Source organism: Serratia sp. TSO36 (genome assembly GCF_057808395.1).
In genome coordinates this window covers 1-54,334 of sequence record NZ_JBJZOU010000008.1, presented here as the reverse complement: position 1 = coordinate 54,334, position 54,334 = coordinate 1, and the positions used below count along the sequence as shown (strand labels likewise).

59 protein-coding genes (1 of these 59 cut by a window edge) are annotated in these 54,334 nt (G+C 60.7%); 24 read left to right on the top strand and 35 right to left on the bottom strand.

The genetic code is table 11. The annotated features are described in order from the left end of the window. From ACK3CV_RS05275 to ACK3CV_RS05245, 7 genes are all read right to left on the bottom strand, one after another. Positions 1–1,702 carry the 5' portion of a type I secretion system permease/ATPase gene (locus ACK3CV_RS05275; RefSeq protein WP_164141891.1) on the bottom strand. Its footprint begins 80 nt before the window's first position, so 1,702 of the gene's 1,782 nt are visible here — the first part of the coding sequence; the start codon lies at positions 1,700–1,702; the stop codon falls past the left edge of the window. Between the two features lie 72 nt (positions 1,703–1,774). Further along, positions 1,775–2,341: a heme acquisition protein HasA gene (locus ACK3CV_RS05270; protein WP_004940479.1), complete on the bottom strand. Its 567-nt coding sequence runs from the start codon at positions 2,339–2,341 to the stop codon at positions 1,775–1,777. Positions 2,342–2,419: 78 nt separating this feature from the next. Beyond that, positions 2,420–5,107, bottom strand: a complete 2,688-nt coding sequence (locus ACK3CV_RS05265; RefSeq protein WP_164141893.1) for a TonB-dependent receptor — start codon at positions 5,105–5,107, stop codon at positions 2,420–2,422. A 156-nt stretch (positions 5,108–5,263) separates the two neighbouring features. Beyond that, positions 5,264–6,217 (bottom strand): FecR family protein, encoded by a 954-nt coding sequence (locus tag ACK3CV_RS05260; protein WP_049196414.1) that lies wholly within the window; start codon positions 6,215–6,217, stop codon positions 5,264–5,266. Between the two features lie 76 nt (positions 6,218–6,293). Next, a complete protein-coding gene (locus ACK3CV_RS05255) occupies positions 6,294–6,794 on the bottom strand; it encodes an RNA polymerase sigma factor (protein WP_033653296.1) in 501 nt (166 codons plus the stop codon). A 144-nt stretch (positions 6,795–6,938) separates the two neighbouring features. Then, positions 6,939–7,139, bottom strand: coding sequence for a YaiA family protein (locus ACK3CV_RS05250; RefSeq protein ID WP_004940491.1), 201 nt, complete (start codon positions 7,137–7,139; stop codon positions 6,939–6,941). A gap of 47 nt (positions 7,140–7,186) precedes the next feature. Then, on the bottom strand, positions 7,187–7,591 hold the full coding sequence (locus ACK3CV_RS05245) for a nuclear transport factor 2 family protein (RefSeq protein WP_033637262.1): 405 nt from the start codon (positions 7,589–7,591) through the stop codon (positions 7,187–7,189). Between the two features lie 96 nt (positions 7,592–7,687). On the opposite strand from ACK3CV_RS05245, the gene ACK3CV_RS05240 reads away from it, so the two are divergent. Next, positions 7,688–8,431 carry a helix-turn-helix domain-containing protein gene (locus tag ACK3CV_RS05240; protein ID WP_033637261.1) on the top strand — a complete coding sequence of 248 codons (744 nt, stop codon included), beginning with the start codon at positions 7,688–7,690 and terminating at the stop codon, positions 8,429–8,431. Positions 8,432–8,467: 36 nt separating this feature from the next. Here the strand turns inward: ACK3CV_RS05240 and aroL are convergent, their stop codons facing one another. The 4 genes from aroL to ACK3CV_RS05220 all read right to left on the bottom strand — a co-directional run bounded on the left by aroL (position 8,468) and on the right by ACK3CV_RS05220 (position 12,905). Next, a complete protein-coding gene (aroL, locus tag ACK3CV_RS05235) occupies positions 8,468–8,992 on the bottom strand; it encodes a shikimate kinase AroL (RefSeq protein WP_033637260.1) in 525 nt (174 codons plus the stop codon). Between the two features lie 109 nt (positions 8,993–9,101). Then, positions 9,102–9,620, bottom strand: coding sequence for a GNAT family N-acetyltransferase (locus tag ACK3CV_RS05230; protein ID WP_164141895.1), 519 nt, complete (start codon positions 9,618–9,620; stop codon positions 9,102–9,104). 53 nt (positions 9,621–9,673) lie between these two features. Further along, on the bottom strand, positions 9,674–11,797 hold the full coding sequence (locus tag ACK3CV_RS05225) for a TonB-dependent siderophore receptor (protein WP_033637258.1): 2,124 nt from the start codon (positions 11,795–11,797) through the stop codon (positions 9,674–9,676). Further along, positions 11,790–12,905 (bottom strand): ABC transporter substrate-binding protein, encoded by a 1,116-nt coding sequence (locus tag ACK3CV_RS05220; RefSeq protein ID WP_164141897.1) that lies wholly within the window; start codon positions 12,903–12,905, stop codon positions 11,790–11,792. Before ACK3CV_RS05220 ends, ACK3CV_RS05225 begins: the two co-directional genes overlap by 8 nt. Positions 12,906–13,121: 216 nt before the next feature. Between ACK3CV_RS05220 and ACK3CV_RS05215 the strand changes: the two genes are divergently transcribed. Continuing rightward, a complete protein-coding gene (locus ACK3CV_RS05215) occupies positions 13,122–13,583 on the top strand; it encodes a GNAT family N-acetyltransferase (RefSeq protein WP_033637256.1) in 462 nt (153 codons plus the stop codon). On the opposite strand, the gene ACK3CV_RS05210 is transcribed toward ACK3CV_RS05215, so the two are convergent. The 3 genes from ACK3CV_RS05210 to ACK3CV_RS05200 form a co-directional block, all read right to left on the bottom strand. Further along, on the bottom strand, positions 13,584–14,141 hold the full coding sequence (locus tag ACK3CV_RS05210) for a class I SAM-dependent methyltransferase (RefSeq protein ID WP_033637255.1): 558 nt from the start codon (positions 14,139–14,141) through the stop codon (positions 13,584–13,586). A gap of 243 nt (positions 14,142–14,384) precedes the next feature. Continuing rightward, a complete protein-coding gene (locus ACK3CV_RS05205) occupies positions 14,385–14,669 on the bottom strand; it encodes a YdgH/BhsA/McbA-like domain containing protein (RefSeq protein WP_033647361.1) in 285 nt (94 codons plus the stop codon). Positions 14,670–15,039: 370 nt separating this feature from the next. Next, positions 15,040–16,401, bottom strand: coding sequence for an esterase-like activity of phytase family protein (locus ACK3CV_RS05200; protein WP_164141899.1), 1,362 nt, complete (start codon positions 16,399–16,401; stop codon positions 15,040–15,042). 425 nt (positions 16,402–16,826) lie between these two features. Here ACK3CV_RS05200 and aqpZ point away from each other — a divergent pair, with 425 nt between their 5' ends. After that, positions 16,827–17,522 (top strand): aquaporin Z, encoded by a 696-nt coding sequence (gene aqpZ / locus ACK3CV_RS05195; RefSeq protein ID WP_025301712.1) that lies wholly within the window; start codon positions 16,827–16,829, stop codon positions 17,520–17,522. Positions 17,523–17,579: 57 nt separating this feature from the next. On the opposite strand, the gene ACK3CV_RS05190 is transcribed toward aqpZ, so the two are convergent. Next, positions 17,580–18,350 (bottom strand): class I SAM-dependent methyltransferase, encoded by a 771-nt coding sequence (locus tag ACK3CV_RS05190; RefSeq protein ID WP_164141901.1) that lies wholly within the window; start codon positions 18,348–18,350, stop codon positions 17,580–17,582. Between the two features lie 117 nt (positions 18,351–18,467). On the opposite strand from ACK3CV_RS05190, the gene ACK3CV_RS05185 reads away from it, so the two are divergent. From ACK3CV_RS05185 to ACK3CV_RS05175, 3 genes are all read left to right on the top strand, one after another. Next, on the top strand, positions 18,468–19,253 hold the full coding sequence (locus tag ACK3CV_RS05185) for a helix-turn-helix transcriptional regulator (protein ID WP_164040322.1): 786 nt from the start codon (positions 18,468–18,470) through the stop codon (positions 19,251–19,253). Between the two features lie 125 nt (positions 19,254–19,378). Then, entirely contained in the window at positions 19,379–20,125 is a 747-nt protein-coding gene (locus ACK3CV_RS05180) for a DUF2076 domain-containing protein (protein WP_164141902.1), read from the top strand. A 95-nt stretch (positions 20,126–20,220) separates the two neighbouring features. Next, positions 20,221–20,769, top strand: a complete 549-nt coding sequence (locus tag ACK3CV_RS05175; RefSeq protein WP_164141904.1) for a GNAT family N-acetyltransferase — start codon at positions 20,221–20,223, stop codon at positions 20,767–20,769. On the opposite strand, the gene ACK3CV_RS05170 is transcribed toward ACK3CV_RS05175, so the two are convergent. The 5 genes from ACK3CV_RS05170 to ACK3CV_RS05150 form a co-directional block, all read right to left on the bottom strand. Beyond that, positions 20,760–21,011, bottom strand: coding sequence for a hypothetical protein (locus ACK3CV_RS05170; protein WP_033637247.1), 252 nt, complete (start codon positions 21,009–21,011; stop codon positions 20,760–20,762). The genes ACK3CV_RS05175 and ACK3CV_RS05170 overlap by 10 nt on opposite strands. A gap of 86 nt (positions 21,012–21,097) precedes the next feature. Beyond that, positions 21,098–21,550: a thiol-disulfide oxidoreductase DCC family protein gene (locus ACK3CV_RS05165; protein WP_164141906.1), complete on the bottom strand. Its 453-nt coding sequence runs from the start codon at positions 21,548–21,550 to the stop codon at positions 21,098–21,100. A gap of 73 nt (positions 21,551–21,623) precedes the next feature. Then, positions 21,624–21,953: a hypothetical protein gene (locus tag ACK3CV_RS05160; RefSeq protein WP_049196435.1), complete on the bottom strand. Its 330-nt coding sequence runs from the start codon at positions 21,951–21,953 to the stop codon at positions 21,624–21,626. 154 nt (positions 21,954–22,107) lie between these two features. Continuing rightward, positions 22,108–22,734 carry an isochorismate family cysteine hydrolase YcaC gene (gene ycaC, locus ACK3CV_RS05155; RefSeq protein ID WP_004928476.1) on the bottom strand — a complete coding sequence of 209 codons (627 nt, stop codon included), beginning with the start codon at positions 22,732–22,734 and terminating at the stop codon, positions 22,108–22,110. A 118-nt stretch (positions 22,735–22,852) separates the two neighbouring features. Continuing rightward, on the bottom strand, positions 22,853–23,734 hold the full coding sequence (locus ACK3CV_RS05150) for a pirin family protein (RefSeq protein WP_033637244.1): 882 nt from the start codon (positions 23,732–23,734) through the stop codon (positions 22,853–22,855). A gap of 125 nt (positions 23,735–23,859) precedes the next feature. Between ACK3CV_RS05150 and ACK3CV_RS05145 the strand changes: the two genes are divergently transcribed. After that, entirely contained in the window at positions 23,860–24,768 is a 909-nt protein-coding gene (locus tag ACK3CV_RS05145) for a LysR family transcriptional regulator (RefSeq protein WP_033637243.1), read from the top strand. Here the strand turns inward: ACK3CV_RS05145 and ACK3CV_RS05140 are convergent, their stop codons facing one another. Together ACK3CV_RS05140 and ACK3CV_RS05135 are read right to left on the bottom strand one after the other, a co-directional pair. Further along, the gene (locus tag ACK3CV_RS05140; RefSeq protein WP_041033561.1) at positions 24,769–25,152 is read right to left on the bottom strand and encodes a VOC family protein; all 384 of its coding nucleotides are present in this window, start codon (positions 25,150–25,152) and stop codon (positions 24,769–24,771) included. Positions 25,153–25,154: 2 nt separating this feature from the next. Beyond that, positions 25,155–25,937, bottom strand: a complete 783-nt coding sequence (locus tag ACK3CV_RS05135; protein WP_033637241.1) for a DeoR/GlpR family DNA-binding transcription regulator — start codon at positions 25,935–25,937, stop codon at positions 25,155–25,157. Positions 25,938–25,970: 33 nt separating this feature from the next. Here ACK3CV_RS05135 and ACK3CV_RS05130 point away from each other — a divergent pair, with 33 nt between their 5' ends. Both ACK3CV_RS05130 and ACK3CV_RS05125 read left to right on the top strand, forming a co-directional pair. Beyond that, positions 25,971–26,261, top strand: a complete 291-nt coding sequence (locus tag ACK3CV_RS05130) for a hypothetical protein (RefSeq protein ID WP_228657570.1) — start codon at positions 25,971–25,973, stop codon at positions 26,259–26,261. Next, on the top strand, positions 26,203–26,727 hold the full coding sequence (locus ACK3CV_RS05125; protein WP_230201083.1) for a hypothetical protein: 525 nt from the start codon (positions 26,203–26,205) through the stop codon (positions 26,725–26,727). The genes ACK3CV_RS05130 and ACK3CV_RS05125 overlap by 59 nt, the downstream gene beginning before the upstream one ends. Before the next feature lie 35 nt (positions 26,728–26,762). Here ACK3CV_RS05125 and ACK3CV_RS05120 read toward each other — a convergent pair whose 3' ends face one another. The 4 genes from ACK3CV_RS05120 to ACK3CV_RS05105 form a co-directional block, all read right to left on the bottom strand. Next, complete coding sequence (locus tag ACK3CV_RS05120) at positions 26,763–27,026, bottom strand: putative hemolysin (protein WP_004940597.1); 264 nt, start codon at positions 27,024–27,026, stop codon at positions 26,763–26,765. Between the two features lie 50 nt (positions 27,027–27,076). After that, positions 27,077–27,565 (bottom strand): YjjA family protein, encoded by a 489-nt coding sequence (locus ACK3CV_RS05115; protein ID WP_015376789.1) that lies wholly within the window; start codon positions 27,563–27,565, stop codon positions 27,077–27,079. Positions 27,566–27,692: 127 nt separating this feature from the next. Then, positions 27,693–28,283, bottom strand: a complete 591-nt coding sequence (gene pagP, locus ACK3CV_RS05110) for a lipid IV(A) palmitoyltransferase PagP (RefSeq protein WP_025301698.1) — start codon at positions 28,281–28,283, stop codon at positions 27,693–27,695. A 211-nt stretch (positions 28,284–28,494) separates the two neighbouring features. Beyond that, positions 28,495–28,923 (bottom strand): adenine nucleotide alpha hydrolase family protein, encoded by a 429-nt coding sequence (locus ACK3CV_RS05105; RefSeq protein ID WP_164141908.1) that lies wholly within the window; start codon positions 28,921–28,923, stop codon positions 28,495–28,497. Between the two features lie 675 nt (positions 28,924–29,598). Here ACK3CV_RS05105 and ACK3CV_RS05100 point away from each other — a divergent pair. Continuing rightward, complete coding sequence (locus ACK3CV_RS05100; RefSeq protein ID WP_060426658.1) at positions 29,599–31,278, top strand: alpha-keto acid decarboxylase family protein; 1,680 nt, start codon at positions 29,599–29,601, stop codon at positions 31,276–31,278. A gap of 53 nt (positions 31,279–31,331) precedes the next feature. Here the strand turns inward: ACK3CV_RS05100 and ACK3CV_RS05095 are convergent, their stop codons facing one another. Beyond that, the gene (locus ACK3CV_RS05095; protein WP_164141910.1) at positions 31,332–32,435 is read right to left on the bottom strand and encodes a DUF1615 domain-containing protein; all 1,104 of its coding nucleotides are present in this window, start codon (positions 32,433–32,435) and stop codon (positions 31,332–31,334) included. Between the two features lie 177 nt (positions 32,436–32,612). On the opposite strand from ACK3CV_RS05095, the gene tehB reads away from it, so the two are divergent. Beyond that, positions 32,613–33,476 carry an SAM-dependent methyltransferase TehB gene (gene tehB, locus ACK3CV_RS05090; protein ID WP_164141912.1) on the top strand — a complete coding sequence of 288 codons (864 nt, stop codon included), beginning with the start codon at positions 32,613–32,615 and terminating at the stop codon, positions 33,474–33,476. Here tehB and ACK3CV_RS05085 read toward each other — a convergent pair. Continuing rightward, positions 33,471–34,184, bottom strand: coding sequence for a 2OG-Fe(II) oxygenase (locus ACK3CV_RS05085; protein ID WP_164040332.1), 714 nt, complete (start codon positions 34,182–34,184; stop codon positions 33,471–33,473). The genes tehB and ACK3CV_RS05085 overlap by 6 nt on opposite strands. Further along, positions 34,181–35,236 carry a bifunctional DNA-binding transcriptional regulator/O6-methylguanine-DNA methyltransferase Ada gene (ada, locus tag ACK3CV_RS05080; RefSeq protein ID WP_164040334.1) on the bottom strand — a complete coding sequence of 352 codons (1,056 nt, stop codon included), beginning with the start codon at positions 35,234–35,236 and terminating at the stop codon, positions 34,181–34,183. The genes ACK3CV_RS05085 and ada overlap by 4 nt, the downstream gene beginning before the upstream one ends. 237 nt (positions 35,237–35,473) lie before the next feature. Between ada and leuE the strand changes: the two genes are divergently transcribed. Both leuE and ACK3CV_RS05070 read left to right on the top strand, forming a co-directional pair. After that, positions 35,474–36,112, top strand: a complete 639-nt coding sequence (gene leuE, locus ACK3CV_RS05075) for a leucine efflux protein LeuE (protein WP_016928933.1) — start codon at positions 35,474–35,476, stop codon at positions 36,110–36,112. Between the two features lie 159 nt (positions 36,113–36,271). Continuing rightward, the gene (locus ACK3CV_RS05070) at positions 36,272–37,771 is read left to right on the top strand and encodes an aldehyde dehydrogenase family protein (protein ID WP_164040336.1); all 1,500 of its coding nucleotides are present in this window, start codon (positions 36,272–36,274) and stop codon (positions 37,769–37,771) included. A gap of 33 nt (positions 37,772–37,804) precedes the next feature. Here the strand turns inward: ACK3CV_RS05070 and feaR are convergent, their stop codons facing one another. From feaR to ACK3CV_RS05055, 3 genes are all read right to left on the bottom strand, one after another. Beyond that, positions 37,805–38,704, bottom strand: coding sequence for a transcriptional regulator FeaR (gene feaR, locus ACK3CV_RS05065; protein ID WP_033637230.1), 900 nt, complete (start codon positions 38,702–38,704; stop codon positions 37,805–37,807). A 139-nt stretch (positions 38,705–38,843) separates the two neighbouring features. After that, complete coding sequence (locus ACK3CV_RS05060; RefSeq protein ID WP_041033539.1) at positions 38,844–39,485, bottom strand: DsbA family protein; 642 nt, start codon at positions 39,483–39,485, stop codon at positions 38,844–38,846. A 107-nt stretch (positions 39,486–39,592) separates the two neighbouring features. After that, positions 39,593–39,997: an Exc2 family lipoprotein gene (locus ACK3CV_RS05055; protein ID WP_041033536.1), complete on the bottom strand. Its 405-nt coding sequence runs from the start codon at positions 39,995–39,997 to the stop codon at positions 39,593–39,595. A 193-nt stretch (positions 39,998–40,190) separates the two neighbouring features. Between ACK3CV_RS05055 and ACK3CV_RS05050 the strand changes: the two genes are divergently transcribed. After that, complete coding sequence (locus tag ACK3CV_RS05050) at positions 40,191–40,439, top strand: hypothetical protein (protein WP_019454278.1); 249 nt, start codon at positions 40,191–40,193, stop codon at positions 40,437–40,439. Here ACK3CV_RS05050 and ACK3CV_RS05045 read toward each other — a convergent pair. Continuing rightward, complete coding sequence (locus ACK3CV_RS05045) at positions 40,436–41,203, bottom strand: NAD(P)H-dependent oxidoreductase (protein WP_049213762.1); 768 nt, start codon at positions 41,201–41,203, stop codon at positions 40,436–40,438. The genes ACK3CV_RS05050 and ACK3CV_RS05045 overlap by 4 nt on opposite strands. An 84-nt stretch (positions 41,204–41,287) precedes the next feature. Here ACK3CV_RS05045 and ACK3CV_RS05040 point away from each other — a divergent pair, with 84 nt between their 5' ends. The 6 genes from ACK3CV_RS05040 (at position 41,288) to ACK3CV_RS05015 (ending at position 47,434) form a co-directional block, all read left to right on the top strand. After that, positions 41,288–41,668 carry a winged helix-turn-helix transcriptional regulator gene (locus tag ACK3CV_RS05040; RefSeq protein WP_060426660.1) on the top strand — a complete coding sequence of 127 codons (381 nt, stop codon included), beginning with the start codon at positions 41,288–41,290 and terminating at the stop codon, positions 41,666–41,668. A 127-nt stretch (positions 41,669–41,795) separates the two neighbouring features. After that, positions 41,796–43,397 carry an ABC transporter substrate-binding protein gene (locus ACK3CV_RS05035; protein WP_164040337.1) on the top strand — a complete coding sequence of 534 codons (1,602 nt, stop codon included), beginning with the start codon at positions 41,796–41,798 and terminating at the stop codon, positions 43,395–43,397. Positions 43,398–43,675: 278 nt separating this feature from the next. Further along, positions 43,676–44,200 carry a cytochrome b561 gene (gene cybB, locus ACK3CV_RS05030; protein WP_164141915.1) on the top strand — a complete coding sequence of 175 codons (525 nt, stop codon included), beginning with the start codon at positions 43,676–43,678 and terminating at the stop codon, positions 44,198–44,200. Positions 44,201–44,254: 54 nt separating this feature from the next. Further along, a complete protein-coding gene (locus ACK3CV_RS05025; protein ID WP_164040339.1) occupies positions 44,255–45,541 on the top strand; it encodes a hypothetical protein in 1,287 nt (428 codons plus the stop codon). Beyond that, positions 45,538–46,713 (top strand): hypothetical protein, encoded by a 1,176-nt coding sequence (locus ACK3CV_RS05020; protein ID WP_164040340.1) that lies wholly within the window; start codon positions 45,538–45,540, stop codon positions 46,711–46,713. The genes ACK3CV_RS05025 and ACK3CV_RS05020 overlap by 4 nt, the downstream gene beginning before the upstream one ends. 16 nt (positions 46,714–46,729) lie before the next feature. After that, on the top strand, positions 46,730–47,434 hold the full coding sequence (locus tag ACK3CV_RS05015; protein WP_164040342.1) for a hypothetical protein: 705 nt from the start codon (positions 46,730–46,732) through the stop codon (positions 47,432–47,434). A 3-nt stretch (positions 47,435–47,437) separates the two neighbouring features. Here the strand turns inward: ACK3CV_RS05015 and ACK3CV_RS05010 are convergent, their stop codons facing one another. Further along, the gene (locus ACK3CV_RS05010; protein WP_239504670.1) at positions 47,438–48,553 is read right to left on the bottom strand and encodes a hypothetical protein; all 1,116 of its coding nucleotides are present in this window, start codon (positions 48,551–48,553) and stop codon (positions 47,438–47,440) included. A 486-nt stretch (positions 48,554–49,039) separates the two neighbouring features. Here ACK3CV_RS05010 and ACK3CV_RS05005 point away from each other — a divergent pair, with 486 nt between their 5' ends. Beyond that, on the top strand, positions 49,040–49,570 hold the full coding sequence (locus tag ACK3CV_RS05005) for a hypothetical protein (RefSeq protein ID WP_039567038.1): 531 nt from the start codon (positions 49,040–49,042) through the stop codon (positions 49,568–49,570). A gap of 50 nt (positions 49,571–49,620) precedes the next feature. Here ACK3CV_RS05005 and ACK3CV_RS05000 read toward each other — a convergent pair whose 3' ends face one another. Next, on the bottom strand, positions 49,621–49,839 hold the full coding sequence (locus ACK3CV_RS05000; protein WP_015376761.1) for a TM2 domain-containing protein: 219 nt from the start codon (positions 49,837–49,839) through the stop codon (positions 49,621–49,623). A 673-nt stretch (positions 49,840–50,512) separates the two neighbouring features. On the opposite strand from ACK3CV_RS05000, the gene ACK3CV_RS04995 reads away from it, so the two are divergent. The 3 genes from ACK3CV_RS04995 to pqiB all read left to right on the top strand — a co-directional run. After that, positions 50,513–51,442, top strand: a complete 930-nt coding sequence (locus ACK3CV_RS04995; protein WP_086579573.1) for a VirK/YbjX family protein — start codon at positions 50,513–50,515, stop codon at positions 51,440–51,442. Positions 51,443–51,522: 80 nt separating this feature from the next. Beyond that, positions 51,523–52,827 carry a membrane integrity-associated transporter subunit PqiA gene (pqiA, locus tag ACK3CV_RS04990; protein ID WP_489009809.1) on the top strand — a complete coding sequence of 435 codons (1,305 nt, stop codon included), beginning with the start codon at positions 51,523–51,525 and terminating at the stop codon, positions 52,825–52,827. Then, positions 52,814–54,334 (top strand): intermembrane transport protein PqiB (gene pqiB / locus ACK3CV_RS04985; protein ID WP_489009808.1); only part of this gene is annotated, 1,521 nt, incomplete at its 3' end. The genes pqiA and pqiB, both read left to right, overlap by 14 nt.

The window sequence follows — 54,334 nt, the reverse complement described above, 5'->3', positions numbered from 1 at the left end:
CGTTGGCCGGTACGGCCGCGGGCGTAAAACCAGGCAGTTTTTTCAGGATGGCGTCGCTGGGGCCGAAGTGCTGCACCTGGCCGGCGGCCAGCACCAGCAATCTGTCGGTCGTCGCCAGGATCGCCGGTTTGTGGGTCACCAACACGATGGTGGTGCCGCGCTTTTTCAGCGCTTCGATCGCCCGCTGCAGCGCCTCTTCCCCTTCGCGATCGAGGTTGGCGTTCGGCTCGTCCAATACCACCAACGCCGGAGAGCCATACAGCGCGCGCGCCAGCGCCACCCGCTGACGCTGGCCGCCGGACAGGCCGCTGCCGCCCTCGCCCAGCTCGGTTTCATACCCTTTGGGCAAATGCAGGATCAGTTGGTGCACGCCGGCCAGCGCGGCGGCGGCCACCACCTTCTCGGCGTCAACCTGGCCAAAGCGGGCGATATTTTCCGTCAGGGTGCCGGCGAACAGCTGGATATCCTGCGGCAAGTAGCCGATATGCGGCCCCAGTTGCTGTTTGTCCCACTGCCGAAGATCCGCACCGTCCAGCCGCACGTCGCCGCTGAGCGGCGTCAGCGCGCCGACCAGTTGGCGCATCAGCAGCGTTTTGCCGGAGCCGGACGCGCCAATGACGCCCAACACCTCCCCGGCCTCCAGACGAAAACTGACGCCGTGCAACACCGGCGCGCTCCCGCCCGGCGCGCTGGCGGTCAACTGATTCACGGCCAATGTGCCGCTGGGCGCCGGCAGCGGCAGGCTCGCCGCCTGCGGCGGGTTGGCGGCCAGCATCACCTCCAGCCGCTGCAGGGACTGGCGCGCCGACGACCACTGCTTCCAGGCGCCGATCAGCTGATCGATCGGCCCCAGCACCCTGCCGATCAGGATCGATCCGGCGATCATCATGCCCGGCGTAATGTCGCCGTTGACCGCCAGCAGCGCGCCGCAGCCCAACATCAGCGACTGCAGCGCCAGCCGCACGGTTTTCGACCAGGCGGTGACGGCGGCGATTTTCTCGCTGGCGCGGTTCTGCAACAGCAGGAACTGCTGATGCTGCCGCAGCCAGCGCAGGCGCAAGTCGGTCAGCATCCCCATGGCGGCGATGGTCTCCGCATTGCGCAGGTTGCCGTTGGCCTGCTGCGTGGCGCTCAGCGCGACCCGGCCGGCCTCCGCGAGCGGCGCCTGCGACACCCGTTGGTTGAGCCAGGCCAGCAGCACCAGCACGATCACCCCGGCGCTGGCCAACGCGCCAAGCCAGGGATGAAGCAGAAAAACCACCAGCAGATAAACCGGGAACCAGGGGGCATCGAAAAAGGCGAACAGCGCATTGCCGGTGGCGAACTGGCGCAGGTTGGTCAGATCGTTCAGCGCCTGCCCCGCCAGCGGGTTGCCGGTTTTCAGGTTGGTTTCGAAGGCGGCGTCGTAGACTCGCTGATTCAGGCGCATATCCATCTGGGCGCCGAGGCGGATCACCACCTGGCTGCGCACCCACTCCAGCAGCCCCATAAACAGGTAAAGGCCGACCACCATCAGGGTCAGCATCGCCAGCGTCATGCGGTTGCCCGACGGCAACACGCGATCGTAGACCTGCAGCATGTACAGCGCGGGTGCCAGCATCAGCAGGTTGATCACCGCGGTAAACAGCGCGATGCCCCAAAATCCGCGCCGGTATGCGGCCAGCACGCTCATCACTTCTCCGCGCCTGACGGCGTTTTTCATGGCGTTTTCCATCGGCTAAAAACGAGAAAATGCCCGCCGGGGCGCGCGGCGCCGGCGGGCAAACGGCCGCGATCAGGCCGCCAGCAGTTCCGGGCTGTCGGCGTGCTGCACGCCCACCGCCGTCGCCGCCGCCACCTGATCGAAGGTGGAATTGACGCTCAGGCCGTAGTCGTCGAGGATGCCGTTCAGCGCGGTTTCCAGCGCGCCGGTATCGCCGGACATCAGGCCGTACACCACCTGGTGCACCACGCCATCGTGGCCCTGCGCCTGCAGGCTGCTGAGGTTCAGGCCGCCGAAGCTGACGTCAGGCACCTGGATGTTGTACGGCGTGGAGCCGCCGCCGTTCAGGCCATCGCCGAACGACAGCGAATCCAGTTGGCCGTACAGGGTGTGCGCCGGGGCATTGAATAAGGTGTAGGTCAGATTCCCGCCCGCCACGAACGAGGTGATGTTGTTGGCGGTGCTGGTCACGGCATATTGGCTGCCGGACAGGCTGCCGCCATAGAAGCCACCGCTGTTGGAGTCGGTGACGTTACCGTTGGTGTGGTTGATATCGCCAAATGACGACGCCCACTCGTTCAGATAGTTATGGATGCTGTAGCTGCCGAAACTGCTGTCATAGTTGACTGAAAATGCCATTTCTCTATCTCCATTGATGAACGGCGCCCCTTGCGAGGCAGCCCTTGTGCTCAAGGATGAGCAACGCCCTTTTACTGCTTAAAAACGGTATTCCACCCCGCCCTGCACGGTGCGGCCGCGCCTCAGGGTATTGGCCAGCGTCTCCCCATAGCTGACGACGTAGGCGCGGTTGGTCAGGTTCTCCACCGAGCCGCGCAGCGTCAGGTTGTCGGTCAGCTTGTAGCTGGCGTACAGATCGAACAGGGTGTACTTCGGCCAGTCGGCCAGGTACGGATAATTGGATGGCACCGAGCTGTCCTGATAGCCCGGCGCAAAGCGCACGGTCACCCCGGCGTCCAGCTTGCGATCGAAGGCGCGGCCACCCAGCGTCACCGAGCCGCGATCGCCCGGCAGGTAGGCGGCGGTGCCGAACTGTGAGCCGCCATCGCAGGACACGGCATCATTTGCCGTCGGATCCTGCTCCACGTAGAAATTGCCCGGCCGAGAATTGGCGCCGTAGCGCAGGCGATTGCCCAACCAGGCGTTCTTTGAGCAGAACTCGTTTTTACCGATCATGTGGGTGTAGGTCAGGTCGGCGTAGAACACTCCGGCGTCATAGTTGAGCTGGTACTCCAGCCCGCGAAAGCGGGTTTTCGACAGGTTGTTGACGTAGGCGGCATTGCCGATGCTCGGCTGCACCAGCCCCGGCTTGTCGCGATTAATCGCCAGGTTGATGTAGTTATCCACTTTGGTGTCGAAGTAGGCCACCTTGGCCACCAACCGATCGCCCTCAAACCACAGATCCGGCTGCTGCACGTTGAACCCGACTTCCCAGGCGCGCGAGCGCTCGGCCTGCAGGAACGGGTTAGGGTATTGCGTCGAGGTGCTGTGCGCGCTGCCGTTGGTCAGCGTTTCGGTGATCGCCGGCGGCCGCCAGGATTTGCCGTAGGTGGTATACAGCTCCAGCCATTCCACACCGGGACGCACCGCCACCGCCAGCGTCGGCGACAGCTTGCCCTGATCGCGATCGACGCTCCACTCCTGCTGCGTAGTCGTTGCCTGGCAATTGCGCAGCCGAAGCTGTTTGCACGGGTTGTCCACCGTGTACGGGAAATCGGCGTAGCTCAGGCCGGTCTGGCCGCGCAGGCGATAGCGGTCGTAACGCAGCCCGCCCTCCAGCGTCAGCCAGCCGTCGTAGTCGTAGGTCAGGTTGGCGAACAGGCTGCCGACCGAACGGTTGCCGGCCGGCGTCACTCCTTCCATACCCTCACGGGAAGAGTCGCTGGTCGCTTTGTCGTAATAGAACTCCAGCCCGTAGTTGGCGCGGAAGTCATGCCCCGGCGCCAGGCTGAAACGCGAGGTGTTTTGCGCCTGCGCGCCATAGGTGCGCAGGCGGGTGCGCGTCGCGTAGCCGTTGTCCAGCAGCGAGCTGGTGCTGTAGGTGTCGCTGTCGTCCTGAGTATCGACGTAATACAGCTTGGCCTGAAAATCGAGCCAGTCGACGCCTTCCGGTGCCAGGCTGTAGTCGAATGCCGCGTTGCGCGCCATCACGTCGCTGTAACCGGTGCGCTTCCAGCCCAGTTCATAAGGCGGTCGGGTGCCCAGGTTGGTCAAGGTGCCGGCGATCGGCGACGCGGTCTGGGTCTGCAGATAGCTCAGCTGCAGGCGCTGGTTGGCGGGCAGGTTCCAGCCCACCTTGGCCAGCCGCGAGTGCATGCGGTAATTAGTGTCGGGGATTTTGTTGTTCTTGATGCTCTCGGCGTAGCGATCGTAATTGCCGGTGTCGTTATTGATGCGAATGTTGCCGATGTCGCCCTTGTTGCCGGGCCAATAGTCGCCGAGGTGGCGTTCGCTGGCGGCCAGCAGGATATCGCCGGTTTCGTTGCCCAATGCCAGTATGCCGCTGCCGATGAAGTGGGTGCCGTTATCGCCGGTGCTGGCGTGCAGCTTGCCGCCCAGCTCTTTGCCCGGCGCCAGGAAATCGCTCGCGCTGACGGTATTGAAGGTGGCGATGCCGCCGAGCGTGCCGGCGCTGCCCATACCGCCGGTGGTGCCCTTGTCGATGGTTACGCCGGACAGCAGTTCGGAATCGATGTACATGGTGCCGTTACGCTGGCCATGGCCGCTCTTTTGAAAATTCTGCCGCATGCCGTCGATGTTCATGTTCACCCGGCCGTAGTCTTGTATGCCGCGGATGTTGACCGACAGCGCCGGATCTTGCTGGCTGACGCTGGAATAGGCCCCCGTCGTCTGCTCCAGAATATCGGCCGCATGTCGCGCCGGGCGGTTGTCCATCTGTTCGCGGCTGATGACGCTGACCGAGCGCGGTTCGTCGTAAACCCAATCGTTGGCGTTGATGCCGCCGGCGCCCAGCACCGTCAGGCTGTCCAGCGCCAGCGCGCCGCCGTCGCCGTTCGCCGTCGGCAGCCGGCTCAATACGATCTGCCCCTGCGGCTGCAGGCGGAAAGCCACCGGATTGCCGCCGATCAAGCGCCGCAGGCCCTGTTCAACGCTCATGCTGCCGTTCAGCGCCGCCGCCTGCATGCCGTCGAGCTTCACCTCGTCGAAAAATACCTGCATGCCGGCCTGCTCGGCGAAGCGCAACATGGCGCTCTGCAGCGGCTGCGCCGCAACGTTGAAATGCTTTTGCTGTGCAGCCTGCGCGCCGTTCGCCTCAGCCTGGGCAGCGAGCGCCACAGCCGGCTGAGTCAACATCATCGCCGCCAGCGCGGCGCGTACCGCCGTGGCCAATCGGCCGGCCGGCGTGGTTCCCTTGTGAATAAACATGCGTGTGTGTTCCACCCGAAAGAATGCCAAACCAAGTGATAATAGAAATCAATCTCGTTTAAACATAAGGACGTTCCGGGAGGCAAAAACCCGTAAAGATTTTTTACAGAAAGTGAAAATAGCGGCGAAACGGGCATCCCGGCCCGCCTGCGCCGCTCAGTAAAGCAGCGTGATACCGGGGAGATTCAGCTGGCGGGCGGAGAGTTCCTGACGAATGGCGCCGACGCCGTCGTCGAGTTTATTGAGCGCAAACACGCCGCTCACCGTGCGCGCTCTTAGCGCGGGATTGACCGCCACGATGCGGGTCGCGCGATAGCGGTTGAGCTGCGCGAGCGCCTGCGGCAGCGGTTGGCGGTCGATCACCAGCCAGCCGCGCCGCCAGGCGTCATCGCCGGCCGTTTGCCGCGTCAGCTGCAGCTGCCCGTTGCGGTAATGCGCCGCCTGGCGTTGCGCGACCACCAGCGAGCGCTCGCCGCGCTCAAGCGTCACCCGCACGCTGTGCTGATGCACGCTGATGTCCACGCCCCGTTCGGTGCGCGCCACGCTGAACTCGGTGCCCAGCGCCTGAGTGACGCCGTTTTCCGCCTCCACCCTGAATGGGCGGCTTTCCGCCCCACCTAACGGCGCGACGATAAAATAGGCGGCGCCGCTCAGCAGCCGCACCTTGCGTTCGCCTGCGGAATACGCCAGTGCGATCGCGCTGCCGCTGTCCAGCGCCACCCGGCTGCCGTCCGGCAATGCCACTTCGCGCACCTCGCCGCGAACGGTTTGATAATCCGCCTGCATGCCGATCCACAGATCCGGCCCGCGATAAACGCCGAAGGAAACGGCGATCGCCACCGCCGCCGCCACCGCCCAGCGGGGCCATCGATGGTGAGATGGCGTTTTCAGCGCCGCCACCTGCGGTTGTAACGCCTGCCGCTGCTCTGGCGGCAGTTGCCCCAGCGTCGTCCACAGCAGCCGTGCCTGACGCAGCGCCGCCGGATGCTGCGGATCGGCGGCCAGCCAGGCGTCCAACGCTCGCCGCCGATCGGCCGGCAGCGCCCCTTCGGCCAGGCTCACGGCCCAGGCGGCCGCCTGCTGTCGCGCCTGTGCGGTTAGCGGTTTCATAATGGCATAGACCTCTGTTTTTTCTGGTTATAGGTTAAGACGTCTGAGCGCGGATAAACCCGTAAAAAAATTGCCATTATTGTTCTTCCATCCGCGCCATCAGCCGCTCGAGCGCGCTAGCCAGGTGTTTTTCCACCGTGCTGAGCGACACGCCCAGCTGCGCCGCCACCTGCGCCTGGGTCAGGCCATCGAGCCGGTTAAGGCGGAAAATCTGCTGCGTGCGCGGCGGCATGTCCGCCAGCGCCTGCTGCAACAGCTGCAGCAATTGGCTATCGATCGCCAGTTGTTCAAGCGCCGGTTCACCGGAGGGATACTGCGCCAGAACGTCGTCTTCGACCGCTTCGGTCTGCCGCCGCTGCTGCTGACGCAGATGGTCGAGCATCAGGTTTTTGGCGGTTTTGTACAGGTAGGCCTCGATATCGAGAATATTACCCTGCGGATACTGCTCGGTAAGGCGGGTAAAACTTTCCTGCGCCAAGTCCGCAGCCAGCTGAGGGTCGCGCAGTTTGGCGTTCAAATAGGCTTGCAGCGGCCGCATATGGCGCAGAAACAGCGCCTGCAACTCGGAATTGGACATCTCTTTTCCCAGAAGTGAAACACCCAATAGGGGCGATAAAAATCACACAAATGATTATCATTATCAATATTGTTCTGGGAAATATGTGCTAAGGCGGGGATAAACGGGAAACCGGCCTGGCGCCGGTTTCCGCTGGGCTGCAGGTCAGAGCTCTAACGCCTCGTCCTCATAGCGATGCTTGGCGTCAAGCGCTTCCTGCTCGGTTTCATGTTCACTGAGCAGCGTATTCGGCTCAATGTCGTCGGTGCGCACTTCAAAACGGCGCAGATGCAGGTTCGGGTCGCCCCGAAACACCTCTACGACGCGGGCGCTCCGTGGATAAGCAGGTTGATCATTTTCGCGCATGCCGTTCTCCCGTGTGTTTCACACAGTAGCAAGTATAGCAGTCGCCCTCATTCCGACACGCGCGAGCCAAGATCGCGATCGCCGGGCACGCCCGCCAGCAGCTCGGTCAGTTCGTCGCAGGCGCAAATGCGGCCCTCACGCACGGTGAAGTGCGCCAGCACCCGCACGCGGCTGCAGGAGCCGTCGCGCTTTTCCACCTCGACCAGATGATGGGTCAGCACCGCCTCGCCCCGCTCCGCCGCCGCGATCACGCTCAGCGTCATGCGCCGGGTTTGCCGCTTCAGCAGCGCCATGTGTTGCTCAAACTGCTCGAAGTTCAGCACCTTGCCATCCACCTGCTGGCGGTAGTCTGCGCTGAAACGGGCGGCGAGCTGCGTTGGCCGGTGCTCCGGGCTGGCGACGACCTGCTGCAGCGTATCGAGCACCAGGTTCAGTGGGGTAAGTTGAGTCATCAGGTTTCTCCGAAATAGGGTGAACGGCGATCCTATCCCGGCCAGGCGATGGCATAATAACCACATCAAGACTTTAAATAACGTTAAACGGCCAATATGACGCAGATCCGCAGCCAACGCCTTCAGCATGAAAAAAAGCACCTGACGCCCTGGCACCGGCACGAAGGCGGCCAGATCTATCTCTTGACGCGCGGCATGCTGGCAATGGAGCTCCCGGGCCGGCAATGGGCGATCACCGGCGGTACGCTGGGCTGGCTGCCGCCGGGATGCGCCCATCAGGCGCTGGCCTGCGGCGACGTGGCGGGCTGGAGTCTGTATCTGCCGGTGGAAAGCGTGCCGGAGATGCCGCCGCTGCCGCAGCTGTTCACGGCCTCTGCGCTGTTGCAGGCCTTGGTGGAGCGCATCGCGCAGTTCCCCGCCGGCCCGCTGAGCGCGCCGCAACGGCGGCTGCTGCAGGTGCTGCTGGACGAAATGCACGCGGCAAGCCGCGCGCCGTTACAATTGCCGCTGCCGCAGGACGCCCGGTTGCTGAACATCGCCCGGGCGCTGCTGAACGATCCCGCCAGCCCGCGCAGCCAGCGAGACTGGGCTATTTGGGCCGGGCTCAGCCCGCGCACCCTGAGCCGCCGCTTTCTGCAGGAAACCGGCATCAGCTTCGCGCTGTGGCGCCAGCAGGCGCGGGTATTGCGTTCACTGGAGGGATTATCACGCGGCAAAGCGGTCGGCGAGGTGGCCGACGCCTGTGGCTATGACAACGTCAGCGCCTATATCGCCGCCTTTCGTCGCCGCTTCGGCGTCACGCCCGGGGCGTACTTTGCGCCGGCTCGGCAAACGGAATAGGAAAACGGGCGCACGGCGCCCGAAGAGAAGAAAGGGTTACTTCACCGTCTCACGCGGCAACACCGCGAGGATTTGTTCCACCACCCGCTGCGGATCGGCGGCGCCGTCTATCACGTAATGCGCGGCGTCCTGATACAGCGCTTCGCGCGCCGCCAGCACCTCGAGCATCTCCTCGGCGATCGGTCTGCCGGTGAGCGTCGGGCGCTGCGCATCTTCCGGGTACTCTTCCAACCGCTGCGCCAACACGCTGGCCGGCGCGCGCAGGTAGATAACGGTGCCATGCTGGCGCATAAACTGACGGTTCTCCTCCGCCAGGATCGCCCCGCCGCCGGTGGCAACTATAGTTGACGGCTTGGTCACGGTTTGCAACGCGATGGTCTCGCGGCGGCGGAACCCCAGCCAGCCCTCGCGCTCGACCATTTCCGCCACGCTCATCTGCGCCGCCTGCTGCATAAACAGATCGGTATCGACGAACTGATAGCCCAACGCCAACGCCAATGCGCTGCCTACCGTGGTCTTGCCGGCTCCGCGAGCGCCTATCATGAACAGGGTTTGTGTCATTACGGGTTGTCCCTTATGCGGTGACTTGAGTGCATTGCATACCAAAATACCGAGCGGGTGCGATGGCGTGGTGGCAGCATCATACCCTGCCCGCTCTGTATTTCAATATTTACGATAGTGTAAATTCCATGGCACAGCGACTGCCTGCGGCAAAGCCGTGCGCCAGATCCTCATCCAGGTGCCGCCGCAGAGCGGCCGTGAGCCGCGCGTCGTCAAGCGGCCGGAATCCCAGCCGCCGGTAGTAAGGCGCATTCCACGGCACCTCAATGAAGGTGGTGAGCGTCAGGCGACCCGCGCCCTGCCGTTTGGCCTCTTGCGCCACCGCGCCGATCAGGCGACGGCCGATGCCCTGCCGCTGCCAGGCGCCGGCGACCGACAATTCGGCGATGTGCCAATCTTCCCCCTGAGCCTGCACAGCGATAAAACCGGCGCACTCGCCGTTGTCGCTTTCCGCCAGCCATTCACGGCGCTCGGCGATAAATGCGGCATGCTGCTGCGGGGCCATCACCTCGCCTTCGGCGATAAAGCGCCATTCCGGCTGCTGGTGAAACAGCTGCGCCGCCGAACGTTCAACCGCCATCAAGTGCACGATATCCCGCTGCTGTGCCAAACGAATCTGCAGGCTCATGGGCTCTCCTTAACGTTGGGGCGGTTATTTAAGCAAATTTCACCGCCCGTGGCTTAGAAATCGATACTGCCGCGCAGCACCACCTCACGCGGTTCCCCCACCGCCACGCGCAGGTTGCCGCCGCTGGACGGGTAGTAGGTTTTATCGAACAGGTTCTTCACGTTCAGCTGCCATTTCACCCGATAGCCGTTGATCGGCATGGTATAAGCGGCGAACGCATCGGCAACGGTGTAATTATCCAGGTAGAAACTGTTGGCGGCGTCACCCGGACGGCGGCCCACGTAACGCGCGCCGGCGCCGATGCGCACCTCATCACCGCTGTACAGCCCCAGGCTGCCCAGATTCTGGGTCAGGAACAGCGAGGCGGTGTGGCGCGCCACGTTGGTCATCTCTTTACCCTTATTGTCCGGATCGTCCACCACCCGCGCGTCGGTATACGCATAGGAACCGATCAGGCTCAGCGAGTCGGTGAGATTGCCGGCCACGTCCAGCTCCACGCCCTGCGAACGCACGCGCCCGGCGGTGCGCGTCACGGTTTCGCCCTCCACCAGCTCACTGACCATCACGTTGCGCTTGGTGATGTCGAACAGCGCCAGCGTGCCGGTAACGCCGTTCGGCAGCGCCAGCTTGCCGCCGACCTCCCACGACTTGCCCTGCTCCGGCGGCAGCGAACCAATTTGGGTGGCGATGGAAGAGTTCGGCTTGAACGACTCGGTATAGCTGCTGTACAGCGATACGTAAGGCGTCAGCTTGTAGACCACCCCGGCGCGCGGCACCAGCTTGCTGTCCGAGCTGTCGGTATTGGTCTGGAACGGCCGCCCCTTGCCGGCATAGACGTCGAAAGCGTCGTAACGCAGCCCGCCCATCACCAGCCATTTATCGGTCAGCTGGATGGAATCCTGCATAAACCAGCCGTAGCTGGTGAGGTTTTCCCGCTGGTCGCTGTCTTTGGCGCTGACCGCGGTCGACGGCGGCATCAGGCCGTATACCGGATGATAGATATTGAAATCGCTGTTCTTTTTACCGCGGATCATGTCGCCGCGGTAGGTGCGGTTATCTTCAAAATCGAAGCCGAACAGCATCTGGTGGTTGATGCTGCCCCAGTCCACGTCGCCATTGAGCGTCAGCTGCACCGCGTTGGCGTGGCTGACGGCGTTGGCGGTCGAGTCGGCCTGGCGGCTCAACACGCCGCTCTCCGGGTTCAGCGCCGTGGCGCGCGCCTGGTTGTCGCTGTAGCTGTTGCGGCTGTAGGCGTAGGTCAGTGAGCTTTTCCAACGCTCGTTGAGCGTTTGATCGATCTGCAGGGTAACGCTGTCCTGATCGCCGCGGGTGGCGTTATAGGCTTCGTCGAAACGGCGATCGCGCGGCGTATTCACCGGCTTGCCGGTGCGTGAATCGATAATGGTGCCGCGATCGAACGGCACCAGATATTCCATATGTTCATAGGCCAAGCGCACGGTGGTGTTCTCGCCGTACCACATCAACGACGGCGCGATCACCGTCTGGCGATTGCGGCCAAAGTTGCGCCAGTAATCGGTTTCATCGTGATCGACGATCATGCGATAGGCGAACCCCGACGTGCCGAGCGGCCCGGTAACGTCAAGCTGGCCGCCGCCGCCGTTGAAGCTGCTGCCCCAGCCTTCCACGTGGGTATGCTGCTGCAGCTGGGGCTTTTTGGTGATCATGTTGATCATCCCGCCCGGCTCGCCCATGCCGTACAGCATCGAGGCCGGCCCCTTGAGCACCTCCACCCGCTCGGTGGTCGGCGTGAAATTGCGCGCCTGCACCGAGCGCACGCCGTCGCGCAGAATGGAGCCGTCGCGGTTGTCGCCGAAGCCGCGTTTCATGACCGCGTCCTGGGTGCCGCCCAGCGTGTTGGCCTGGGTAATGCCGCTGACGTTGTACAGCGCTTCGTCCAGGCTGCTGACCGCCTGATCGGTAATCACCTGCTGCGGCACCACGTCGATCGCCTGCGGCACGTTCAGCAGGCTGGTTTCGCTGCGGGTGCCGGTGACGCTGGTCAACGGCTGATAGCTCTGCACGCCGTCGGCATCTTTGCGGCCAATCACCACCAGGCTTTCTTCTTTCGATGCGGCTTTTTCCGCCGCCCACGTCGGCGATGTCGCGCAGGCCGCCAAAGGCAACGCGCACCACCAGCCGCGCTTGTTGTTATTCATTATCTAACTGACTCCAATAGGTCCCTGAAAAAGGTAACGGCAAAAACTGCTGATACAGCTGTTGGAAGGTCTGCTGCGGGTTAATGTCGGCGAACAGATCCGGGTAAAACACTTTGGCGAACATCTCGACCAGCACCACGTGATACGGGCTGAGGTAAAAATTGTGCCAGACGCTCCAGGCGCGATGATTTTTCACCGCCTGCAGGCTGGCCAGCATTGGCTGTTTGGCGATCAGCCGGCGGAAGCTGTCGGCGGCGTCCTGTTGGCTGACCTGCGGCCCGAGGCGCAGATCGGACAGCCGTTTGCCCTGCGGGCCGGCCATGCCGGTGGCGAGGTAAACGTCGGGATTGGCGCTCAGAATGGTTTCCGGGTTCAGCTCGCCATACACCCCTTTGACGCTGGCGTTGGCGATGTTGTCGCCGCCGGCGAAGGTCAGCAGATCGCCGAGATTGCCGTGCGCGGCGGTAGTGCAGCAGGTGTCGCGCCGCCCCAGATGCAGGTGCAGCATCACTTTGGGCTTCGGCCCCTGATAGCCCGCCAGCCGTTGCCGGATCACCGCCATATGCTGCTGATAAAACGCGATGAACTGCTCGGCGCGCTGCCGGCGATTGAGCACTTCGCCCAGCAGCCGCACGCTCGGCACGGTGTTGTTCAGCAAATCGATGCGCAGATCGACGTAGATCACCGCCACGCCGGCCTTGTTCAGCGCGGAAACCAGCAGATCGTTGTCGCCGTCTTCACGCGCGTAGCGCGCCAGGATCACCAGATCCGGCTTCAGCTGCAGCAGGCTTTCAATATTGACCTGGCGGAAATTATTGCCGCTGATAATGGGGATCGCGGCGATCTGCGGGAACTTCTGCGTATAGAGCTGCCAGCTTTGTGCATCGAACCGCGCCAGATCCGCCGGCCAGCCGACGATGCGCTGCGCCGGGTTACCCGGCTCCAGCAGCGCCAGCGTATACAGCATGCGGCTCTCCCCCACCACGATGCGCTGCGGGTTGTCCGGCACCACGACCTGGCGGCCGGTGATATCGGTCACCGTCTTCGCCTGAGCGGAAAACACGCCAAAGCACAGGGAAAGCAGCAGTAAAATGAGGGAATTGCGCATGATTGAACCGACATGGGGAATAATGTGCGCATGATAATCACTCTCATTAGCACTTGCAATCCTGCGCCGCAATTGCCAAAAGAAATCCGGGAAACGGCACCGTGCGCGCGCCGAAACACCGCGAAACCGCTGAAAGAGCGGCTTTAAAAAGTTAAAAAAATGGCGGAAAAGTCGGTTAAATAGAACGGAGAAACAGCAAAAAACCGGGAGATCACCATGACTCAACGCATCATTCCGCTGTCGGAGTGCCCGCAGTTTGCCGATGTGTGCGCCGCCTGGGCCTTCGGCCAGTGGGGCTCACAGCGCGGCGGAACGCTGGAGCGCACCCAGCTGCGCTTCGCCCAATGCAGCCGGCCGAGCGACGATCACCTGACGTTGATGATGATCGACGGCGATCGCCCGGTGGGCATGGCCAGCCTGTGGCCCAGCGACGATCATCAGCGCCAGGATCTCACCCCGTGGCTGGCCGGCGTTTTCGTGCATCCCGATCACCGCCGCAAGGGCATCGCCCACCGTCTGGAGATGGCCATCGTCGAGGCGGCGCGACAGCGCCATCACTCGGTCTTGCATCTCATCACCGATAAATCGGAAGCGCTGTACGCCGGCTGGGGTTGGCATCCCCTTGAGCGCCGCCGGCAGCATGACGAAGACGTGGTGGTGATGGAGAAAACGCTGTAGCTAACGCGGCGTACAGACATACACCAGCGCCGGCGGGAAGTTGCGCACCACCCGCAGGCGCTGCCAGTGAAAATAGCGCGACAGCAATTTTTCCGACAGGTGACTGTATTGGAACAGCACCAGCGTGCCGTTGCGCGCCAGCAGCCGCTGCCGGGCCTGCTGAAGAATGCGCACGCTGATCCTGACCGGGATCGACAGCAGCGGCAGGCAGGAAAACACCACGTCGTAATCCGTGGCCATCCGGGTTGCCGAATGGGCCATCACCTGCAGCCGCCGATCGTCTATTCCGCGCAGCCGATGCACGAAATGGGGTTGGATCTCGAAAGCCTCCAGCGCCGCATCGGCGCGCATCCGCCCCAGAATGCGTTTGGTCAGTACGCCGTCCGCCGCGCCCAGCTCCGCGATCGACAACGCCCGGGTCCATTCAATCTGATTCAACATCGCCTGGCACAGCCACGGAGAAGAAGGCGCCAGCGTGCCGACGGTGCGCGGCGAAGCCATAAATTGCTGCAGGTAAGCGAAGTGATTCATCAGTTGCAGCCGGGTCGCATTTAACATTGAGGCCTCCTTGGGTTAAGCCCTCAATGTGAGCCGAATTTCTTAAGTAATCATTAACATGATTCCGAAAGCGGCGGACACAGTTGTAAAAAAATGCAACCTCTGCCGCGGTGGAAAAAGAAAAACGGTCGTAATAATGACCTGAAAATAAGCCGCTATGCCCCCGGCTATTCAGATAATTATTACGACCGTTTATTTTATTGACCGCACTGCCGCGGCCAAAGGGTGAAAAAAAACCAACGCTTAGCGATAAATTTCCGCATTGCCGCGCCAGTTGCTGGAATCCCCGGGGGTATCCAGACCGATAATGCGGTAATGGCTGGCGCCGTCCGCCGCGGCTTTTTCTTTCAGGGCGGTGATGGCGTCATGCGGTGAGCCGCTAATGCCGGAAACCGACACTACGCCGACGCTTTGCAGATTGGCGGCCTGCTCGCTGTTGACCTGTTTCACCGACGACAGCGGCGCGGCGAAAGTGGAGAAGGAAGCGGCGGCGATCAATACGGCTGCGATGCTTGGGATAAGTTTCATGATTGACTCCAGGTGTTCTTGTTTATTAGCTCGTTGTCAGTGATGTTAATTATCCGCTAGCCAATGAAAACGGACGTCACGCAACGTAAAGAACATCAATCATTGTGAGGAGAATAAGGAGGAAGTGAGAGCGAGTATGTATTTTCAGGCAGGAATAACTTTACAGGTTTCACCTTACCCCTATTTGATGAACAATTAAATACAGGACGAAAGAAAGAACGCGCGCCGCCGCTATTTAAGATTTTTCCCCGCCGAGGCGCGCTGAGCTACGCTGATTTTGGCGATGTGGGAGAGCATCTCGCGCGGCAGAACGCCGCAGCGGCACGCGGAAACCTGAAGCAAAAGGGGGCGCTATCGCCCCCGATATCGGTCACTTCAAGGGGTGCGACAAGGTGAGCACCCAGAGCTCGCTCAGCGACTCCGGCTGCTCCAGCGGGCGCAATTCGATGCGGGCGTCGGTCTTGTCGCCGTCGAGGCTCAGCCGCCCTTCCTTCTCCAGCTGGTAGTCGCCGATTTTCTTGCTCTTTGGCGACGCATCCACCAGCTTGGCCTGCAAGCCGAAATCGTTGTCGTTGATCACCGCCAGCGTGCGATCGTCGATCAGCGCCAACCCTTCGGCTTTCTCCTGGCGCCAGCCCAACTGGCGCAGATCCGCCACTTCCCGTTTCTGCGCCAGCTTCACGCCGCGTTTGGCGAGCTCTTTCGCATCGTCGAACTCCAGCGCTTTCCCCTGGTCGTCAAACGCGCTCAGATCGCTGGCCTGCGCGAGATCCACCAGATAGATCTTGTTGATCATTGTTTTATCTTTATCGCTTCCCTGTTCAATCAACAGGACGCGCTGGTTGTCCAACGCCACCACATCGCCAATCTTGGCGTCTTTGGCTTTTTTATAGCTGTCGATATCGATGGGATAGCCGTACATGGCGGTTTTGCCACTGCGCGGATCGAAGCTCACCAGCCGGATAAACTGCGCCTTGTTTTTGCTTTTGCCCTCGACATCCAGCGTGCTCTGCACCGCCGCCAGAATGCGCCCATCCGGCATTCGGGTCAGCCCCTCAAAACCGCGGTTGGGTTGGCGCCACTTCAGGATGTTCGGTAAACCGCTCGCCACCGCCTGCTCGCCGGCCTGCGGCGTTGGGCCGTATTTGGCGAGAATTTTGCCTTTGCCGTCGACATGGATCAGAAACGGGCCGTACTCGTCACACAGCCAATAGCCGCCGTTGCCGTCACCGATGATGCCTTCTGTATCCAACCCGCGGCGATCGCCGGACAGCGGTTGCAGCGCGTCATTCAACGCCACTTCGTTCGTGGAACCAATCAGCTCGCCCGGCAACGGCAGCCCGCTGATCGGCCCTTTTTCGTCATGCAAGGGCCGCGCATTCTCGGCCACGGCCTTGCCGCCGCCAATACGAATGTCCATCAACAGGGGCACGAATTGCGGATTGGCGAAAATCTTGGCTTCTTGCTTGCCCACCGCAGGGGCATCGGCATTCGGGCCGCGATCGGTCAGCGTCGTCAGCACCAGATCGTCGCCCTGCTTGCTGTTGAACGTCAGCCCTGAGCCGATCCCCACCGGCAGCCCCTGCGGGAAATTCTTGGCGAACGTTCCCTGATAGGCGACGCGTTCCCCACCGGGGAAGCCGACCACATAATGCGCCACCTCAATGTCGGCAGCATAGGTGAATACAGGAAACAGTGAAGCCAACAGCAGGGAGAGCGATTTTATTTTCATGGTTTTTACCCGAGGTTGAATGAAGCGTATCAGGCAGAAGAAGATATTAATTTAGCATGACACTTAGATGACAACAGGCCATTCGTCAAATGCACAATCGGTAATAAAGTTGGCTGGCAAATAGAAATTAGCAATTAACCTGAGCGTATTGAATGGGGAAAACCGCTGGAAAAAACCGCCCGAAAATAGCGTGCCATTTCGCTTAGGGTAAATTCTTATGGCAAAGATAAAAAAAGCGGCAAACGCGCGCCGGCACGGGGAAAAACGGCGTTTTTCTCATAGACAAAATAAAATGACGAGGATTTAATACCGCCGTTATTCAAGGTGCATTAAGAAAATTCTATAGAATATCTGCATGAACTGAAAAAGCTGTTCTATAGTTTTTAGTGCTAACGCCCGTTAGTCAATTCCGCAGGATGGAATCTATGTCAAAGCGACTTTTTGCCGAATTTTTTGGCACATTTTGGTTGGTGTTTGGTGGTTGTGGTAGCGCAGTATTAGCAGCGGCATTCCCACAGCTGGGTATTGGTTTCCTCGGCGTTGCGCTGGCTTTCGGTCTGACCGTGGTGACGATGGCCTATGCCGTCGGCCATATTTCCGGCGGGCACTTTAACCCGGCGATCACCGTCGGCTTATTCGCCGGCGGCCGTTTCGCGGCGAAAGACGTGATTCCTTACGTTATCGCTCAGGTGATCGGCGGTATCGCCGCAGCGGCGGTGCTGTATTTAATCGCCAGCGGCAAAGCCGGTTTCGACGCCACCGCAGGCGGTTTCGCCTCCAACGGTTACGGCGAACACTCTCCGGGCGGTTATTCTCTGCAATCAGCAATCGTGATTGAGCTGGTGCTGACCGCCTTCTTCCTGATCGTTATTCATGGCGTGACCGACAAACGTGCGCCGGCAGGCTTCGCCCCGCTGGCGATCGGCCTGACGCTGACCCTGATCCACCTGATCAGCATCCCGGTGACCAACACCTCCGTCAACCCGGCGCGCAGCACCGGCGTAGCGATCTTCCAGGGCACCTGGGCGCTGCAGCAGCTGTGGGTCTTCTGGCTGGTGCCGCTGGTCGGCGGCATTATAGGCGGCCTGATCTACCGCTGCCTGCTGGAAGACAAAAAATAAGCACATCGCAGCCGATAGCGTTTCGCGGGGCAGCCTTCATCGGCTGCCCCGTTGCTTTCAGCCCTTCGTCACTTCAAACATCATGATATCGCTGGTAAAGGTGCCGTCCGGCTGAATGGCGAAATGCGCCGCCACCTCCTGCGACACGCTTTGCTGCAGCGCGCGGATCGCGGTAACGAAATGCGCCGGCGTGCGCATGCGCGCCACCCAACTGCCAAACTCCAGCATCAACCGATCCGACGTCACCTCGCGGACCACCAGCCCGGCTTCGGTCAGCAACGTCAGCCACTCACCCGGCGCATAGTTGCGCACGTGTGAGGTGTCGCGCAGCACTTCCACGGTTTGCAGATAGATATCCAACAGCGGATGCCCCGGCGAGACCACGTCCATAAAGATCGCTCTGCCGCCCGGCTTGAGTACCCGCCTGACCTCACGCAGCGCCTGGCCGACGTCGTGCCAGTGGTGCGCCGAATAGCGGCTGATGACCAGATCGAAGCCGGCGTCCTCAAACGGCAAAGACTCCGCCACGCCCTGCTGCAGCTGAATGTTGTTCAGGCCCTTTTCCGCCGCCGCCTGCTCCACCACCGCCAGCATTTGCGCCGACAGATCGTAGGCCACCACCTGCGCCACCCTGCCCGCCGCCGTGAAGCTGGCATGCCCGGCGCCGCAGCCCAGATCGAGCAGGCGCGCGCCGGCGTGCGGTTCCAGTAACTGTGAAAGGCGCTGCAAATCCTTGCCCTGCGCGTGTACCGCGCTGGTTAAGTAGGCGTTGGCCTGCTCGCCGAACTGCCGGTCTACCGCGTTTTTATGGCTGTTGCTGATGCTCATGTTTGCTCCCGTTATTATCCGGCTTGCGCCTGTGCCTGAAGGCTTTCGGCTACTATAATCAGGCTACTATACGGGTACAATATGAGCAGTTATCCTGGTATAAATAGGTACCACGCTATGTCATCAGAAGCCTTATCCGGGCCAAAGGCCCTCGGCGCGTTTCTGCGCGCGCACCGCGAACGCATCACGCCGGAAATGCTCGGCCTGCCCAGTTCCTCGCGCCGCCGCACCAGCGGCCTGCGGCGCGAAGAGCTGGCGCAAATCAGCGGCATCAGCGCCACCTGGTATACCTGGATCGAACAGGGGCGCGAGGTGTCCATTTCCCCCTTCACGCTGGCGCGCATCGCCAAGGCGCTGCGGCTCGGCCCCGCCGAACGCCACTACCTGTTTACCCTGGCGCGCGTCGCCGACCCCGAGCAGGAAACGCACCGCGAAACCGCCAACGAAGCGGTGCTGCAAAGCGTGCACCAGATGACGGTGCCCTGTTACCTGCTGGACGTGACCTGGAACGTCGTCGCCTGGAACCCGCAGGCGGCGGCGCTGTTCAGCGGCTGGCTGGATGTGGCCAACAGCCCCAACCTGCTGCACTTCATGTTCTTCCACCCGCTGGCGAAAACGCTGGTCAGCGATTGGGAAGAACGTGCCCGCCGCGTGGTGGCCGAATTCCGCGCCGAAACCAGCCACCATCAAAACACCGAAGAGATGCGCGCCTTCGTGCGCAGCATGACGCACAACAGCGCGGACTTTAATCACTGGTGGAAACAGCATGACGTGATGGCGCGCGAAGGCGGCGAGCGCGCGTTCGAGCACCCTCAGCAAGGCGCGCTGCGCTATCGCCAGCTCACCTTCCATCCTGCGGAGCACGGCGGCCTGAAGCTGGTGATGCTGATCCCGCTGCCGTAATTGGTAACAAATTCATAGACAGGTTTACCCGTCATTTATTTATTGGTTCATGTAAACGCGCTAGGGTGATTGTTACCGATGACAACGATCATCCAGCACCGTTATTTATCTCCCGAGGTACGCCTATGCAATCCGAAGAACAACGCCTTATCGATGGTCTGTTTGGCCGCCTGAAAGAAGCCGAGACCAAGACGGGCCCACGGGATCTCCAGGCAGAACAGCAAATCAATCAGCATATTCGCGAGCAGCCTTCCGCCCCTTATTACATGGCGCAGGCGATGATCATTCAGGAAGCGGCGCTTAAGCAGATGGACCAGCGGGTCAAAGAGCTGGAAGCCCAGGTTGCGCAGCTGCAGCAAACCGCCAACGGCCAACAGAGCAGCGGCGGTTTCCTGGCCGGCCTGTTCGGCGGCGGCAGCCGCAATACGCCAAGCCCGCGTGAACAGTATCAGGCGCAGCAGCAAAATACGGCGGCCTGGAACAACGCGCAGCAGGGGGGCTACGCGCAGCCGCAGCAGCCACCCTACGCCCAACCGCAGCAGGCGGCGCCTTCACGCGCCGGCGGCTTCTTGGGAGGCGCCTTGCAAACGGCGGCGGGCGTCGCCGGCGGCGTGGTATTGGCCGACATGCTGACCGGCATGTTCCGCCATTCGCAGCCGCAGGAAATCGTGAACATTATCGAAGAAACCCCGGCGCCGCTGGACGACAGCGCGATGCGCAATTTCGACGCCTCCAACAACCTTGATACCTTCAACAACGGCGACGGCGGCAGCTTCCTGAATCAGGACAACGGCTTCCAGAACGCCAACTACCAGGACGACCAGGACTACGCCGACGACGATTACAACGACGACGACGATTCCTTCCTGTAATGCCTCTCTCCCCCCTCATCCGCAGAGGGGGGATTTCCCGTTTCGCCGATCTGGACTACAGTGAACGCTGTTCATTGATCCGGCCGGGAGAAACGATGCCGAGCTTTAATCCTTCAGCCCCGTACTTCAGCGAGCGCCTGCAGATGCGGCCGCCGGTGATGGCGGACCTCAAACGTTTCTACGCCATCTTTGGCGATCCGCAAACCCAGCTCTTCAACCCCGCCGGCCCGCTCACCAGCGAAGCGCAGGCCGCTTCGGCGCTGCAGGAGCGGCTCGCCGGCTGGCGGCAACACGGTTACGGCTCTTGGGCGCTCGCCCTGCGCGAACGGCCGGATTGGGTTATCGGGTTTGGCGGGTTGTCCTGGAAACCGCTCGGCGCGCAGCGCACCGTTAACCTCGGCTATCGCTTCGACACCCGCGTCTGGGGCATGGGGCTGGCCACCGAGATGGCGCGGGCTTCACTGCAATACGGGTTTGTCGGGCTGGGGATGGGTGAAATTTCCGCCATTGTGCGCGCGGAGAATCAGGCTTCGTGGCGGGTGCTGGAAAAGATCGGCATGCAGCGTGTGGATACGCTGGATGACGTGCCCGGCGCGGCGCCGAGCCTGGTGTATACGCTAAAGCGCGGCGACTATCAGGGCTGATCGTCGCTGATTTTGGCCAACGCCATGCGGTAAGATTTGACCTTCTGACGCTTTTTCAGCCAGGTGGTGGTAGAGACGATGAACACCGCGCCCGACATCGCCAACACGCCGATCGGGTGGCCGTAAAACACCATCAAGGCAAAGTACACGGCGGAAACGATCGCCACCCACTTCGCCGTATTGCCCATGTCGTTCTTCTCTTGGGTCAAACGGCGGATGTGCTCTTCTTCACTGATTCCCATACGCGCTCCTTGTTGGCTGAACGTTCCATTATATGGGGCTGGAATGTTGATATTTCAAGCAGTTGGATGGTAAAGAAGCGTAAAGCTCAGGCCGGCGGTTCCCGCCGCCGGGGCAGATAGCGCCCGGGCTGATCGGCGCCTGGCAGGCCGGTGCCGTCGTTGCGGCCAAACAGCCGGTAGCGATTGCCGGCGACCGCGTCGTAGACCTTGTCCGCCAGCCGCGGCGGCAGGTAACGCGCCAGCGCCAGCACGCGGTACGGCCACCCCAATTGGCGCAGCGCCTGGAACAGCGCTGCCGAACGTAGCCAATAGCGCCCCTGCTCAACATAGACCACGGAATCGAAACGATCGGTCGGCAGCCCCAACGCCTGCAGGATCGCCTGCCCTTCGACGGATTGCACCGTCGCCAACAGAATGCGCCGCTGCCGATCGGCGCGAATAAGATACCTCACCAGCCCGTGACACAGATTGCATTCGCCGTCGAACAACAGCGCGCTATCGCCGGGCTGGAGATAGGGCAATGGTGATAAAGGGGTCATCCCGCCTCCCGTTAAACGCACGCCTTAGCCTAACGCGCCTTGAGCGTGCGAACCAGAGCGGGATGACGGTCCGTTAACGCGCAGGCGGGGCGTCAGGCACGGCGACCACCGCGACGCGCACCTCGTAATGTTTGGCGCTGCCCGCCGGGATCACCGCCGTCAGTTTATTGATGGTTTCCACCGGATTGTCGCTGGCCGAGGTGGCGCAGAACAGTTCGCCGCCGTGGCAGAACCCCGGCTTGGGCGGGTGCCCGCCCGGGAAAGGCGGCATACGCATCGGTTCATCCGCCGCGGGCGGCACCGCTTTGGCCGCAGGCGCCTCGGGGGCAGACATCGCGCTCGCGCTGAACAACAGCGCCATGCCCATGCAGGGCAGCGCCAGGATCTTGATTGCTTGTTTCATTGAATTAGCCTCATTTGCCGGGTTCGGGATTACGCTACCCCGCTCCCGGCTAATGAGAAAGCCGCTTTTCGCTACCTTTTCGCCCCGCTACGTTTTGCTTACATCACGCGTCTAACGTGATGAAAGGCGAAAGGTGGGGTAAAGGAGCGTCGCGTTACTTACCGTTCGTCAGCGTGTTATAGCTGGTCATCAGATTGCGGTAGTCCGGGATATGGTTGGAGAACAGCGTGCCCAGGCCTTCGATGTCGTTGCGCCAGTCGCGGTGCAGTTCGCAGGCGACGCCGAACCAGGTCATCAGCTGCGCGCCGGCGGCTTCCATGCGGCTCCAGGCCGACTGACGCGTCAGCTCATTGAAGGTGCCGGAGGCGTCGGTCACCACAAAGACCTCAAAGCCTTCATTGAGCGCCGACAGCGCCGGGAATGCCACGCACACTTCGGTCACCACGCCGGCGATGATCAGCTGCTTACGGCCGGTGGCTTTTACCGCCTTGACGAAGTCGTCGTTGTCCCAGGCGTTGATTTGGCCGGGGCGAGGAATGAAAGGAGCATCGGGGAATTGGGCCTTCAGTTCCGGCACCAGCGGGCCGTTGGGGCCGTTTTCGAAACTGGTGGTCAGAATGGTCGGCAGATTGAAGTACTTCGCTAAATCACCCAGCGCCAGCACGTTGTTTTTAAACCGATCGGGATCGATATCGCGCACCAGCGAAAGCAGCCCTGCCTGATGATCCACCAGCAATACGGCGGCCTGGTCCTTGTCGAGGCGCTTGTAGTTTGCAGTCATGGTTTTACTCCCGTGGGGGTTGATGTTGCGGATGAAGCGCCCCACCGCTGGGACGGGGCGCTGAGGTCTAAGTGTAGCGCCTGAGCCGGGGAACGCTTCCCGGATCGGGCGCCAGCGGTCAGCCGGCGCTCGCTTCGGCGTTCATGCTGCCGAACTTGCCGCTGTTGAAGTCGCGGAACGCCTGCTGGATTTCCGCGTCGCTGTTCATGACGAACGGGCCGTAGCCGACGATAGGCTCATCGATCGGTTCGCCGCTCAGCACCAGCAGCGCGACGTCGTTGTTGGCTTCGATAGTGATCGAATCCCCCGCCCGGTCGAAACGCACCATTTGGGTTTCGCGCACCACCTCTTCGCCGTTGACCAGGATCGCGCCGTGCAGCATCACCAACGCCAGCGTATGGCCTTCTTTCACCGTCAGTGTGGTGGTGTGGCCGGCATTCAGCTTCATATCCCACACGTTGAGCGGGCTAAAGGTGCGTGCCGGGCCGGCGTGGCCGCCGAAGTCCCCGGCGATCACCCGCACCTGCCCTGCGCCGTCCGCCAGCGGAACCACCGGAATATCGGCGTTCAGCAGCGTCTGGTAACCCGGCTCGGCCATTTTGTCCTTGGCCGGCAGATTGACCCACAGCTGCACCATTTCCATGGTGCCGCCCTTGCGCGAGAACTCCCGCGAATGGAACTCTTCGTGCAGAATGCCAGAGGCGGCGGTCATCCACTGGACGTCGCCGGGGCCAATCACCCCGCCGCTGCCGGTCGAGTCGCGGTGTTCCACTTCGCCCTGATAGACGATGGTCACCGTTTCAAAACCGCGATGCGGATGCTGACCCACGCCGCGGGTGCCGGAGGCAGAGCGGAATTTGGTTGGCGCCGCGTGATCCAGCAGCAGGAACGGGCTCATTTCCGCCCCCAAATCGTTATAAGAGAACAGCGAATTCACCAGGAAACCGTTACCGACCCAATGTGCTTCCGGGCTATTGTGAATACCGAGGATTTTTTTCATCTTGAACTCCCGTTTCAGGCCTCACGGCCTTAAGTTGATGTCAGAAGTTTAATCCGTCGGGGTTTGCTGCAGTAGTAGGCAAGATGTACACTCAGCGTTCTACTGGTAGAACGATAAGGGATAGGATGCTGACCGATCTGAACGATCTGTTTTTCTTCGCCAGCGTGGTCGATCACCAGGGATTCGCCCCCGCCGGCCGGGCGTTGGGCATTCCCAAATCCAAGCTCAGCCGCCGCGTGGCGTTGCTGGAAGAGCGCCTGGGCGTGCGCCTGATCCAGCGCTCGACGCGGCGTTTCTCGGTGACCGAGGTCGGCCAAAACTATTACGCGCACTGCAAGGCGATGCTGGTGGAAGCGGAAGCGGCGCAGCAGGCGATCGAACAGACGCGCGCCGAGCCCTGCGGCACGGTGCGCATGTCCTGCCCGGTGGCGATCCTGCACACCCGCGTCGGCAGCATGGTGGCGGCCTTTATGGCCGACTATCCGAAGGTGACGGTGCATCTGGAAGCGACCAACCGCCGGGTGGACGTGGTGGGGGAAGGGTTGGATCTGGCGATCCGCGTGCGGCCGCCGCCGCTGGAAGACAGCGATCTGGTGCTGAAGATCCTGGCGCAGCGCACCTGGTGCGTCGCCGCCAGCCCGGCGCTGGTGCGTACCCTCGGGCCGGCGCACGCGCCGGAAGACCTGCGTAAATACCCGACGCTCGATCTCGGCCCCGCGCGCGCTCAGCACCAATGGCGGCTGACCGGCCCGCAGGGTGAACGGGTGGAGTGGGAACACACACCGCGGCTGGTCACCGACGACATGCTGATGCTGCGCACCGCCGCCATCGCCGGCGCCGGCATCGTTCAGCTGCCGGCGATGATGATGCGCGACGACATGCTGCGCGGCGAACTGGTTCAGTTGCTGCCCGGCTGGCAGCCGCAGGGCGGCGTGGTGCATGCGGTTTACCCGTCGCGCCGCGGGCTGCTGCCGGCGGTAAGGCTGCTGCTCGATTATCTGGGCGAGCAGTTCACCAGCATCGAAGAGGAGTGATCAGGCGGTGATTTCAATCGCGTTGCCGTCCGGATCGCGGATGACGGCCTCGTAGAAGCCATCGCCGGTCCAGCGCGGCGCGGACAGCAGGATACCCTCCTGCTGCGCGCGCTGCGCCAACCGATCGACCTGCCCCTCATCCCCCAGCGACAGCGCGATGTGCGCCCAGCCCACCCGCTCTTCCTGGGCCTGCGCCGGCAACAGCGTCGGCACGCGCATGATCTCCAGCGTCGGCCCGGCCGCCAGGCTGACGAAGCGGGAAACAAACCCCGGCCGGTTGCGGCTGACGTACTCCTCGCCCGCCTCAGCGTTGAAATAGCGCTGCCAGAACGCCAGCTGCGCGTCGATATCGCGGGTCCACAGGGCTACATGGGCTATTTTCATCATCATTCTCCGGTCGGTAAATCGCTGTGCCAAACCTGGCCGCCGCCCTGCGCCACCTGCAGCTCGAGCTGCGGGTGCGCGCCGCGCGCCGTCACCAGATGATCCACCCGCCCGGCGGGCAGGAAGGGGTAAGGGGCGTAGGTATTGAGTTTGTCGCGGGTACACAGCACCGCTACGCTGCCGGCACGCGTCAGCAGCCGCTTTTTGAACGTGGCATCCTGGTAGCTCAGCGCGGAAAAGCCGCCGTCCGGGTCGTAGGCGCAGATGCCGGTGAACACCAGATCGAAATGGAAACCGTCTATCTCTTCCGCCGCCTTGGCGTCCACGCAGCCGCCGACCTGCGCATCCAGCTCGCCGCCGATCAGAATGGTGCGGAGCCCCGGCCGTTCCAGCATTTTGCCGGCGATGCTCAACGCATTGGTCACCACCGTCAAACGCCGATCGCGCGGCAACAGATCCGCCAGATACAGGTGGGTGCTGCCGGCGTCGAGGAAGATCAGTTGCTCTTCACCGATCAACCCCAGCGCGGTCTGCGCCAGCGTCAGCTTCTCATCGCCGCTGAGCGCCATGCGCGCCGCAACGGGGCCTTCGGCCGGCGTCGGCGCCAGCGCGCCGCCATAGATGCGTTTGCACAGATTCTGCGCCGCCAGCTGGCGCAGATCGCGGCGGATGGTGGCTTCGGTGGTATTCAGCCGCTGCGCCATCTCCAGCGCCAGCACCCGCCCCTGTTGGCGAAGCGTGTCGAGAATGGCCTGGTGGCGCTCATTCGGTAGCAGTTTGGACATCGTGTCAATCCGGTGACGCTAAAGTGATCACAAATGTACACAAACAAACACAAACGTACAACCGTGAGCGAAAGAAAAATCGCCGGGCAGGATTTTCGCCTGCGGGATGTTGGCTATACTGAGGCAAGCGAAGTTACCGCAGACGTAACGGCTTGGACGCTAAGGGAAAACGATGTTATTGACGATCGCAAGGTGGCTGTTTCAACTCCCCGGGAAGCTGTTCGGGCTGATTTTCAAAAATCGCCTGAGGATATTTTTGTTCTTCATGCTGGTCGCCGTTGGGGTGCTCAGCGCCAAGCGCTATCTGCGCGCCCACCAATATGACGACGAGTTCAGCCTCGCCGCCCCCGCCGATTACAACCGCGCAATAAAGCGCGAAATGCCGCTGCGCGAGGCGCGTGAACAGTGCGGCGGGCCGCTGCATGACAATGCCGGGCAGCCGTGGCCCGCCTCAGCGGGTTATCTGCATCAGCCGACGCGGCTGCCCACGGCCGGTCTGCATCGGCTGACGCTGGATAATCAGGGCAACGATTTTGCGGTGCTGGTCAAGCTGGAAACGCCGACGGCGCCGCAGCAGCTGGCTGAAGTCTTTATTCCGCCCGCCGGCAGCTTCGAGGTGAAAATCAATGCGGACGCGGAACACGTGATGAAAATCAAGAACATCAAGACCGGCTGCATGTTCCGCTCCCGGCCGTTCAACCTGGATAAACAGCGCGATTGGCGCATGCCGCTGACGCTACAAAAGGACGGCAGCCTGCAGCTGCAGTCGATAGGCGATCGCCAATTCTGATCGGGCGCCGGGCGGAAAAGCCGGCGCCGAGAGGGTTACTTTTTCACCGGATGATCGCGGCGGAACAGCTCCCAGCTTTCAATTTCCTGCCCACTCGGCAAGGTACAGGTGGAATACTGGCCCGCCGCGTTCTCTTTGGCGTTCAGCTTGCCGCCGATTTGGGTGCAGTACACGTCGGCCGGGTTCGCCATGCCGATCGGTTTCACCTGCGGCGGCGGTGGCGCATCGTTGGATTTCACGGAACACCCCTGCAACATCGTCATCCCTGCCAGCAGGGAAAGCATCAACGTTTTTTTCATTTTTCCAGCTTATGCAAAAAAGAACGGCGGAGCGCTCCGCCGTTCGCTCATCATGAAATAAAGGATTTGCCCTGTTTCAGCACCAGATCGCAGGCTTTTTGCTTCACCTTCTCGGTGATCTGCGAGGTGCCCAGGCTGTTCAGATCCAGGCTCTTGCCTTCGCCGGTCTGCAGCAAGCCGCCCAGGCCCTGCTGATAATCCTGGCTCTTGGCGTTTTCGGTGCTGGTGATGCCCAGCTTGCTGAGCAGCTGATCTTTCACCCCTTCGGCGCCGTTAGCCGACAGCACGTTGTTTTTCACGCAGTACTGCAGGATGCCGGCGGCATTGGTCATGCTGCTGGAGCTCAACGCCTTGTCGCCACCGTTCAGCAGGCCGGTCAACGAGGAGAGCGACATGCCGCCGCTGCTGTCGCCGCCCGACTTGCTCAGTTCGCCCGCCGCGCTGCTGAGGGAATCCATCAGCCCGGCGGCCTGGGTGGCGCCGCTGGCCAGGGTAGCGGACAGCGCCAAAGCCAGCAGTAAACGATGTTTGGTGATCATAGTGGTGAAACTCCTGTAATAACGGCATGCAATCGGCGCAGCGCGCCGGGATACCCTTTCCGACGCCGCCGGCGGCGACAAGTTCCTTTAATCTCGCCGCCGCGCCGTTTTTCGGAATTCAGGAAGTTTAGAACTGCCAGCGCAGCCAGGCGAAGAACACGTTGCCGTTGTTATAGGTGCCGGGAATGTAGGTCGCCTGGAACGTCAGCCGCTGATAGCCGATAGAGGCCAGCGGCAGCGGCGCCGGGATGGGAATGTATTTCCAGTTGTCACGCGCGGTGACGCTGGCGGTAAAGCCCAGCCCCAGGCGGAAATCCTTGTCATCCAGCGGGCGCCAGATCTTCTCGTAGGCGTAGCCGCCGATCGGCTCCCACTTGTTGAAGGAGTCCTTGAACGCCATGATGTAGATGCCGTGCCAGTCACCGTCGCTGTCGTAGCGGGAGATGCCGTAACCGGCGCCCCACGGGCGTTCGTTGTACTTATCGATATGTTCATCATCGTAAGTCCAACGGTTGTGCCAGGTAATGGCCGGGATATAGAGATCGTGGTTAGGCGAGTTGTTCCAGGTCTCCGCCACGTTATCGGTAAAACGCTGCCATAGACCCGGTTTTTCAGCCTGCGCGGTATTGCCACTTTCTGTACCAACCTCAGCGTAAGAAGGCAGTGCAGGAAATATCAACGCCAGAGAACATGCCAAAAGAGTCCGTTTGAGAAACATCGTAAAGCTCCTGTAAAAATACGGCCGCAGATTTTTACCGATAGCCCAGGCAAGATCAAGCTGTATCTAATTTATCCAACGCCCGTTGTGCTTTGGTTAAGTTTAGCGCCGGAAAATGCCCAATAATTGGTGACAAACCGTACCTCTGTCTATCCGCATGCTATCGCCTTTAAGACGGCAAAACCGTGGGAAAAGTCCGCTTTGTCGCACGCTATTCGCGGGCAAGATGCTTGACCAACACATCGACATCGAGACGGTTCACAAATTCCAGAGAATATGAGGAATAGAGGCCGAACAGGCGGTTTTGGTGCCCGACCACCACCAGATCGATGCCGGCCTGATGAATGAAATCGTTGACGTCCTTAAAGCGCCGGATGGTGACAATTTCCTTGACCGCAACCGGCGCATCGACGGTGCTCACCAACCGGCTCAGCATCGCCTTGGCGGCGATCACCTCCTGCGCCTGGCGATCTTTGACCAGCGCATCGCTGCCGTACTCCAGCTCCGCATAGTCGGCGTTAAGGTGGCCGACGGTGATGGCGATCGGCAACCCGCGCACCATCGCCACCGTTTGACGCAGCAACGGCAGCCCATCGCGCTCATCGTGAATCAGTACCAGAATATGTCGATAGCTTTTCATCGCGTAACCCCCTCACAGACCAGCACCACAGGGACATCATCCCCTCTGGTAGGTATACGCCATCTGCGCACACGTGGAGAAAAGTTTACGTATCACTTCCCACGGAATGTGATGGCCACCACGTTATATTAGCGCCCGCAACGGCGTATTTTAACGCCGGCCCGACGTGGCGCGCACTGCAGCCCCCGTAAAGCAAAGCTGACGAAAATGGGCGAACAAAAACCGATTGTTGTTAATTTTTTGTTTTTTAATAGTTGCGCAATGGTTTCATGAAATAAGCGTGCGGCGGATCACCAAAATCCCCCTTCACGTCAGTTTCGGTTTTTCTTTCCCAGGCAAAAAGCGTTGTGTCGCTCAATGGGATTTAACGTGGCGTCAAAAGTACCGGATGATTCGCCCTGCATCATGATAAATACCAATGCGCCGCCGCTTTGCTGTCGATATACCGCCAATGAAAAATACCGCCTCCTCCCAATACACGATAACCCTACTTTTTATGTATTTCCCAATCGCGTAAAGCGCCGAATACAAACCGCCTATTTACCGCCTGCCCACCGTCTCTTGAACAAGCCGACGCTTTAAATAACTGTTAATACTAACGACACAACATCGCCAGCAATTTATTTTTGCTGATTTTCGCCAGACAAAATAAAGATAAATAATCCGGAGCAATCAATGAAAATAACTATCGGGTCATTCATTCTGCAACAGCTTCACGCCCTGAACGTCGATCGTATTTACGGCGTGCCCGGCGACTATAACCTCAGCCTGCTGGAGCTGCTGGAAAGCGACGACCGGCTGGCGTTTATCGGCAACTGCAATGAATTGAACGCCGCCTACGCCGCCGACGGCTATGCCCGAATGAAGGGCGCCGGCGCGCTGATCGTCACCTACGGCGTCGGCGATCTGGCCGCGCTGTCCGGCATCGCCGGAGCCTATGCCGAATCCTCGCCGGTGGTCTGCATCGCCGGCACGCCGCCGCTGCACGCGATGAAGAATCATCAGCTATTGCACCATACTCTGGGCGACGGCAATTTCGACAACGTCATGAGCTGTTTTAAACAATTCACCGTTGCTCAAGCCTTGATTACGCCGGAAAATGCCGCGCAGGAAATTCCGCGCGTTATTTCCCGCGCCTGGATAGAGAAGAAACCGGTGTATTTACAGCTGCCTTCCGATATTTGCGACGTCGAAATTGAAATCGCCGCAGCCGCAGCGGCGCCGCAGTTGCCGGCCAGCGATAAATACAATGTGCAATTAGCGGCGATGGCGCTGTTAACCAAAATAAAACGCGCGCAGCGCCCGATCATGTTGGTCGACCAAATGGTGGATCGCTATCAGCTGCAGCGGTTGGTGATCGAAGTCGCTCACCGCTTTGCCATTCCGCTAACCAATATGCCGACCGCCAAATGCATCATTCCGGAAGATACCGCCGGTTGGATGGGCGGCTACAGCGGCAACCTGTCGCGCCCCGAACTGTATGAACGCATGGCGCACTCGGACTGCGTGCTGAGCTTCGGCGTGCGTCTGGTGGACTCCACCACCGGCTATTTCTCGCAGCAAATTCCCGCCGCCGCTCAGGTGGATATCCAGCCGTTCTCGCTGAAGCTGGACAACACCTCCTACCCGGCGGTGGCAACGGCGGACCTGCTGCAGGCGCTGCTGGATCTGAGCGAAGACGCACCGGTACAGCCCCTGGCGCCGCTGCCCGATCCGCGTGAAAAGCTGGCGACGCCGAGCGACGCCCCCATCGACCAGGCCTATCTGTGGCAACGGATCCAGCGATTTATCCGGGCGGATGACGTGGTGGTGGTGGAAAACGGCACCTCGGGCGCCGCCATCGGCGGCATGCGCATGCCGGGCGGCGTCAAGGTGGTCAACCAACCGATCTGGGGCTCGATCGGCTATACCCTGCCGGCGCTGCTCGGCACCCTGATGGCAGCCCCTGAGCGCCGTCACCTGCTGTTCATCGGCGACGGCTCCTTCCAGCTCACCGCGCAGGAAGTGTCTACCCTGCTGCGCTGCGAGCAAAAGCCGATCATCTTCCTGATCAACAACGACGGTTACACCATCGAGCGTTATATCCTCGGCGAAAACTCGTCCTACAACGACATCGGCCCGTGGGACTACGCCAAACTGCCGGCGGTATTGAATACCCAGGCGCAGCCGTTCAGCGTGGCGGTGGAAACCACACAACAGCTGGAAATGGCCCTGGAACACGCCTCGCGGCAGGATCGGCTAGCGTTTATCGAGGTGAAAGTGCCGATGATGGACACGCCGCCGGTGATGAAAGAGTTCTGCAACCGCTGCAACAGCTTTAACTTCGGCCTGACCAACCCGCGCCGCAGCGCCTGATGCGCGATCGCGCCGCCGGTGGTTTCAGGCCACCGGCGGCGTTTTCTTTTGGGTTACCCGCCGGCGCGCGCCATGCAGCGCTGGCGGCGTTCGTCCACCCGCTTGGCGAACCAGGCGGTGGTCAGCTTGCGGGTGATTTTCGGGCTTTCCAGCTGGATGCCCGGCAGCATCTCACGCGGCAGCTTACCGCCCGCTAGCGCAAAGACCTTCTTATACAGTTCGGTGTCGGCAAAGTCGGCCGTCTCGCCTTTCTCGAGCGCCCGGCGAATGGCGCTGTCGCTCATGTTCAGGCGCTTGCCGAGCGTGCGCACCGCCAGCTCGGTCGAGCCGGGCTTGTCGCTGCCGAAGTCGATAAGATCGCCATCCAGCGCCAACGGAATGGCGCTCGCCCGGCTGACCGCGTTTTGGAACGCCGCGTTGCGGCTGGCGTACCAGCCGGCGTTGAAGTCGGCAAAGCGGTAAATCGGCCGGCTGTAATCGGCTGGGTACCCCAGCAAATGCATAATGCCGAAGTACATACCGCCGCGCCGGCTGAAAACTTCGCGGCGAATCGAGCCGTCGACCGGATAAGGGTACCCTTTGGCGTGCGCCTCGGCGAAGGCAATACTCACCTGCATCGGGCCACCGGTATGTACCGGATTTAAATGACCGAACAGCTTCTGCCCCATCGGCACACGGTCGATCATGTCATCGAAGATATCGCTCAGATCCTTCTCGGTGCGCACCTTATCGAGCCGCTCGCTGTAGCTCTGGCCGTTCGACGACGAGATCTTCAACGCGGTATGCACCAAAAAGTTCGGGATGTGCATCTGATCGGCGCGCCGGTCGATCTCCTTCCAGGCAATCTTCGGCAGCCCCGGCACCTGCGGGTTAGCCCGGAACGTCGACTCCTGTTCGGTCACCGCCAGCACCGAACACAGGTTCTCATCGCTCGGCTCAATGCCCTGCGCGGCGAAGGCGGCGGTAATATCGGTGGCCCAGCCCTGACGATCGCCGGCGTTGGCCGGGATCAGCGTCAGCAGCCGGGCTTTGACGTCGGCGGGGCGCGCCGTCGGCGCCGTGGTGGTGGTTTTGCTGGTACAGCCCGCCAGCGCCAGCAGCGCGGCCAGGCTCAGCCAACGGAAGGGCTGCGGGTGGAATAAACGAGGTATCGGCATCTTTTCCCTGAACGTGATGACATGAACAGCACTGAAATTAGCCCAGCCGCCGCGCACAATCCAGTATAAAGATATGCCGCGCCTTTCCGTCAGGCCGCTATGTTCAAACGCTCGATAAAGATGTATTTTATATGCATCATATAAATCACTTTGCTTGCCCAGCCAGAGGAGCCCCTTATGGAGCAGCTGCTGCTTTGCTATAAAACCCTGCCGGAATGGAACAGCGACACGCTGCCGGAGGCCTTCCGCCAGCGCCACAACACCCAGAGCGGCACCTGGGCGAAGCTCACCGTGCTGAGCGGCAGCCTGACGTTCGCCATGATGACCGAGGACGGCGCCACCACCGAGACCTGGCAGTTCAGCCCCGAAAGCCAGCCGCCGTTTATCGCACCGCAGCAGTGGCATCGCATCGTTTCCTTCTCGGACGACATGACCTGCCGGCTGGCGTTTTACTGCACGCCGGAAGATTACTACCACAAGAAATACGAACTGACGCGCACCCACTCCGAAGTGATCGAGGCAGCGGCGCGCATCGCGCCGGGCAAGGCGCTGGATCTGGGCTGCGGCGGCGGCCGCAATTCGCTCTATCTCAATCTGAAAGGTTTCGACGTCACCGCCTGGGACAAGCACGCGCCGTCGATAGACCACCTCAATCAGATCATCGACGCCGAGCAGCTGACCCGCCTGAGCGCCAGCGTGCAGGATCTCAATACCCACCGCTTCAGCGGCGCATACGACTTCATCCTGTCCACCGTGGTGATGATGTTTCTCGAACGCCAGCAAATTCCGCCTATCGTGCAAAACATGCAGGACAGCACCGTGCGCGGCGGCCATAACCTGATCGTGGCGGCGATGGATAGCGAGGATTATCCCTGCCCGCTGCCGTTCCCGTTCACTTTTAGCCCGGGTGAACTGCAGCATTATTATCGCGACTGGGAGATCCTCAAATACAACGAGGACGTCGGCCAGTTGCACAAGACCGACGCCGCCGGCAACCGCATCTCGCTGCGCTTCGCCACCCTGCTGGCGCGCAAGCTATAGCGCGTCGTGAAAGATCACCCCCAGCGTGTGGCGTTGGCCGGAACGTATCCGGCTGACGCCGTGGCGCAGATTGACCCGATAATAGCCTTTAGCCCCCTCCACCGGGCGATGATGCACGGCGAACACCACCGCGTCGCCCTGCTGTAGCGGCACCACCTCCGGCCGGCTCTGCATCCGCGGCCGCTGTTCGGTCAACACGAATTCGCCGCCGGTGAAATCCCGTTCGGGGGCGGAGAGCAAAAACGCCACCTGCAGCGGAAACACCCGCTCGCCGTACAGATCCTGATGCAGACAGTTGTAATCCCCCGCTTCGTAACGCAATAGCAGCGGCGTCGGCCGCCGTTGGCCGGCCCGGTGGCATTCGGCCTGGTAGGCCTCGTGTTCGGCGGGATAGCGTGCCGCCAGACCCAACAAGGCGTTCCAGCGGTTGGCCACCGGCGCCAGCCGCGCATACATCAGGCTGCGCGCCTCGGCCACCGGCAGCGGCAGCGGATAGGCGAAATAGCGGTACTCGCCGCGGCCAAAACCGTGCTGCGCCATCACGACACGGCTGCGGAAGTGCGCATCGTGCGGGTAGAGCGCCGCCAGCTCGCGGCACAGGTCTTGGCTGAGCACGCCAGGCAACCGCGCACAGCCCTGCGCATCGAGTTCGCGTTCAATCGCCGCCCAGTCCAATTCGGCCAGCCGCGCCGCCAGCGAGCGGCTCATCGCTGCGCCTCTTTTTCCAGCAAGGCTTTCTTGCGCTCGACGCCCCAACGATAGCCGGACAAAGCGCCGTCGTTGCGCACCACCCGGTGACAGGGGATCGCCACCGCCAGCACGTTGGCGGCGCAGGCGCCGGCCACCGCGCGCACCGCTTTGGGCGCGCCGATGCGCCGGGCGATATCGGCATAGCTGACGGTTTCACCGACCGGTATCGTCTGCAGCGCTTGCCAGACCCGCTGTTGAAACGCGGTGCCGCGAATATCCAGCGGCAGCGCCAGCCCGTTCTCCGGCGCTTCAATCAGGCCCACCACCTGCGCCATCAGCGCTTCATACTGCGCGTCGCCGCCGATCAGCTCAGCATTGGGAAATTTGTCCTGCAGATTCTGCACCAACCGCTGCGCATCGTCCCCCAGCAGAATGGCGCAGATCCCCACCTCGCTCTGCGCCGCCAGGATCTCGCCCAGCGAACAGCGCCCGACGGCGAAATGGATGCGCATGCCTTTGCCGCCCGCCCGGTAGGCCTTCGGCGTCATGCCGAGCGCGGCGTTGGCTTGCCGGTAGAAGCGGCCGTTGGCGCCATAGCCGGCGTCGAAAATCGCGTCGGTCACCGTCTCCTGCTGCGTCAGACCGGTGCGTAAGCGCTGACTGCGCTGCGCGTCGGCATAGCCTTTCGGCGTCAGGCCAGTGATCGCTTTGAACAGCCGGTGGAAATGGTATTGGCTCAACCCGACGTGGTGCGCCAGCGCCTGCAGCGACGGCGCTTTCTCCGCCCGTTCGATATAGCGGCAGGCCTCGGCTATCTGCCGCGCATGCTGCTCCGTCAACGGCGTCAGCCCCTGGCGGCAGCGTTTGCAGGGCCGATAACCGGCCGCCTCCGCCTGCTCGGCGTCATCGAAAAGCTCCACGTTTTGCCGATTCGGCTGGCGTGACGGGCAAGAAGGCGAGCAATACACGCCGGTGGTTTTCACCGCATAGATAAAGCGGCCGTCGGCGTGTTTATCGCGGCTGACGATCGCCAGCCAGCGCGGGTCGGCGCTGTCGATTACGTTTTTCATCATCCGTTCCTCACTGCGGTTTCGATGTTAACCAGCATAGTGACGGGCCGTTGGCGAAACACGTCGGCTCTTGCTTTTTAATTCGGCGCCGACGTTTTCAACAATGTTTCGACAATTTTTAACCAACAACATGAAGTTTATTACGTTGCCAACCCGGTTGCACAGCGTTAGGATCGCGGCCGGTCACGGGCGTGGCCAGTGTTTTTGCCTGTTAGTTGCGCGCATGGAGAGGTTATTGTGTTAGAGAGTTTTGGCGTCCTGAATTTATGGACCTATTTGGCCGGGGTGGTCTTCATTATCATTCTGCCGGGGCCGAATACGCTGTACGTACTGAAAACCGGCGTATCGCGCGGCGTGCGCGCCGGCTACACCGCGGCGCTCGGCGTGTTCATCGGCGATGCGATCCTGATCTTCTGCGCCTATATCGGCGTGGCTTCGCTGATCCGCACCACGCCGTTCCTGTTCACCCTGGTGCGTTTTCTCGGCGCGATTTACCTGCTGTTCCTCGGCGCAAAAATCCTCTACGCCACCTTCGTGCAGAAGGCGCAGGCGCAACAGCAGCAGATTGAAGGCGGCCACAGCATTCTGCGCAAATCGCTGACGCTGAGCCTGACCAACCCGAAAGCTATCTTGTTTTACGTGTCGTTCTTCGTGCAGTTCATCGACTTCAACTACGCGCACACCGGACTGTCGTTCACCATTTTGGCGCTGATCCTCGAAGCCGTCAGCTTTATCTACATGAGCACGCTGATCTTCTCCGGCGCGATGCTGGCGCATTTCTTCAATCACAAGAAAGGCCTGGCGAAGCTCGGCAACGGCCTGATCGGCCTGCTGTTCCTCGGCTTCGCTACCCGTCTGGCGACCCTGAGCTCGTGATCCCTCCCGGCCGGCGCCCGCCGGCCGCGGTTTACCCTTCCGTCACGGCAAAATGACACGCAGGGCAAACCGAATGTCAGGCAGACCAAAGCCGCCGCTTTTCCGCTGATCTAGACTTGCAGGGTTAACGATAACCTGATGAGCCTGAACGGAGGATGTATGTCTGACAATACCGTAGCCGTGCTGGATAGCGTGTCGCGTTTTCTCGATCGTCAGCATGGGCTGTATATCGACGGCCAGTGGCGCGCGTCCGCCGCGGAAGGCCGCCTGGCGGTGTATAACCCCGCCAATGGGCAGCAGATCGCCACCACCGCCGATGCCAACGAACACGACGTCGCGCTGGCGGTGCAGTCCGCCCACAAAGCCTTCAGCGAAGGCGTCTGGGCGCAGCGTCTGCCGGTAGAACGAGAACGCATCCTGCTGCGCTTCGCCGATCTGTTGGAACAGCACGCCGAGGAGCTGGCGCAACTGGAAACCCTGGAGCAGGGCAAATCCATCAACATCGCCCGCGCTTTCGAAGTCGGCAGCACCCTGAACTGGATGCGCTACACCGCCGGGCTGGCGACCAAAATCACCGGCCAGACGCTGGACGTCTCCATTCCGATGCCGCCGGGCGCCAAATATCAGGTTTATACCCGTAAAGAGCCGATCGGCGTGGTCGCCGGCATCGTGCCCTGGAACTTCCCGTTGATGATCGGCATGTGGAAAGTGATGCCGGCGCTGGCCGCGGGCTGCTCCATCGTCATCAAGCCGTCGGAAACCACCCCGCTCACCCTGCTGCGCATCGCCGAACTGGCGAGCGAAGCCGGCGTGCCGCCGGGCGTGTTCAACGTGGTCACCGGCCGCGGCACCGTGTGCGGCAAGGCGCTGACCGAACATCCGCTGATCGCCAAAGTCAGCTTTACCGGCTCCACGCCGGTGGGCAAAAGCATCGCGCGCGCGGCGGCGGATCGCCTGACCCGCGTGACGCTGGAGCTGGGCGGTAAAAACCCGGCCATCGTGCTGAAAGACGCCGATCCGCAGCAGGTGATCGAAGGCCTGATGCTCGGCAGCTTCCTCAATCAGGGGCAGGTGTGCGCCGCCAGCTCGCGAATTTATATCGAAGCGCCGATTTATGATCGGCTGGTGGCAGGTTTCGAACAGGCGGTGAAATCGCTGTCGGTCGGGCCGGGGATGGATACCGGCGCGCAAATCAACCCGCTGGTGTCGCTCGCGCACCGCGACAAGGTGGCGGCCTACCTGGACGACGCCCGGGCGAAAAACGCCGAGCTTATCGGCGGCGCGGCCGGGCCGGATGCCAACGGCTTCTACATTCCGCCAACGCTGGTGATCAACCCGGACGATCGGCTGAACCTGACGCGTGAGGAAGTGTTCGGCCCGGTGGTCAACCTGATTCGGGTGGCGAGCGCCGAAGAGGCGCTGAGCAAGGCCAACGACACCGACTTCGGGCTGACCGCCAGCCTGTGGACCACCAGCCTGCAGCAGGCGATGGCGCTGACGCCGCGCATTCAGGCCGGCACCGTGTGGGTCAACACCCATACGCTGATCGACCCGAACATGCCGTTCGGCGGGTTCAAACAGTCGGGCAGCGGCCGTGATTTCGGCCCGGATTGGCTGGACGCTTACACCGAGTCGAAATCGGTCTGCATCCGCTATTGAGTGAAGCGGCGCGGGCCTGGCCCGCGCCCTGGCTTACTGATACTGCCGACGGTACTCGCTCGGCGACATGCCGAAACGCTGCTTGAAAGCGGTCGAGAAATGGCTGTGATCGGCAAAACCCCAGTCGAGGCCGACTCCGGCCAGCTTCTCCTGCCCGGCGGCGCTGCGCAGCGCCTGCGCGCACAGATCCAGCCGGCGGTTCCGGATGTACTGCGCCACCACCAGCCCCTGACGGGCGAACAGCCGATACAGGCTGCGCAGCGACACCCCCAACTCGGCCGCCACCCATTCCGGGCGCAGCTGCGGCGACTGAATATGCCTGTCGATCAACGCCAGTGCCTTGTCGAAAACCGGCTGTTGCCCCTCCGGGCGCGCCTGTTCGAGCGCCAGCGCCGGGCGCAGCAGCGCCGCCAGCGCATTCAGCACCGCCTCGCTTTCTGCCGCGGCAAGCTGAGGATCCTGCATGCTGCTCAGCACCAGCTGGCGGCTGAGGCGCACCGCGCTGAGCTCTGCCCCGAGACGCTGGGCGCAAGGCGGCGGCACCGGCAGGCAGCCGCGCGGCAACAACAGGGAGATTTGGCGCGAATCGCGCTGGAAGGTAAAGCTGCTGGGCCGTGAGGCGTCGATCAGCGTGATGTCGCCGGGAGAGAGCAGCGTCTGGCTCTCGCCCTGCTCCATCAACGCGCTGCCGCGCAGCTGGAAGACGGTAAAAAAGTGCGCGCCGTCGCTGCGGGCGATCTCGCGCGGCGTGCGGTACAGCCGGGCCTGAGACACGTCGACCACGCTCAGGCGCAGCGCATGGGCGCGGAATTCCTGCATCGCCCCGCTGAAGCCCGGCCCCAGCGTTTTCGCGCAGAATCGGCCGCAGGCGGTGTTGATTTTCCCCAGCCACTCTTCGAAGCCGACGTCCCGGAGCGTTGCCAATGCCGTCATGATCTCTCCCTTCAAACAGCAGCGGTGCTGCGCCGTTGAACAGAAAACCACCATAACAATCCGTTAACACACAATCAATGGCGAGCCGGGGATTTGGCGCCGCGATCACAGATCATCGGGCGCCGGAGGAGGAATCGCCTTAAGGCTGCGTATCCAACAGATGCCGCACCACCGCCGCGTACTCTTTGGCGTAGCCTTCAACGCTGGTGCTGGCCATGCCGGCATTGTCTATCTTGTATTTGCCGGCTACGTAGAACGACGGGGTGCCGCGCACCTCGAACGCCTTTACCGCTTCGTTCTGCTTGGCGATCAACCCTTTGACCAGCAGGCTGTGGCGCGCGTTTTCATAGGTTGCGGCATCGATGCCGGCCGCCGTGAACACCCGCTGAATATCTTCGGCGCTATTGACGGCGCGCTGTTTCTGCACCGCGTCGAACATCGCCCCTTCAATCTTGTCTTCTACGCCCAGTACCGTCGCCACCGCCCAGGCTTCGGTCAGCTCATTGCCCAGTTTGCCCATCAGGCTGACGTGATACTTGGTGACTTTCTCACCGGCGGGCAGCGCCTGCGCCACGGTGCTGCCTACCCGGTAGGTCTCGGCGAACTGATAGCAAGGGCCGCAGTAGAAGGAGAAGAACTCCACCACCGCAGGCGCGGCGGCTACCGGCTTATCCAGCCGGGTGTATTGCTCGCCCGCACGGTAATCCGCGGCCTGAACCGCGGGCAGCGCCAACATCAATACGACGGCGGCAGCGAACGAACGCTTAACGTTTGCCAACATAAACACTCCTGGTTTCGATTATGAACATCGTCCTTAGCGGCGGTTTTTATAATCAAATAACCGGCAGAAGGCCAGTTTTTATTACCTTCTGTTTATGTGGGATTCAGTCAGCGGCCTTCGTAACCGTCCCAGTAGGCGCCCACCGCTTCCTGCGACAGCACCTGACGGCGTTTAGGATTGTCGGAGCCGCTGTAGGCGCGATTGATGAAAATGGTTTTGTGTTCCATGTTCTGCTGGAATTCCGGGCTGGCCAGATAATCGGCCTTTTGCTGCGCCTCGCTGCGCGCCACGCCCGCCGCGCGATCCTTTTTCCCCTGCTGGTAGAACTGTTCGAACATCGGCACGGCGTTTTTAATGCTGCCGTTCACATCGGTGCGGAATTGCGGGTCGAAGTCGTCGCGCGTTTGATAAACGTAGTGCTTGGCATGCCGCTCCGCGCTGCTGAGGTGGTGGGTGCAGGCGCTGAGCGCCAACAGCGGCAACAACAGCGCCGCGCTTTTCAGTCTTTTCATGTCGTCTGTCCCTGTCAGTGAGGAAGGTTCCTTTAGCGCCAAGAGCATAGCGCCGGCCCCCGGTAAACGTCAAACAACAAAATACGCATCACATTGTTTTATATTAATATTATATACATTGATTGGTATTCATTGCCTGAAACACTATGCTTTAACCGAACAGGGTAAACACTCACCGACAGCGAGGCGGCCAATGAAACCGATCGACAAAAACGTGGGAGAGTACGACCTCACGGCGGAAAAAAAAGCGGGCATGATCACCGGCACTATCCGCGGCGAGCTGCCGGACAGCGACGCCAATCTGCCGCTGCTGCCCTTCTCCGGCACCTTTGCCGGCCCGAGCGTGGCCGAAGCCATCGCCGATATTCAGCAGCAGTTCCCCGACATCGAACCGGCGATTATCGACGACCTGCGCGAGGAACTGCTGAAGGCCGGTTTCTAAACCGGATCGCGGTGGCGCACGAACGGGCTATAGACCGGCGCACCGGGCTTCAGCGCCAGATCGGCGTCAAAATCTTCATTGCGGTTGAACCACACCGCCGGCCAGGCGGCAAGATCGCCTAAGCCAGCCCGATACGCCTGCGTCACCTGCGCCAAAGCGGCGTTCTGCACCTGCAGCGCCTCGCCCGTCAACCCGCCGCGCACGCCATAAACCAGGAACGGCTCCAGCACGCTAAAGCCGATATAGTGCAGCGCATGCATGATCGGCCACAGCATCAGCCGCATATCGCCGTCGCGCCCGTTCGGTGCGCAGGCCTGAGCAGAGGCGCCGGCGGTGACGGTCAGCAGCGCCCGTTTGCCGCGCATCACGCCGTTTTCATGGCGGTGGCGACTGTCGTAGATCCCGCCGTAAACGAACACCCGATCCATCCAGCCCTTGAGGATGGCCGGCGCGCCGAACCACCAGAAAGGGAACTGCAGCACCAGCGTGTCCGCCCAGCGCAGCAGCTCGATATGCCGCCGGATCTCCGCCGGCAGCGCCTGAGTCGTCCAGTGATGGCGCTGCTCCTGCATCGCATCGAACCTGTCCGCCTGCTTTCTGCTGGGGTAATGACCGGCACCCTCGCGCGGATCAAACTCCTCCTGATACAGATCGACCGTCTTCACCTGATGCCCTTGCGCCAGATAAGCCTGCCGCGCCTGTTCGGCCAAATGGGCATTGAAAGAATGCGGCTCGGGGTGAGCCAGCACAATCAGCACGTTCATCCTGTGTCTCCCGTTGTAAGGTGGTGCTGCTATGCTGTGGCTTTATCGCCCCCTTGGCAATTACGCACCTGAAGGTAACCCCCCATGGCCTATCCCGGCGACGTCTATTCGAGTAAATGCTCCGCGCGCGATGCGCTGGCGCTGATTTCCGGCAAGTGGGTGATGCTGATCCTGCCCGTGCTGGCACAGCGGCCGATGCGCAACGGCGAGCTGCTGCGCCGCATCGACGGCATTTCGCAGAAGGTGCTGACGCAAACGCTGCGCCAGTTGGAACGCAACGGGCTGCTCGAACGGCTGGATTTAAGTGAAAAGAATCAGGCACATGTGGAATACCGGCTCAGCGCCGTCGCCTGCTCGCTGGTCGAGACGCTGACGGCGCTCGACCGATGGGCGGAATACCATTTCCCCGAGCTGGACGCCGCCCGCGAGCGCTATGATGCAGACCGCAAGCGCGCGGCCGATTAAAGCGGTTTGCCTGGCAACGCGGGGCGCACAGAATGCGCAGCTGAGACGCTTGTTCCCCGTCTCGCCATCCGTTATCTATAGTTAAATCAATTCGCCGGTAACGGCCCCCCCACCTGAGGATCTTGCCTTGACGTTTTTAAAACACCCTATCGCCGCGCTGGCGCTGGCAAGTGCCGGCCTGCTGTCGGCGGGCGGCGCGCTGGCCGCTTCCGATGCGCTGGTGTACTGCACTGTCGCCTCGCCGGAATCGTTCAACCCGCAGCTCTCCAGCTCCGGGCCGACCTTTATCGCCACCTCGCAGGTGCTGTACAACCGCTTGGTGACGCTGCGCGAAAGCGATAAAACCCCCGCCCCTTCGCTGGCCACCGAGTGGAGCGTCAGCCCGGACGGCAAGACCTACACCTTTACCCTGCGCCAGGGCGTGAAATTCAACAGCAACAAATACTTCACCCCAACGCGCGACTTCAACGCCGAAGACGTGGTGTTCACCGTGATGAGGCAGAAGGATCCGGCTAACCCGTATCACAAGGTCTCCGGCGGCAACTATGAATACTTCACCGACATGGGCCTGGACAAGCTGATCGCCAAGGTGGAGGCGGTGGACGAGCATCACGTGCGCTTCACGCTGAGCCAGCCCAACGCCGCCTTCGTCGCCGACTGGGCGATGGATTTCGCCTCGATCCTGTCCGCCGAATACGCCGACGCAATGCTGAAAAAGGGCACGCCGGAATACGTCGACAACTGGCCGATCGGCACCGGGCCGTTCGCGCTGCAGCAGTACAAACAGGATTCGCTGATCCGCTACATCGCCAACCCGCACTACTGGCAGGGCGAAGTGGCCAGTAAGCACCTGATCTTCTCCATCACGCCGGATCCGCAAACCCGGCTGGCCAAGCTGAAAACCAACGAATGCCAGATCATCCCCGCGCCGCTGCCGGAACAGTTCGCCGCCATCAAGGCCGACGGCAACCTGCAGCTGCACGACATCACCGGGCTGAACGTCGGCTATCTGGCGTTCAACACCCAGAAAAAACCGTTCGACAACCTGCTGGTGCGCCAGGCGCTGAGCTATGCGGTGGACAAGAAAGCGATCGTCGCCGCGGTGTTCAAAGACAGCGGCACGCCGGCCAACTCACTGCTGCCGCCGGGCATGCTGGGCTACAACGATCAACTGCCGGAATACGCCTACGATCCGCAGAAGGCGCGCGAGCTGCTGAAGCAGGCCGGGCTGGAGCAGGGCTTTGAGACCGACATCTGGTCGATGCCGGTGCAGCGCCCCTACAACCCGAACTCGAAGCGCATCGCCGAGATGATCCAGAGCGACTGGGCGAAGGTGGGTGTGAAAGCCAAGATCGTCACCTGGGAGTGGGGCCAGTATCTGGCCGGGTTGCGCAAAGGCGAGCAGCAGAGCGCGCTGTACGGCTGGGTGTCGGACAACGGCGATCCGGACAACTTCGCCACCCTGCTCGGCTGCGCCGGGGTGCAGAGCGGCGCCAACGTGGCGCGCTGGTGCGATAAGGATTATGACAGCCTGATCCAGCAGGCGATTCTGGAGAACCAGCCACAGGCTCGCGCCAAGCTGTATCAACAGGCACAGGTGATCTTCGCCAAACAGGCGCCGTGGCTGCCGCTGGCCACCGGCAAGGTGTTCTACGCCACCCGCAGCAACCTGAGCGGCTATGTGGTGGACGTGAACGGCAGCGATTTCGCCAAGGCCAAATTGAACTGATCCCGGGCGCCGCAGCGAGGGCTGCGGCGCTATTTGCTTCGCTACTTATTAAGCTGCCAGCCTCTGAATCTATCGTCCATTAGCTTCACAACTTACGATGCCAACTGCCTCCTCTGCCGCCAAACACTTAGCCCACTAAATTCATAGCTTAACAAGCGGTTTAACCCCTGGCATTTTGCTTAAACTGCACACGGGCGCTTTCCTCACCTGTAACATTTCGTTACCATCGGCGCACAGACCCTTTAACATCAAAAGGCAACCCGGTGCAGAACACCTACATGCCGTGGCAAATTCGCCTGCACTGGCTGGTGGCGATCCTGCTGGTCATCACCTGCGTCACCATCGAGCTGCGCGGCTTTGCCGAACCGGGCAGCGCCCCCTGGTACGTGCTGGTTGTCACCCACTTCAGCTGTGGCGTAACGGTGTTCGCGCTGATGATCGCCCGCCTGTTCCTGCGCTGGCGCCACCCTTCGTCCGCCATCGTGCCCAAACCGCCGAAGTGGCAAACCGGCCTGGCGCACCTGACGCACACCCTAATTTACCTGCTGCTGTTGACGCTGCCGGTGCTGGGGGTGTATTCGCGCTATCTGGGCGGCAAGGAGTGGTATCTGTTCGGCCTGCCGATGCCGTTCGCCGACGTGGCCGATCGGCCGCAGGCGCGGATGATTATCGGCTGGCACAAAACGCTGGCGTCATTCGGCTACTGGCTGATCGGCCTGCATGCCGCCGCCGCGCTGTTTCACCACTACATCGTCAAGGACAATGCGCTGGTGCGCATGCTGCCGTTGGTGAAAAAGCGCTGAATAATTTGGCGCCAGGGATGAATTTTCGGGCCACGCCCGCCGACAGGGAATGACATGCAAACCCAATTTTTTAATGTGACCGTCGAACAATGTGCCTGCCAACAGACGGCGCCCGACAACCTGGTGAGGATCATCGCCGCCGGCCAAACGTTCTTTTTTTACCGTGACGACTTCAGCGACAGCGAAAATCTGCTGGCCACGCTCGCCACCGGCGATCGGGTGAAGATCGGCGCCCATCGCCTGCAGGACGGCAGCTACTGGCTGCACTGGCTACTGCACGAGACAAAAGGCCGGCTGGAGCCCGACAGGACGCTGAAATACAAGCTGAAATACTTCGCCCTGCTGGTGCTGGGCGCGGCGCTGGCCGGCGGTTTTCCGGCAGCCTTTTTCATCATGGACGGGGAAGATTCCTGGCTGACCATCGTTCTGTTCTTTATCGCCGTAATCGCCGGCCTTGTCGGCATCGGCATGGTGCTGTTCGTCGGTTCGGAGCTGCTGCTGATCGGGCATCGCGGCCGCAGGCGCCTGCTCAAGGCGCTGGATCGCGTGCTGCAAGGGCAAGACGTCACGCCGCCCGGATCGCTCAGCCTGAAAATCCCCGGCATCAAATACCGGGCCGTCAGTGCAGACGCCGCGTCAGTGCCCGCAGCGCAGCAAACCGACGTCCCCCTCCCCGACGGCGTCGAGGCCTCCGGCATCGAGACGGTCAACGCCCTGAGCTACGAACTCCGCCACTATGAGATCCCGCGGCAGGTGCAGTATTTGGACACCTATGCGTGGCGCCAGAAGGAGACGCACTTCGCGTTGACGACCCGTGCGCTCAACGTCCCCAATACCAAACTGCATCCGGTATTTCGTCGGCAACATCCGCTTTTCATCGCCAAAGGCGATCCGCTGCAGGTGCTGTATTGCGAGAACGACACCGTCCCCGAGTTGCCTACGGTGCGTGGGATCATCAACCACCGCGATCGCCAGACTTACCTCATCGGCGGCCGCCGCTACTTCACCGAATCCGGCCTTAACCTGTGCGCGCGCGTTGTCTTCATTCTCGGCGCGATCGTGACGTGCTTTGTGCTCGGCCTGGCGGTGGCGGATAACGCCGATACCCCGGCGGGCTTTTACCTGGATGCCTGGACCCTGCAGCGTCTCGGCAGCGAATTGCCACCGATTCTTCTCTTAATGATGCTGATGGTCAGCGGCCTGGCGCTGTTGATCGAGGGCTTCGCCCAGATCTGCCGCCTTTACTCTTTTGACCAGCACCGCACGTTTAAAACGTTTAAATACCTGCGCAATCTGCGCCGCAGGCTATGGCGGCAGGAACAGGTGACGGAGCTGAAATGATGACGTTAGCGCTTTATAAAAGACCCCTTATTATCCTGACGCTGTTTTTGGCCAGCGCGTTGGGCGTCTATTTCCTCGCCCCTGAACAACGCTATGCGCAGTGGCAATGGACCCAGAGCGACGAAGCATTGCCGACGATAGCCCATTACGATCTCATCCACAGCTACCCGGCGCAGGACGGCGCCCTGCTGCTCATCAGCAAAAGGAGTGAGCGCGGGGCCTACAATAGCTTTTACGGCTGGGCGGCCAACTATCTCAGCCAGGTGTTGTTCAGCGGCCCGCAGGGATTGCAGATGCTGGGGGAACTCGACGAGTCTATCCACGATGCGGTTTGCGGCGGGCAGGAGTGCGTGCTTTTTCTGTCCAAGGGGCGCCGGCTGGTCGATGTGAAACAGGGCACCATCGGGGCACTGATCCCCTGGCCGGAGGGCGACGACAACCGGCCTTCCTTTATCGGCGGCAAACTGGTGGCGCTGCCGGGTAAACGCGCGCTGTATCTCATCAGCACCGAAGGCGTATTCTACAGCCCGGACTTTGGCGCCCATTGGCGGCAAACGCTGGATCTGCCGGCGTTGTTGGAAGCGCGTCAGCTGCTGGGTTTTGAGCGCGGCGAGGAGGACTCACCGACGGCTTACGCCTCCGGCAAGCGCAAATCCATACCCGAGATCTTTACCGCCGTTGACGGCGATCGCGTGCTGTTCTGGATGAATCCGGTGCTCGGCTCCGGCGCCTTGCACATCGCCGTTAACGGCAAAACCGGCGAGGTGGCCGAACCGCATTGGCTCACGGTGCGCGTGACGGAAAGCGCGCAGGCCCCGGATGGCGGCATCTACCTGATCGCACAGACGCTGGAAAGAGGGCTGTATCAGCTCCTGCGTTATCAATCCGACGGGCAGCTGAAGGTGCTGCTGGAGACTGGGGATAAATCGCTGTATCAGCTGTGGGCAGGCAACGACAAGCTGGTCGCCCAAACGGATAACGGCGATGCGCGCCTTTCGCTGATTTTCGATCTGCGCTCATCCGACGTGCGCTACCGCCAGCCGTTGGAGTATCGCTACAACGGGCGCGACGACGCACGCCAAACCGTGATCGAACCGGAAAGCCACTATGGCGATGACGGGGAGCCCCCGGCGCTGCCCTACTTCGTTCGCTACCGTTCCACCACGCCGTGAACATGAGGAACTTGCCATGCTGTTAGGTTATGGCGCCGGCGTTGCAGGGCTGGTGGCGCTGTTGTTGGCGCTGCTGCTCGCCGGCATCCTGCTCGCCTGGTGGGGCTGGCGCTACGCTTCTGCCCGCTGCGGCCGCCCACGCCCGCCGCTTTCCTGGGGCGGCTATCTGCTGGCCTCGGCGCTGGCGATCTACCCGGTGGCGTTCGTGCTGATGCTTATCGGCATCGCCATCCAGGATCTCAAGAGCCAACGGGCGGAAGAACGCTGGAATCGGCGCAGCTACCTGACGCTCGACGAAGCCAAACCGTTCGGTGAAATCACGCTGACGAAAGGCAGCTGGGTAAACCGGCAGGAACCGCGCCTGCCCGGCACCGAAAACAGCCCCATCACGATGGACGGCGTGACCGCCGTGCGTTTTCCTCGGCCGCAGAGCGTGGCCGGCGTGCCGATCATTGCCTTCGAGGTTTTACCGCCGGTAATGGAGCTGGCGAGCGCGCACACCTTTACCCGCCCGAGCGGCCAAAGGGTGCGCTGCGAAGCGGGTTGGCTGGTCTCTTTCTCTTTACCGCCGGATAAGCCGGCCCCGCAGTGGGAAGAGTGGCAGGCCGGGCTGCCTGCGGCGGCGTTTCGGCCCAGCGACTGGATCTTTAGGGAGTGCTTCCCCGGCAGCCCGATCGCCGTGCTGACCTTGCACAACGGCGAAGTCAGGGTGCTGCCTTAAGCCTTACGCCGTGGCGTTGGGCAAGCGCACGGTCACGCGGTTATTGGCCGTGGGCAGCTGCAGCGGCGCGTCCTGCCAGCTTACTGCGATAACCAATACCGGCGGCGCCGCTACGCGCGGCGCACGCCCGTCGGGCCCCACGCTGTAGGCGTCCCATTCAATCACGAATACGCCGCCGTCTTGCGGCTCGACCCGCTCGACAAAAAAGGTGGTGTCCGAACCGCGCCCGCCCGCCGGTTTGTGCGCGTAGGAAAGCAGGCTGAACCACTCGCCGGCGAAGTACAGATGGTACAGACCGTCGACGATATGCTCGCCGCGGAACTGGCAGCCGCCGACGCTCAAGCCGTCGCCCGCCGGCGATTCCGCCACGCGTTCGAGATCGCACACCAAGCGATCGGTCGGCCGCTTATCCAGCAACAGCTCATAAGGCGGCGCGTGCAGCAGCGCGGCAGGATCGTCCGCATGGCGCAAATCCGCCGGTAACGTCGAGCGCGCTGCCAGCGCGCGGCCACTGGGCAAGGCGATCGCCAGACGATCCGCCGGATCCTCTGCCCACTGCGGCACCCACAGACCGCGCACCTGACGCAGCGGCGTGGCCGCCGCCTGCCGACAGCTCGCCCGCAGCCGCGCCAGCGCCTCGGCGGAACCGCCGGCCACGGCTTCCAGCTCGCGATCGGTCAGCGCAGGTAGCGCGTACATCGCCCGGGCGGCAGGTTCGTACACCGTCAGCCCCTCACCCTCGCGGCTGCGGGTCGGGATCAGGCGCAACCTGCCGCCGTCCACGTCCTGCGGCGCGGCACAGGCGCCATGCACAATCGCTCCGTCGCGCAGCAGCAGCGTCCAAAAATTGGGGCCGCCCATGCCCAGCTCCCCCACGCCGCCAATCTGCCGGTCGCTGTCGCCGGCGTGCGTCATTTCAATCGGCTGCGAACGCCAGTCGGTCTTGCGCCACTCTGCGGCCTCTTCGGGGTCTTGCTCGCCTTTTGCGGCGTATTTCGCCCATTGCAGCACGGCGAACAGCGCGATGCACAACGCGCCGAAAATCGGGTAATCCCGCCAAATCAACAGCCAACCGACGATCAAAAAGGCCCAGGCGGCCATGGCGATATCCTTTTTCAAGAGCAAACCGCCTGATTCTAGCGCAGGCGGTTAGCGGGGTTGAAGCCTATGCCATGAATAATTAGCCGTTAAATAGAAAGGCAATAATTTCAGCGTTACTTCTGTGACCATGAAGATCACATAAATAACGTTTCACTGAGTGATTTTAACGTAGAAAAGATAACTCTATGTATCTCAATACAATATTTAAATCCGTATTAAAAACCGAAGAATTAAAGCGGGAAAAAACCGCAATAATTTGTGCATATTCTAAACATTGACTATGTTTAGACATACTCTTTATATGCAGGTAAACATACTGAAAGGCAAAAGAGCAAGGCCCTCAAGATAATTAAACCAACCTCGCGCACCGCGTGGGTGAAACACTATTTACTATAAAAATTCCGAGGATATTTGATCTCCACGGAACGAGTAACTTTGCGTTTTATCAGGCCAATAGGCTACACACCGCAATTAATATCATTATTAGCATTCCGGAGAGCGACAATGAAAATCGTTACAGGCATTATCCTTACCTCTGTGGCCGCCTTCAGCGGCGCGGCTTACGCGGCCGATGCGCAGCCTACCACCGGCAACGCGGAAGTGACGCTGGAACACGTGCACGCCGTGATGGAAAACGGCAGCCCGGCGCCGCAGCACGACGCCGCCTGCAAAAAAGAACTTTCCATGCCGGAATCGAAATATATGGGCATGAAGGTCAAAACCGATTACACCATCAACAGCAGCACCATGATGATGTCGGCCAAATCGATGTTCCCATCGCCAAACGATAAACAGCCGATGGAGCTGACGGTCGATCTCTCCGCGCTAGGCCTGGCGGATGTGTATGCCTTCGGCGCCTTTAAACCGGCCGCGCTGCCGCAGGCGTATATTTATTTCACCATCGACAAGGATTTTAAAAATCCGGTCAGCACCTTTATGGTCATTAACCAAGGCAAGCAATATAACTGCGTGATCTCCAGCTCGAATAAAATGATGAGTGAAGAAATGCGCGGCAAGATGATGAAGAAACAGTAACGGAACGAAAAACGGCGCTTCCCTTAACAGGAAGCGCCGTCAGCAAAGCATTAAATCAGACCCGGATTATATTTCTGATTGAATTTCTCTTCCGATTGGAACAGATAAATAATGCCTTCGATAAAGCCGACAATCGCCGGGATCCCCGTCCAGCAGAACAGCAGGTAGAACAGCCCCCACCACTTCATCCCTAAGTAAAACTTGTGAATGCCCAGCCCACCCAGGAAGATGGCCAGCAGGGCCGCCGCGAGCTTGTCTTTTCTGCTCATAGTACACTTCTCCTTACTTCTCACCGAACCACCGGCATGTCCAAAAAACGGATGCCGCTCCAGAGAGCGCCGCATCGCAATGCTTGAGGAGAAAACATTCATCCATCAAGGCTCAACAGAGGTAATTATAACAGTGATTAATTAAACGGTTGTTTAACCGGCGAAAAGGTAGACAAATGGGAGATAGCAAGGAGGTGTATCGACAACAAGAGTGGAAAAAAACAATCAACTCATTGTTTTTAATAGCCTTAAAAAATCGCATTGATTTGACTATGCGCTATTCCTCCGTACTCATTTAATAAGCCTGCTTACCGATAAAATCGTTATCATCCAGAAAAAAAACATATCCTAACCACCTACGCTGCACTCTAAGTACGTTATTACATTCTAATTTCAACAACACCCTAAGTAAGGGAATTAAAGCTCCCCTCCGTGGCTCATTATGTCTGCAATGTTAAGACCACTGTGTTTAAAAGAGCAAACATCAATAACCATATAGATGAAACCATATAAAAAACACAACAGTGACATACTACCAGCCTTAAAAACACCTTCTCCATCAAACCTTGATAAATAGCAGACAATAAATTAACAATTATCTACTAAAATGGCGAAAAACCGCCAACAAACAAACACGTAAAAGTTAAAGAATAGTACTTGTAGGATATGAATCTTGAAAAAAAACATTATCTACGAATTACTCTCGGGACAGATCGTCCCAGACCCTGTCTGGAGGAAGAAGAGCTTCCGTGCAAAGTTCTTACTTCGACTTATTTTATACTATTCACCGACTAAAAAGGCACTATCCATTTTAACTCAACAGAGTGATTTAAAATCGATATTATATCATCAAAACACATTCCCTTGTAAAACGCACCGGCAATACCTGATGCGCAACCTCAATGCCAAACAACGTGCATCGGCAATTGTCAGCCATTATCGGTATGTGTCATCTCTCAGTAACAAAGCACTGTCCAACGCGCTGATATCTCGAGAAGAAACGATCTTGGCGGAATTCACCGGCAGAGAGGAGGCTCGTTTTACCATTTCGGCCTCTTGTGCGCACAAAGCCGAACGAGAAGGCGAATCAACACTATGGTTGCGTGGCGACAATAAAGAGTTACTTGCCAGCGTGACCTTTTCGGTCGTATCCGAAGGGGCTGAATGGAATCTCATCATTGGCGGCCTACAAGGCCCCGGACGGCACATACCGCACGAAGCCATCAAAGATGCTACACGTGCTCTGTCTGGCATTTTCCCCAAACGTGTTTTGATGGAGTTTATTAGCCACTTCGCTAATTTCACCGAGGTGCGTGCTATTTATGGAGTCAGCGATAATGGACACGTTTTTCGCTCAATGAGGTATCGAATGAGCAAAGGTCGGCATTTACATGCCAGCTACGACGATTTCTGGTCGTTGATAGGTGGGGTAAAACAGAGTTCGTGGCGCTGGCAACTACCCTTGGCGTTTGAAAGAAAATCTTTGGAGCATATTCCCAGCAAAAAACGCGCGGAGTATCGCCGACGTTTTCAAATCATAGATGATATTGCAGAGCAAGTTCGCACGCTTAATACGCCCCGCCTCTGCGCGAAAAACGCTTAATGAAACTATCATGATCATTCTTGGGAACGTTTTTTTAAGTCAAGGTACCCGTGCGTTGCCCCCCTACTCCAGAGAAAACCATGTTGCCATCCGTCAATCGGCCAGCGCCACCGCACATCGACGCGTCGTCACAGAATAAGACGCTCTGCCCGCAGTGCGACATGCTGGTGGCGCTGCCGCCGCTGGCCTATGGCAGCAAAGCGGTCTGCCCGCGCTGCAAAACCACGCTCAGCGCCCGCTGGGACGAGCCGCGCAAGCGGCCGATCGGTTACGCCCTCAGCGCCCTGTTCATGCTGGTGCTGGCCAACATTTTCCCGTTTATCAACATGCGCGTCGCCGGCATCGGCAATGAAATCCGGCTGATTCAAATTCCGGAAGTCATGGTGGCGGAAGACTACGCCAGCATGGCCACGTTGTTTATGGTGTTCGTGCAGCTGATCCCGGCGTTTTGCATGGTGGCGATCATTCTGCTGTGTGCCAAAGTGCGTTTGCCGCTGGGGCTGAAAGCGTGGATGGCCCGGGTGCTGTTCCAGTTCAAGACCTGGTGCATGGTGGAAATTTTCCTCGCCGGGGTGCTGGTCAGCTTCGTCAAGCTGATGGCCTACGGCGATATCGGCATCGGCAGCAGCTTCGTGCCTTATTGCCTGTTCTGCCTGCTGCAGGTGCGCGCCTTCCAGTGCGTGGACAGGCGTTGGCTGTGGCAGGACATCGAACCGGCACCGCGCATCGACCGCCCGCTGACGGTGGGGCGCACCGGCATGCGGCAGGGCGTGCGCTCTTGCGCCTGCTGCACGGCGATCCTGCCGGCCAATCAGGTGCGCTGCCCGCGCTGCCACACCAACGGCTACGTACGTCGCCGCCACAGCCTGCAGTGGACGCTGGCGCTGCTGGTGACCTCCGTCATGCTGTACATTCCGGCCAACCTGATGCCGATCATGGTGACCGAGGCGCTGGGCAACAAGATGAACTCCACCATCATGGCGGGGGTGATCCTGCTGTGGGGCGACGGCTCTTATCCGGTGGCGCTGGTGATTTTCATCGCCAGTATCATGGTGCCGTCGCTGAAAATGCTGGCGATCGGCTGGCTGTGCTGGGATGCGAACGGCAGGAAGAAACCGCGTGCCGACAGCGAGCGCATGCATCTGATTTATGAAGTGGTCGAATTCGTTGGCCGCTGGTCAATGATCGACGTGTTTGTGATCGCCGTATTGTCGGCGCTGGTGCGAATGGGGCAGTTGATGAGCATTTACCCCGCGACGGGCGCCGTGCTGTTCGCGCTGGTGGTGATCCTCACCATGTTCGCCGCCATGACATTTGATCCCCGGCTGACCTGGGATCGCGCAAGTGAAACAATCAACAAGGAGCCGCAAGGTGACGGAAAATAATCATAGCGTCGCGGACGTCGAGAAGATCAAGCGCTGGTCGCCGGTGTGGATCATTCCCATCGTGACCGCGCTGATCGGCGCCTGGATCCTGTTTTACCACTTCAGCCATCAGGGGCCGGTAGTGACGCTGGTCACCACGACGGCGGAAGGGCTGGAAGCGGGTAAAACCAAAATCAAAAGCCGCAGCGTGGACGTCGGCGTGGTGGAAACCGTCACGCTGAGCGAGGATCTGAGCAAGGTGATGGTGCAGGCGCGCCTTAATTCCGGCATGGAGAAATTGCTGCGCCAGGACTCCGCCTTCTGGGTGGTGAAGCCGCAGATCGGCCGTGAAGGCGTCTCCGGGCTGGGCACGCTGCTCTCCGGCGCCTATATCGAACTGCAGCCGGGCAACAAGGGCAAAGACGGCAAAGACAACTATCAACTGCTCGACGCGCCGCCGCTGGCCTCTCCGGATGCCAAAGGGCTGCGCATCGTGCTGGACAGCGAAAAATCGGGCCAGCTCAACGCCGGCGATCCGGTGCTGTTCCGCGGCTACCGCGTCGGCTCGGTGGAAACCAGCTATTTCGATCCCAAAACGCGCGCCATGCGCTATCAGCTGTTCATTACCGCGCCTTACGATCAGCTGGTCACCACCAACGTGCGCTTCTGGAAAGACAGCGGCGTGGCGTTCGACATGTCGGCGCAGGGCATGCGGGTGGAGATGGGGTCGCTGACTACCCTGTTCAGCGGCGGCGTCAGTTTTGACGTGCCGGAGGGCTGGGATCGCGGCGAACTGGCGAAAGAGAAGGCGGAGTACCAGCTGTTCGACAACCAGCGCAGCACGCAGGATTCGCTGTATACCGTGCATAAGGACTACCTGCTGTTCTTTTCCGATTCGGTGCGCGGCCTGCAGCCGGGCGCCCCGGTCGAGTTCCGCGGCATTCGTCTGGGCACGGTGGCGCAGGTGCCGTTCTACAAAGAGGGCATGGCGCAGCGCCTGAACAACGATTACCGCATTCCGGTGTTGATCCGCATTGAGCCCGATCGGCTTCATAAACAGCTGGGGGACAACGTCGATATAGAGGCGCACCTGAAAGACGCGGAATCGCGCGGCATGCGCGCCTCGATGAAGTCCGCCAACCTGCTGACCGGTTCGCTGTACATCGATCTCGACTTCTATCCGCAGGAGAAACCGTGGAAAGGGCCGCGCGAGCTGTTCGGTTATCCGCTGATGCCGACCACCAGCGGCGGGCTGGCGCAGATCCAGCAGAAACTGATGCAGACGCTGGACAAGATCAACGCGATGCCGATCAATCCGATGATCAACGAAGCGACCAAGACGCTGGCGGAAAGTCAGAAAACCATGAAATCGACGCAGCAAACCATGAAGTCGCTGAACGGCATCATCGCCAGCAAAGAGATGCAGGCGCTGCCGCAGGACATGCAGAAAACCCTGCTGGAGCTGAACCGCAGCATGAAAGGGTTCCAGCCTGGTTCGCCGGCTTACAACAAGATGGTGGGCGATATG

Bases quoted from the DNA above. Each gene is read 5' to 3' on its own strand.
- ACK3CV_RS05270 (WP_004940479.1), bottom strand. From the start codon at position 2,341: ATGGCATTTTCAGTCAACTATGACAGCAGTTTCGGCAGCTACAGCATC.
- ACK3CV_RS05265 (WP_164141893.1), bottom strand. From the start codon at position 5,107: ATGTTTATTCACAAGGGAACCACGCCGGCCGGCCGATTGGCCACGGCG.
- ACK3CV_RS05260 (WP_049196414.1), bottom strand. From the start codon at position 6,217: ATGAAACCGCTAACCGCACAGGCGCGACAGCAGGCGGCCGCCTGGGCC.
- ACK3CV_RS05255 (WP_033653296.1), bottom strand. From the start codon at position 6,794: ATGTCCAATTCCGAGTTGCAGGCGCTGTTTCTGCGCCATATGCGGCCG.
- ACK3CV_RS05250 (WP_004940491.1), bottom strand. From the start codon at position 7,139: ATGCGCGAAAATGATCAACCTGCTTATCCACGGAGCGCCCGCGTCGTA.
- ACK3CV_RS05245 (WP_033637262.1), bottom strand. From the start codon at position 7,591: ATGACTCAACTTACCCCACTGAACCTGGTGCTCGATACGCTGCAGCAG.
- ACK3CV_RS05240 (WP_033637261.1), top strand. From the start codon at position 7,688: ATGACGCAGATCCGCAGCCAACGCCTTCAGCATGAAAAAAAGCACCTG.
- aroL (WP_033637260.1), bottom strand. From the start codon at position 8,992: ATGACACAAACCCTGTTCATGATAGGCGCTCGCGGAGCCGGCAAGACC.
- ACK3CV_RS05230 (WP_164141895.1), bottom strand. From the start codon at position 9,620: ATGAGCCTGCAGATTCGTTTGGCACAGCAGCGGGATATCGTGCACTTG.
- ACK3CV_RS05225 (WP_033637258.1), bottom strand. From the start codon at position 11,797: ATGAATAACAACAAGCGCGGCTGGTGGTGCGCGTTGCCTTTGGCGGCC.
- ACK3CV_RS05220 (WP_164141897.1), bottom strand. From the start codon at position 12,905: ATGCGCAATTCCCTCATTTTACTGCTGCTTTCCCTGTGCTTTGGCGTG.
- ACK3CV_RS05215 (WP_033637256.1), top strand. From the start codon at position 13,122: ATGACTCAACGCATCATTCCGCTGTCGGAGTGCCCGCAGTTTGCCGAT.
- ACK3CV_RS05210 (WP_033637255.1), bottom strand. From the start codon at position 14,141: ATGTTAAATGCGACCCGGCTGCAACTGATGAATCACTTCGCTTACCTG.
- ACK3CV_RS05205 (WP_033647361.1), bottom strand. From the start codon at position 14,669: ATGAAACTTATCCCAAGCATCGCAGCCGTATTGATCGCCGCCGCTTCC.
- ACK3CV_RS05200 (WP_164141899.1), bottom strand. From the start codon at position 16,401: ATGAAAATAAAATCGCTCTCCCTGCTGTTGGCTTCACTGTTTCCTGTA.
- aqpZ (WP_025301712.1), top strand. From the start codon at position 16,827: ATGTCAAAGCGACTTTTTGCCGAATTTTTTGGCACATTTTGGTTGGTG.
- ACK3CV_RS05190 (WP_164141901.1), bottom strand. From the start codon at position 18,350: ATGAGCATCAGCAACAGCCATAAAAACGCGGTAGACCGGCAGTTCGGC.
- ACK3CV_RS05185 (WP_164040322.1), top strand. From the start codon at position 18,468: ATGTCATCAGAAGCCTTATCCGGGCCAAAGGCCCTCGGCGCGTTTCTG.
- ACK3CV_RS05180 (WP_164141902.1), top strand. From the start codon at position 19,379: ATGCAATCCGAAGAACAACGCCTTATCGATGGTCTGTTTGGCCGCCTG.
- ACK3CV_RS05175 (WP_164141904.1), top strand. From the start codon at position 20,221: ATGCCGAGCTTTAATCCTTCAGCCCCGTACTTCAGCGAGCGCCTGCAG.
- ACK3CV_RS05170 (WP_033637247.1), bottom strand. From the start codon at position 21,011: ATGGGAATCAGTGAAGAAGAGCACATCCGCCGTTTGACCCAAGAGAAG.
- ACK3CV_RS05165 (WP_164141906.1), bottom strand. From the start codon at position 21,550: ATGACCCCTTTATCACCATTGCCCTATCTCCAGCCCGGCGATAGCGCG.
- ACK3CV_RS05160 (WP_049196435.1), bottom strand. From the start codon at position 21,953: ATGAAACAAGCAATCAAGATCCTGGCGCTGCCCTGCATGGGCATGGCG.
- ycaC (WP_004928476.1), bottom strand. From the start codon at position 22,734: ATGACTGCAAACTACAAGCGCCTCGACAAGGACCAGGCCGCCGTATTG.
- ACK3CV_RS05150 (WP_033637244.1), bottom strand. From the start codon at position 23,734: ATGAAAAAAATCCTCGGTATTCACAATAGCCCGGAAGCACATTGGGTC.
- ACK3CV_RS05145 (WP_033637243.1), top strand. From the start codon at position 23,860: ATGCTGACCGATCTGAACGATCTGTTTTTCTTCGCCAGCGTGGTCGAT.
- ACK3CV_RS05140 (WP_041033561.1), bottom strand. From the start codon at position 25,152: ATGAAAATAGCCCATGTAGCCCTGTGGACCCGCGATATCGACGCGCAG.
- ACK3CV_RS05135 (WP_033637241.1), bottom strand. From the start codon at position 25,937: ATGTCCAAACTGCTACCGAATGAGCGCCACCAGGCCATTCTCGACACG.
- ACK3CV_RS05130 (WP_228657570.1), top strand. From the start codon at position 25,971: ATGTACACAAACAAACACAAACGTACAACCGTGAGCGAAAGAAAAATC.
- ACK3CV_RS05125 (WP_230201083.1), top strand. From the start codon at position 26,203: ATGCTGGTCGCCGTTGGGGTGCTCAGCGCCAAGCGCTATCTGCGCGCC.
- ACK3CV_RS05120 (WP_004940597.1), bottom strand. From the start codon at position 27,026: ATGAAAAAAACGTTGATGCTTTCCCTGCTGGCAGGGATGACGATGTTG.
- ACK3CV_RS05115 (WP_015376789.1), bottom strand. From the start codon at position 27,565: ATGATCACCAAACATCGTTTACTGCTGGCTTTGGCGCTGTCCGCTACC.
- pagP (WP_025301698.1), bottom strand. From the start codon at position 28,283: ATGTTTCTCAAACGGACTCTTTTGGCATGTTCTCTGGCGTTGATATTT.
- ACK3CV_RS05105 (WP_164141908.1), bottom strand. From the start codon at position 28,923: ATGAAAAGCTATCGACATATTCTGGTACTGATTCACGATGAGCGCGAT.
- ACK3CV_RS05100 (WP_060426658.1), top strand. From the start codon at position 29,599: ATGAAAATAACTATCGGGTCATTCATTCTGCAACAGCTTCACGCCCTG.
- ACK3CV_RS05095 (WP_164141910.1), bottom strand. From the start codon at position 32,435: ATGCCGATACCTCGTTTATTCCACCCGCAGCCCTTCCGTTGGCTGAGC.
- tehB (WP_164141912.1), top strand. From the start codon at position 32,613: ATGGAGCAGCTGCTGCTTTGCTATAAAACCCTGCCGGAATGGAACAGC.
- ACK3CV_RS05085 (WP_164040332.1), bottom strand. From the start codon at position 34,184: ATGAGCCGCTCGCTGGCGGCGCGGCTGGCCGAATTGGACTGGGCGGCG.
- ada (WP_164040334.1), bottom strand. From the start codon at position 35,236: ATGAAAAACGTAATCGACAGCGCCGACCCGCGCTGGCTGGCGATCGTC.
- ACK3CV_RS05070 (WP_164040336.1), top strand. From the start codon at position 36,272: ATGTCTGACAATACCGTAGCCGTGCTGGATAGCGTGTCGCGTTTTCTC.
- feaR (WP_033637230.1), bottom strand. From the start codon at position 38,704: ATGACGGCATTGGCAACGCTCCGGGACGTCGGCTTCGAAGAGTGGCTG.
- ACK3CV_RS05060 (WP_041033539.1), bottom strand. From the start codon at position 39,485: ATGTTGGCAAACGTTAAGCGTTCGTTCGCTGCCGCCGTCGTATTGATG.
- ACK3CV_RS05055 (WP_041033536.1), bottom strand. From the start codon at position 39,997: ATGAAAAGACTGAAAAGCGCGGCGCTGTTGTTGCCGCTGTTGGCGCTC.
- ACK3CV_RS05050 (WP_019454278.1), top strand. From the start codon at position 40,191: ATGAAACCGATCGACAAAAACGTGGGAGAGTACGACCTCACGGCGGAA.
- ACK3CV_RS05045 (WP_049213762.1), bottom strand. From the start codon at position 41,203: ATGAACGTGCTGATTGTGCTGGCTCACCCCGAGCCGCATTCTTTCAAT.
- ACK3CV_RS05040 (WP_060426660.1), top strand. From the start codon at position 41,288: ATGGCCTATCCCGGCGACGTCTATTCGAGTAAATGCTCCGCGCGCGAT.
- cybB (WP_164141915.1), top strand. From the start codon at position 43,676: ATGCCGTGGCAAATTCGCCTGCACTGGCTGGTGGCGATCCTGCTGGTC.
- ACK3CV_RS05025 (WP_164040339.1), top strand. From the start codon at position 44,255: ATGCAAACCCAATTTTTTAATGTGACCGTCGAACAATGTGCCTGCCAA.
- ACK3CV_RS05020 (WP_164040340.1), top strand. From the start codon at position 45,538: ATGATGACGTTAGCGCTTTATAAAAGACCCCTTATTATCCTGACGCTG.
- ACK3CV_RS05015 (WP_164040342.1), top strand. From the start codon at position 46,730: ATGCTGTTAGGTTATGGCGCCGGCGTTGCAGGGCTGGTGGCGCTGTTG.
- ACK3CV_RS05005 (WP_039567038.1), top strand. From the start codon at position 49,040: ATGAAAATCGTTACAGGCATTATCCTTACCTCTGTGGCCGCCTTCAGC.
- ACK3CV_RS05000 (WP_015376761.1), bottom strand. From the start codon at position 49,839: ATGAGCAGAAAAGACAAGCTCGCGGCGGCCCTGCTGGCCATCTTCCTG.
- pqiA (WP_489009809.1), top strand. From the start codon at position 51,523: ATGTTGCCATCCGTCAATCGGCCAGCGCCACCGCACATCGACGCGTCG.